This window comes from Synechococcus sp. A15-62, assembly GCF_014280075.1.
Classification (GTDB): Bacteria; Cyanobacteriota; Cyanobacteriia; order PCC-6307; family Cyanobiaceae; genus Parasynechococcus.
On the sequence record NZ_CP047950.1, the window covers coordinates 604,257 to 657,595 of the forward strand.

The 53,339-nt window shown below is 61.1% G+C and carries 64 protein-coding genes (2 of these 64 cut by a window edge); 38 read left to right on the top strand and 26 right to left on the bottom strand.

All coding sequences use genetic code 11. The annotated features are described in order from the left end of the window. The 3 genes in view from ebsA to SynA1562_RS03305 are tightly spaced (at most 26 nt apart) and all read left to right on the top strand, a layout consistent with a single transcriptional unit that may run on beyond the window. On the top strand, positions 1–218 hold the 3' portion of the coding sequence (ebsA, locus tag SynA1562_RS03295) for a type IV pilus biogenesis protein EbsA (protein ID WP_186494733.1). The gene continues 151 nt to the left of window position 1, outside the view; the window shows 218 of its 369 coding nt (coding positions 152–369); its start codon lies beyond the left edge, outside the window; the stop codon is at positions 216–218. 26 nt (positions 219–244) lie between these two features. Then, positions 245–1,342: a phosphotransacetylase family protein gene (locus tag SynA1562_RS03300; RefSeq protein ID WP_186494734.1), complete on the top strand. Its 1,098-nt coding sequence runs from the start codon at positions 245–247 to the stop codon at positions 1,340–1,342. A gap of 16 nt (positions 1,343–1,358) precedes the next feature. Continuing rightward, positions 1,359–1,895, top strand: a complete 537-nt coding sequence (locus SynA1562_RS03305) for a DNA recombination-mediator protein A (RefSeq protein ID WP_186494735.1) — start codon at positions 1,359–1,361, stop codon at positions 1,893–1,895. Positions 1,896–1,902: 7 nt separating this feature from the next. Here SynA1562_RS03305 and SynA1562_RS03310 read toward each other — a convergent pair whose 3' ends face one another. Continuing rightward, entirely contained in the window at positions 1,903–2,319 is a 417-nt protein-coding gene (locus tag SynA1562_RS03310; RefSeq protein WP_186494736.1) for an MAPEG family protein, read from the bottom strand. A gap of 99 nt (positions 2,320–2,418) precedes the next feature. Between SynA1562_RS03310 and SynA1562_RS03315 the strand changes: the two genes are divergently transcribed. Continuing rightward, complete coding sequence (locus SynA1562_RS03315; protein ID WP_186494737.1) at positions 2,419–2,916, top strand: YajQ family cyclic di-GMP-binding protein; 498 nt, start codon at positions 2,419–2,421, stop codon at positions 2,914–2,916. Between the two features lie 151 nt (positions 2,917–3,067). Beyond that, entirely contained in the window at positions 3,068–4,057 is a 990-nt protein-coding gene (locus SynA1562_RS03320; protein WP_186494738.1) for a glycosyltransferase family 2 protein, read from the top strand. Positions 4,058–4,080: 23 nt separating this feature from the next. Here SynA1562_RS03320 and SynA1562_RS03325 read toward each other — a convergent pair whose 3' ends face one another. Further along, positions 4,081–4,335: a hypothetical protein gene (locus tag SynA1562_RS03325; RefSeq protein ID WP_011363656.1), complete on the bottom strand. Its 255-nt coding sequence runs from the start codon at positions 4,333–4,335 to the stop codon at positions 4,081–4,083. A gap of 35 nt (positions 4,336–4,370) precedes the next feature. Here SynA1562_RS03325 and SynA1562_RS03330 point away from each other — a divergent pair, with 35 nt between their 5' ends. Then, complete coding sequence (locus tag SynA1562_RS03330; protein WP_186494739.1) at positions 4,371–4,763, top strand: phosphoribosyltransferase; 393 nt, start codon at positions 4,371–4,373, stop codon at positions 4,761–4,763. Further along, a complete protein-coding gene (locus tag SynA1562_RS03335; RefSeq protein WP_186494740.1) occupies positions 4,763–5,233 on the top strand; it encodes a nucleoside 2-deoxyribosyltransferase in 471 nt (156 codons plus the stop codon). Before SynA1562_RS03330 ends, SynA1562_RS03335 begins: the two co-directional genes overlap by 1 nt. A gap of 72 nt (positions 5,234–5,305) precedes the next feature. On the opposite strand, the gene SynA1562_RS03340 is transcribed toward SynA1562_RS03335, so the two are convergent. The 3 genes from SynA1562_RS03340 to hemL are packed head-to-tail and all read right to left on the bottom strand — an operon-like array spanning position 5,306 to position 7,473. Continuing rightward, positions 5,306–5,725: a cytidine deaminase gene (locus SynA1562_RS03340; RefSeq protein ID WP_255445706.1), complete on the bottom strand. Its 420-nt coding sequence runs from the start codon at positions 5,723–5,725 to the stop codon at positions 5,306–5,308. Continuing rightward, positions 5,700–6,113 (bottom strand): hypothetical protein, encoded by a 414-nt coding sequence (locus SynA1562_RS03345; protein ID WP_255445707.1) that lies wholly within the window; start codon positions 6,111–6,113, stop codon positions 5,700–5,702. The genes SynA1562_RS03340 and SynA1562_RS03345 overlap by 26 nt, the downstream gene beginning before the upstream one ends. A 58-nt stretch (positions 6,114–6,171) precedes the next feature. Beyond that, on the bottom strand, positions 6,172–7,473 hold the full coding sequence (gene hemL / locus SynA1562_RS03350; protein ID WP_186495281.1) for a glutamate-1-semialdehyde 2,1-aminomutase: 1,302 nt from the start codon (positions 7,471–7,473) through the stop codon (positions 6,172–6,174). Between the two features lie 136 nt (positions 7,474–7,609). Here hemL and SynA1562_RS03355 point away from each other — a divergent pair, with 136 nt between their 5' ends. After that, entirely contained in the window at positions 7,610–9,061 is a 1,452-nt protein-coding gene (locus SynA1562_RS03355; RefSeq protein WP_186494742.1) for an FAD-linked oxidase C-terminal domain-containing protein, read from the top strand. A gap of 6 nt (positions 9,062–9,067) precedes the next feature. Here SynA1562_RS03355 and xth read toward each other — a convergent pair whose 3' ends face one another. After that, complete coding sequence (gene xth, locus SynA1562_RS03360; protein WP_255445708.1) at positions 9,068–9,934, bottom strand: exodeoxyribonuclease III; 867 nt, start codon at positions 9,932–9,934, stop codon at positions 9,068–9,070. Positions 9,935–9,956: 22 nt separating this feature from the next. On the opposite strand from xth, the gene SynA1562_RS03365 reads away from it, so the two are divergent. Next, positions 9,957–10,241 (top strand): hypothetical protein, encoded by a 285-nt coding sequence (locus tag SynA1562_RS03365; RefSeq protein ID WP_255445709.1) that lies wholly within the window; start codon positions 9,957–9,959, stop codon positions 10,239–10,241. Here SynA1562_RS03365 and SynA1562_RS03370 read toward each other — a convergent pair. Continuing rightward, entirely contained in the window at positions 10,207–11,022 is an 816-nt protein-coding gene (locus tag SynA1562_RS03370; protein ID WP_255445710.1) for a hypothetical protein, read from the bottom strand. The genes SynA1562_RS03365 and SynA1562_RS03370 overlap by 35 nt on opposite strands. A gap of 93 nt (positions 11,023–11,115) precedes the next feature. On the opposite strand from SynA1562_RS03370, the gene SynA1562_RS03375 reads away from it, so the two are divergent. Genes SynA1562_RS03375 through SynA1562_RS03395 form a run of 5 tightly spaced genes read left to right on the top strand, consistent with a single transcriptional unit; the run spans position 11,116 to position 15,508 of the window. Further along, entirely contained in the window at positions 11,116–11,736 is a 621-nt protein-coding gene (locus SynA1562_RS03375) for a hypothetical protein (protein ID WP_186494743.1), read from the top strand. Further along, positions 11,736–12,383, top strand: a complete 648-nt coding sequence (locus SynA1562_RS03380; RefSeq protein WP_186494744.1) for a hypothetical protein — start codon at positions 11,736–11,738, stop codon at positions 12,381–12,383. The genes SynA1562_RS03375 and SynA1562_RS03380 overlap by 1 nt, the downstream gene beginning before the upstream one ends. Further along, on the top strand, positions 12,380–13,588 hold the full coding sequence (larC, locus tag SynA1562_RS03385) for a nickel pincer cofactor biosynthesis protein LarC (RefSeq protein WP_186494745.1): 1,209 nt from the start codon (positions 12,380–12,382) through the stop codon (positions 13,586–13,588). The genes SynA1562_RS03380 and larC overlap by 4 nt, the downstream gene beginning before the upstream one ends. Continuing rightward, the gene (locus tag SynA1562_RS03390) at positions 13,588–14,502 is read left to right on the top strand and encodes a lysylphosphatidylglycerol synthase domain-containing protein (protein WP_186494746.1); all 915 of its coding nucleotides are present in this window, start codon (positions 13,588–13,590) and stop codon (positions 14,500–14,502) included. Before larC ends, SynA1562_RS03390 begins: the two co-directional genes overlap by 1 nt. A 34-nt stretch (positions 14,503–14,536) precedes the next feature. Continuing rightward, a complete protein-coding gene (locus tag SynA1562_RS03395) occupies positions 14,537–15,508 on the top strand; it encodes a metallophosphoesterase (RefSeq protein ID WP_114988306.1) in 972 nt (323 codons plus the stop codon). On the opposite strand, the gene SynA1562_RS03400 is transcribed toward SynA1562_RS03395, so the two are convergent. After that, positions 15,485–17,179, bottom strand: coding sequence for an iron ABC transporter permease (locus SynA1562_RS03400; RefSeq protein ID WP_255445711.1), 1,695 nt, complete (start codon positions 17,177–17,179; stop codon positions 15,485–15,487). The two genes, SynA1562_RS03395 and SynA1562_RS03400, sit on opposite strands and share 24 nt — an antisense overlap. 64 nt (positions 17,180–17,243) lie before the next feature. Between SynA1562_RS03400 and SynA1562_RS03405 the strand changes: the two genes are divergently transcribed. Then, positions 17,244–18,314 (top strand): ABC transporter ATP-binding protein, encoded by a 1,071-nt coding sequence (locus SynA1562_RS03405; protein ID WP_186495286.1) that lies wholly within the window; start codon positions 17,244–17,246, stop codon positions 18,312–18,314. 47 nt (positions 18,315–18,361) lie between these two features. On the opposite strand, the gene SynA1562_RS03410 is transcribed toward SynA1562_RS03405, so the two are convergent. The 4 genes from SynA1562_RS03410 to SynA1562_RS03425 are packed head-to-tail and all read right to left on the bottom strand — an operon-like array spanning position 18,362 to position 20,671. Beyond that, a complete protein-coding gene (locus SynA1562_RS03410; protein WP_186494747.1) occupies positions 18,362–18,544 on the bottom strand; it encodes a hypothetical protein in 183 nt (60 codons plus the stop codon). 17 nt (positions 18,545–18,561) lie between these two features. Then, on the bottom strand, positions 18,562–19,701 hold the full coding sequence (locus tag SynA1562_RS03415) for a GTP-binding protein (protein WP_186494748.1): 1,140 nt from the start codon (positions 19,699–19,701) through the stop codon (positions 18,562–18,564). Positions 19,702–19,720: 19 nt separating this feature from the next. Then, positions 19,721–20,011 carry a 4a-hydroxytetrahydrobiopterin dehydratase gene (locus SynA1562_RS03420; RefSeq protein WP_186494749.1) on the bottom strand — a complete coding sequence of 97 codons (291 nt, stop codon included), beginning with the start codon at positions 20,009–20,011 and terminating at the stop codon, positions 19,721–19,723. Positions 20,012–20,053: 42 nt separating this feature from the next. Continuing rightward, positions 20,054–20,671, bottom strand: a complete 618-nt coding sequence (locus SynA1562_RS03425) for a secondary thiamine-phosphate synthase enzyme YjbQ (protein ID WP_186495287.1) — start codon at positions 20,669–20,671, stop codon at positions 20,054–20,056. 52 nt (positions 20,672–20,723) lie between these two features. Here SynA1562_RS03425 and SynA1562_RS03430 point away from each other — a divergent pair, with 52 nt between their 5' ends. Next, the gene (locus tag SynA1562_RS03430) at positions 20,724–21,131 is read left to right on the top strand and encodes a thiol-disulfide oxidoreductase DCC family protein (protein ID WP_186494750.1); all 408 of its coding nucleotides are present in this window, start codon (positions 20,724–20,726) and stop codon (positions 21,129–21,131) included. Between the two features lie 195 nt (positions 21,132–21,326). Here the strand turns inward: SynA1562_RS03430 and SynA1562_RS03435 are convergent, their stop codons facing one another. Then, entirely contained in the window at positions 21,327–21,503 is a 177-nt protein-coding gene (locus SynA1562_RS03435) for a Nif11-like leader peptide family natural product precursor (protein ID WP_186494751.1), read from the bottom strand. A 151-nt stretch (positions 21,504–21,654) separates the two neighbouring features. On the opposite strand from SynA1562_RS03435, the gene SynA1562_RS03440 reads away from it, so the two are divergent. The 3 genes from SynA1562_RS03440 to SynA1562_RS03450 all read left to right on the top strand — a co-directional run bounded on the left by SynA1562_RS03440 (position 21,655) and on the right by SynA1562_RS03450 (position 24,577). Then, a complete protein-coding gene (locus SynA1562_RS03440; RefSeq protein WP_186494752.1) occupies positions 21,655–23,163 on the top strand; it encodes a carboxypeptidase M32 in 1,509 nt (502 codons plus the stop codon). 62 nt (positions 23,164–23,225) lie between these two features. Next, positions 23,226–23,813, top strand: coding sequence for an inorganic diphosphatase (locus SynA1562_RS03445; protein ID WP_114987983.1), 588 nt, complete (start codon positions 23,226–23,228; stop codon positions 23,811–23,813). A 260-nt stretch (positions 23,814–24,073) separates the two neighbouring features. After that, positions 24,074–24,577, top strand: a complete 504-nt coding sequence (locus SynA1562_RS03450; protein WP_255445713.1) for a L,D-transpeptidase — start codon at positions 24,074–24,076, stop codon at positions 24,575–24,577. Here SynA1562_RS03450 and hemC read toward each other — a convergent pair whose 3' ends face one another. After that, positions 24,578–25,531 carry a hydroxymethylbilane synthase gene (gene hemC / locus SynA1562_RS03455; RefSeq protein WP_186494754.1) on the bottom strand — a complete coding sequence of 318 codons (954 nt, stop codon included), beginning with the start codon at positions 25,529–25,531 and terminating at the stop codon, positions 24,578–24,580. Between the two features lie 137 nt (positions 25,532–25,668). Here hemC and SynA1562_RS03460 point away from each other — a divergent pair, with 137 nt between their 5' ends. Continuing rightward, positions 25,669–26,136 (top strand): hypothetical protein, encoded by a 468-nt coding sequence (locus SynA1562_RS03460; RefSeq protein WP_186494755.1) that lies wholly within the window; start codon positions 25,669–25,671, stop codon positions 26,134–26,136. Between the two features lie 190 nt (positions 26,137–26,326). Here SynA1562_RS03460 and rpoD read toward each other — a convergent pair whose 3' ends face one another. Then, positions 26,327–27,703: an RNA polymerase sigma factor RpoD gene (gene rpoD, locus SynA1562_RS03465; RefSeq protein ID WP_186494756.1), complete on the bottom strand. Its 1,377-nt coding sequence runs from the start codon at positions 27,701–27,703 to the stop codon at positions 26,327–26,329. A gap of 305 nt (positions 27,704–28,008) precedes the next feature. On the opposite strand from rpoD, the gene priA reads away from it, so the two are divergent. Further along, on the top strand, positions 28,009–30,258 hold the full coding sequence (gene priA / locus SynA1562_RS03470) for a primosomal protein N' (protein WP_186494757.1): 2,250 nt from the start codon (positions 28,009–28,011) through the stop codon (positions 30,256–30,258). Here priA and SynA1562_RS03475 read toward each other — a convergent pair whose 3' ends face one another. From SynA1562_RS03475 to SynA1562_RS03485, 3 genes are read right to left on the bottom strand one after another with little or no spacing between them, the layout of a single operon-like run. Next, positions 30,259–31,317, bottom strand: coding sequence for a DUF3153 domain-containing protein (locus tag SynA1562_RS03475; protein WP_186494758.1), 1,059 nt, complete (start codon positions 31,315–31,317; stop codon positions 30,259–30,261). It abuts the gene before it with no gap. A 3-nt stretch (positions 31,318–31,320) separates the two neighbouring features. Then, positions 31,321–32,202 carry an acetylglutamate kinase gene (argB, locus tag SynA1562_RS03480; protein WP_186494759.1) on the bottom strand — a complete coding sequence of 294 codons (882 nt, stop codon included), beginning with the start codon at positions 32,200–32,202 and terminating at the stop codon, positions 31,321–31,323. A 3-nt stretch (positions 32,203–32,205) separates the two neighbouring features. After that, positions 32,206–32,748: a DUF2854 domain-containing protein gene (locus SynA1562_RS03485; RefSeq protein WP_186494760.1), complete on the bottom strand. Its 543-nt coding sequence runs from the start codon at positions 32,746–32,748 to the stop codon at positions 32,206–32,208. A 69-nt stretch (positions 32,749–32,817) separates the two neighbouring features. On the opposite strand from SynA1562_RS03485, the gene SynA1562_RS03490 reads away from it, so the two are divergent. After that, entirely contained in the window at positions 32,818–33,006 is a 189-nt protein-coding gene (locus SynA1562_RS03490) for a hypothetical protein (protein WP_186494761.1), read from the top strand. A 29-nt stretch (positions 33,007–33,035) separates the two neighbouring features. Here SynA1562_RS03490 and SynA1562_RS03495 read toward each other — a convergent pair whose 3' ends face one another. Further along, positions 33,036–33,494, bottom strand: a complete 459-nt coding sequence (locus tag SynA1562_RS03495; protein WP_186494762.1) for a single-stranded DNA-binding protein — start codon at positions 33,492–33,494, stop codon at positions 33,036–33,038. A gap of 29 nt (positions 33,495–33,523) precedes the next feature. On the opposite strand from SynA1562_RS03495, the gene SynA1562_RS03500 reads away from it, so the two are divergent. Further along, positions 33,524–34,315 carry a precorrin-6A/cobalt-precorrin-6A reductase gene (locus tag SynA1562_RS03500; protein ID WP_186495288.1) on the top strand — a complete coding sequence of 264 codons (792 nt, stop codon included), beginning with the start codon at positions 33,524–33,526 and terminating at the stop codon, positions 34,313–34,315. Beyond that, positions 34,308–34,652 (top strand): divalent-cation tolerance protein CutA, encoded by a 345-nt coding sequence (gene cutA, locus SynA1562_RS03505; RefSeq protein WP_186495289.1) that lies wholly within the window; start codon positions 34,308–34,310, stop codon positions 34,650–34,652. Before SynA1562_RS03500 ends, cutA begins: the two co-directional genes overlap by 8 nt. Here cutA and SynA1562_RS03510 read toward each other — a convergent pair. The 4 genes from SynA1562_RS03510 to SynA1562_RS03525 all read right to left on the bottom strand — a co-directional run bounded on the left by SynA1562_RS03510 (position 34,621) and on the right by SynA1562_RS03525 (position 39,312). Continuing rightward, complete coding sequence (locus SynA1562_RS03510; protein ID WP_186494763.1) at positions 34,621–35,634, bottom strand: adenosine kinase; 1,014 nt, start codon at positions 35,632–35,634, stop codon at positions 34,621–34,623. The two genes, cutA and SynA1562_RS03510, sit on opposite strands and share 32 nt — an antisense overlap. A 41-nt stretch (positions 35,635–35,675) precedes the next feature. Beyond that, a complete protein-coding gene (locus SynA1562_RS03515) occupies positions 35,676–36,995 on the bottom strand; it encodes an adenylosuccinate synthase (RefSeq protein ID WP_011363693.1) in 1,320 nt (439 codons plus the stop codon). Positions 36,996–37,080: 85 nt separating this feature from the next. Continuing rightward, complete coding sequence (psb27, locus tag SynA1562_RS03520; RefSeq protein WP_011363694.1) at positions 37,081–37,506, bottom strand: photosystem II protein Psb27; 426 nt, start codon at positions 37,504–37,506, stop codon at positions 37,081–37,083. 24 nt (positions 37,507–37,530) lie between these two features. Next, entirely contained in the window at positions 37,531–39,312 is a 1,782-nt protein-coding gene (locus tag SynA1562_RS03525) for a proline--tRNA ligase (RefSeq protein ID WP_186494764.1), read from the bottom strand. A gap of 207 nt (positions 39,313–39,519) precedes the next feature. On the opposite strand from SynA1562_RS03525, the gene SynA1562_RS03530 reads away from it, so the two are divergent. From SynA1562_RS03530 to SynA1562_RS03550, 5 genes are all read left to right on the top strand, one after another. Next, the gene (locus tag SynA1562_RS03530) at positions 39,520–39,924 is read left to right on the top strand and encodes a resolvase (protein WP_255445714.1); all 405 of its coding nucleotides are present in this window, start codon (positions 39,520–39,522) and stop codon (positions 39,922–39,924) included. 125 nt (positions 39,925–40,049) lie between these two features. Next, positions 40,050–40,271, top strand: coding sequence for a hypothetical protein (locus SynA1562_RS03535; protein ID WP_186494766.1), 222 nt, complete (start codon positions 40,050–40,052; stop codon positions 40,269–40,271). Further along, positions 40,213–40,722 (top strand): inorganic diphosphatase, encoded by a 510-nt coding sequence (locus SynA1562_RS03540; RefSeq protein ID WP_115009462.1) that lies wholly within the window; start codon positions 40,213–40,215, stop codon positions 40,720–40,722. Before SynA1562_RS03535 ends, SynA1562_RS03540 begins: the two co-directional genes overlap by 59 nt. Before the next feature lie 69 nt (positions 40,723–40,791). Beyond that, positions 40,792–41,151 carry a 2Fe-2S iron-sulfur cluster-binding protein gene (locus SynA1562_RS03545; protein WP_114987966.1) on the top strand — a complete coding sequence of 120 codons (360 nt, stop codon included), beginning with the start codon at positions 40,792–40,794 and terminating at the stop codon, positions 41,149–41,151. Positions 41,152–41,154: 3 nt separating this feature from the next. Beyond that, positions 41,155–41,517 carry an arsenate reductase family protein gene (locus SynA1562_RS03550; protein ID WP_186494767.1) on the top strand — a complete coding sequence of 121 codons (363 nt, stop codon included), beginning with the start codon at positions 41,155–41,157 and terminating at the stop codon, positions 41,515–41,517. On the opposite strand, the gene SynA1562_RS03555 is transcribed toward SynA1562_RS03550, so the two are convergent. Then, on the bottom strand, positions 41,480–42,985 hold the full coding sequence (locus SynA1562_RS03555) for a hypothetical protein (RefSeq protein ID WP_186494768.1): 1,506 nt from the start codon (positions 42,983–42,985) through the stop codon (positions 41,480–41,482). The two genes, SynA1562_RS03550 and SynA1562_RS03555, sit on opposite strands and share 38 nt — an antisense overlap. Positions 42,986–43,063: 78 nt before the next feature. On the opposite strand from SynA1562_RS03555, the gene lepB reads away from it, so the two are divergent. Next, the gene (lepB, locus tag SynA1562_RS03560; RefSeq protein ID WP_186495290.1) at positions 43,064–43,729 is read left to right on the top strand and encodes a signal peptidase I; all 666 of its coding nucleotides are present in this window, start codon (positions 43,064–43,066) and stop codon (positions 43,727–43,729) included. On the opposite strand, the gene SynA1562_RS03565 is transcribed toward lepB, so the two are convergent. Further along, positions 43,719–44,984 (bottom strand): dihydroorotase, encoded by a 1,266-nt coding sequence (locus tag SynA1562_RS03565; RefSeq protein WP_186495291.1) that lies wholly within the window; start codon positions 44,982–44,984, stop codon positions 43,719–43,721. The two genes, lepB and SynA1562_RS03565, sit on opposite strands and share 11 nt — an antisense overlap. A 4-nt stretch (positions 44,985–44,988) precedes the next feature. Continuing rightward, on the bottom strand, positions 44,989–46,317 hold the full coding sequence (locus SynA1562_RS03570) for a histidine phosphatase family protein (protein ID WP_186494769.1): 1,329 nt from the start codon (positions 46,315–46,317) through the stop codon (positions 44,989–44,991). 76 nt (positions 46,318–46,393) lie between these two features. Between SynA1562_RS03570 and SynA1562_RS03575 the strand changes: the two genes are divergently transcribed. From SynA1562_RS03575 to SynA1562_RS03605, 8 genes are all read left to right on the top strand, one after another. Further along, complete coding sequence (locus SynA1562_RS03575; protein WP_186494770.1) at positions 46,394–47,656, top strand: CPBP family intramembrane glutamic endopeptidase; 1,263 nt, start codon at positions 46,394–46,396, stop codon at positions 47,654–47,656. Positions 47,657–47,659: 3 nt separating this feature from the next. Beyond that, on the top strand, positions 47,660–48,148 hold the full coding sequence (locus SynA1562_RS03580; RefSeq protein ID WP_255445715.1) for a hypothetical protein: 489 nt from the start codon (positions 47,660–47,662) through the stop codon (positions 48,146–48,148). Continuing rightward, a complete protein-coding gene (locus SynA1562_RS03585) occupies positions 48,148–49,953 on the top strand; it encodes a penicillin-binding protein 2 (protein WP_186494771.1) in 1,806 nt (601 codons plus the stop codon). Before SynA1562_RS03580 ends, SynA1562_RS03585 begins: the two co-directional genes overlap by 1 nt. A gap of 48 nt (positions 49,954–50,001) precedes the next feature. Continuing rightward, positions 50,002–51,174: a transaldolase gene (locus tag SynA1562_RS03590; RefSeq protein WP_186494772.1), complete on the top strand. Its 1,173-nt coding sequence runs from the start codon at positions 50,002–50,004 to the stop codon at positions 51,172–51,174. A gap of 14 nt (positions 51,175–51,188) precedes the next feature. Next, complete coding sequence (locus SynA1562_RS03595; protein ID WP_186494773.1) at positions 51,189–51,572, top strand: cyclic nucleotide-binding domain-containing protein; 384 nt, start codon at positions 51,189–51,191, stop codon at positions 51,570–51,572. Positions 51,573–51,635: 63 nt separating this feature from the next. Further along, complete coding sequence (locus SynA1562_RS12955; protein ID WP_255445716.1) at positions 51,636–52,187, top strand: PucC family protein; 552 nt, start codon at positions 51,636–51,638, stop codon at positions 52,185–52,187. Next, positions 52,135–53,025: an MFS transporter gene (locus SynA1562_RS12960; RefSeq protein ID WP_255445717.1), complete on the top strand. Its 891-nt coding sequence runs from the start codon at positions 52,135–52,137 to the stop codon at positions 53,023–53,025. Before SynA1562_RS12955 ends, SynA1562_RS12960 begins: the two co-directional genes overlap by 53 nt. 53 nt (positions 53,026–53,078) lie before the next feature. Further along, on the top strand, positions 53,079–53,339 hold the 5' portion of the coding sequence (locus SynA1562_RS03605; protein WP_186494774.1) for a deoxyribodipyrimidine photo-lyase. Its footprint extends 1,221 nt past the window's final position; only the first 261 of its 1,482 coding nucleotides appear in the window; its start codon is at positions 53,079–53,081; the stop codon falls past the right edge of the window.

Consider the following 53,339-nt stretch of genomic DNA (forward strand, 5'->3'; position numbering starts at 1 on the left):
TCCGCTGGAATGGGGTTGCTGCACCGATGGAGAGGCTGGACTGCCAACTTTGTTTTCCCGGTCATCCCGAGGGGAATGTTGATTTCGCCGTCACCACCCATCAGCTGGTGACCTGGCTCATGGATTGTTCCCATCTCCAACCACCGGAGCCTGATCTGCCCGATGGGTTCTGGCAGTGGTTGTTGATCGAGCGCGGAGATGCGCCAGAACAGGCCTAGATTCGGCAATCTCAGGCATCACCTCCATGGGAACGACACTGTTGATCGGATCGTGTGAGCCGTTCAGTGGGAAGTCAGCTCTCGTCCTTGGAATTGCTCAGCAGCTTGCCCGTTCCGGACAGCAGATCAGGTTCGGAAAGCCCCTGGCCACAAGCCTGGATTGGGATCCGAACCAGGGGCCGTTGCCTCAACCGCTCATCGATGACGACGTTCGCTTTGTTGGTGAAACGCTGAATCTGCCGCCTGAGCGTCTGATTCCTTCGATGCATCTGCTGTCGCCGACAACAGCTGCCCAGCGCCTTGGCCAGGGCGAGTTGGACGCTGGCCAAGGTTTCGCGGAGCTGCGCCAGCACATTCAGGCTGATGACGGACTCACCCTCCTGGAATGTGCTGGAAGCCTCCAGGAGGGATTGTTGTATGGCCTCAGCCTTCCGCAGCTGGCCACAGGTCTGGATGCCAAGGTCGTCTTGGTGCACCTCTGGCAGGACAGCCGCAGCGTCGACGCACTGTTGGCGGCCAAACAGATCCTGGACGACCGTCTGGTTGGAGTGGTGCTGAACGCTGTCACGCCAGAGGAGGTCGAAAGCTTGGAGCGACAGGTGGTTCCTGCCTTGCAGGGGCTGGGCTTGCAGGTGTTCGGTGTCATGCCCCGTTCCCCTTTGCTGCGCAGCGTCACCGTCGGCGAGTTGGTGCGGCGGCTGAATGCCCGGGTGATTTGCTGCCAGGAACGGCAAGAACTGCTGGTGGAAACCCTGAGCATCGGCGCGATGAATGTGAATTCGGCCATGGAGTTCTTCCGAAAACGACGCAACATGGCTGTAGTGACGGGGGCGGATCGCACCGACATCCAGTTGGCCGCTCTGGAGGCCTCAACCCAATGTCTAATTCTCACTGGCGCTGGTGAACCTCTTCCTCAATTGATCAATCGCGCGGAAGAATTGGACGTGCCTTTGCTCAAGGTCGAGCACGACACTCTGGCCACGGTGGGGGTGATTGAGCAGGCCTTCGGCCATGTGCGCCTGCATGAAGCTGTGAAGGCCACCTATGCCTTCCGTCTTGTGGAAGAGCACTGCAAGCTCGATCAACTCTTCAGTGCATTGAATCTGACGGTTCAGCACGCCTGATGGTTGCTAACTTCCGATGAAATCAGGCGGCAAGTTTTCCTTGGGTAAGTCACTGGATCTGCCGGCTCTTGATCGGGTTGACACGCTTGCGCAGGAACTCGCTCTTCTGCAGGACAAAAGCCAACGAAGGATCGCCCTCCTCGGTAGCCGCCATGTGCCCGTTGTGGCGGTTCATCTGATCGAATTGGTGGCCCGCTCATTGGTGCAGGAAGGCCATTCTCTGATCACATCCGGATCTCAGGGGGTGAATGCCGCAGTGATTCGCGGGTGTCTTGAGGTGGATCCCTCCAAACTCACCGTGCTCTTGCCCCAGAGCCTCGATCGGCAGGTGCCTGAAATCAGAGATCTTCTGGATCGGGTGTTGCACCTTGTGGACAAGCCCGAGCAGGACGACCTGCCCCTGCCGATGGCCAGCAGTTTGTGCAATCAAGAGATCATCAACCGCTGTGATCAGTTGATCTGTCTCGCATTTCACGACAGTGAAACCCTGCTGGCGAGTGCACGAACTGCTGAGGACATGGGGAAGGTGGTGAGCCTTCTGTATTTCGACTGATCAGCTATCAGCCGGCGGCGCTGATCACAGCCCGCAGTCCCTCCACGTAGCAGATGCCTACGGCAGTCACCCCCGCAGCCCAGCAGAGTCCCCTCAGGGGAGGCACGTTGCCGACATAGGCGAACAGATAAATGAAACGGATCCCCGGCCAGATCCACGCTGCCGCGATCGCCGTCGGGCTGCTGACTCCGCTGATCAGACACAACAGCATGGCCGGTGCTCCCAGGGTCAGTGCTTCCCAGCTGTTTTCCTGTGCCCACACGGCGCGCTGCCCGAAGGCTGGCAGCCGTTCAAACATCGCCCGAGGCGCCTGAAGATCAGCCATGGTGAAATCTGCTTTGGCTCGTCCGGCTCCGGTGAGCACGATGCTCACCATGACGACGGCTCCCATCAGGCAGAGGGCCCAAGCAAACGCAGGAGTCATGACATCCAATTAATCTCCGGGACCCTAACGGGTTCGGGTGAACCTCACCCTGCTGGAGATCGACGGGTTTCTAAACTGGAGGATCGACAGGTTTGCAAAATGGCCAGCACTTATTCCTTCGATGTGGTCTCTGACTTTGATCGTCAGGAGCTGGTGAACACCCTTGATCAGGTGCGTCGTGATGTTGGCAACCGTTATGACCTCAAGGATTCCGGCACCGAGATCGATCTTGAGGAAACGGAGCTGGTGATCACCACGGCCAGTGATATGACGCTTCAGGCGGTGGAGGATGTGCTGCGAACCAAAGCGACCAAACGCAACCTATCCCTCAAGATTTTTGATTTTCAAACACCTGAAACCGTCGGAGGCAATCGGGTGAAGCAAGTGGTGAAGCTGCGTAAGGGCCTCAGTCAGGAGATTGCGAAGAAGTTGAGCAAGATGGTGCGCGATGAGCTCAAAAAGGTGACGGTGGCGATCCAGGGAGAAAGTGTGCGGATCACGGGCAAGAGCAAAGATGATCTCCAGGCCGCGATTCAGCTCGTCAAGAGTAAGGAGGATGAGCTTGATGTTCCTCTGCAGTTTGAGAACTATCGCTGATGAGGAGATTGCAAGATTTTGCTTTGGGTGATGCAAGCCAAAAGCCTGTCTTGATGATGCCTCTGAAATTGTGAGTTCCTGCCAAAAATCCAGCGCTGAACATGTTTGGTTCAGGTGTTTTTGGTAATTTAAATGAAAATCTTTGGTTTAAGTGAGCAGCTTTGCCATCGCGGTTCGTGTTTTTGATGGTGAGGCTCCCTATCTCCAGTCTTTCATTGATCACCACCGCCGCTTGGGGGTTGATGCTTTTTATCCGGTGCTCGCTCCGGGGGCTGCGCCACTATGCCGAGAAATTTTTGCGCGTAACGGTATCGGTGTCCACGAGTCTGACGGGCAGAGGATCAGCTCTGTTCAGGATCTAATTCGTGAAGATTATGTCGCTGTTGTTGATGCTGATGAATATCTGCATCCCGGCTTATTCGACTTTCTTGTTGAAGAAAAAGTTGAATCATTGTCGATGCCATGGCGGCTAACAGCGTCACTGGATGACAACTTCTTTGAGTCCAGTCAAAAGAAATTTTTTGTTTTTCCTCAGGTTAAGTCGATCGTTAAAACATCTGCTCTGAAGTTGCTTCGTCTTCATGAGTCCAATACCAATGGATCTGGGAGGAGACTGGGGATTGCTCAGGGACAGCACTTTCCTGTGCAGCACTATTACCTTCGCGGTCTTGATGACCTGCTGCTGAAAGAGGGTGGTGTTGTGAAGCGAACCCTGGCGCAGAGTTCGGGGCGAAAGCCAGTCAACCTCAGCGGGAATGCTGAATCATTGGATTTCCCTAGCCGTCATGCTCGTGTCGCTTATCTGCTGAAGATTCTTGATTCCGTTTCTCCGCAGGCTGACCCGTACGGCATGTCATTGGATCGTTCGATGTTGGATCGTCTTCGGGCCAATGTTGAGGGTGATCCTGAGGTCGCCAAGCAAGCGTTGCGCGACAGTGTTGTGAAGATCCAAAGGGTTTATCGGAATCGCACGATCCGTTGTGAAATCAACGCAATGCAACAGCTGCTTGCTCATGATCCGCGCAAGATCAGTTATCAAAAAAGGGTGCTGAAATTGCTCCGGCAGGATTTTCAGTTTCGTCGCTCATGGTTGGGACGTCTAGAAAAAGCACGTGACTCCCTGTTGATGCCTTGGAGTTGAGCCGCATGGGTCAGGGGCGATGCTCAGCTGATCGGTTCCCGGGCCCGACGAGCATCGATGATCCTCGCCAGCTCCAGCACATAGCCCGCGGTGCACCAGCGTCCATGACTGCGGGATCGGTTTTCAGGGTCCGATCGGATCTCAGCCGTCTCGGCCATCAGTAGATCCAGGTCGTCCTGCGGCAGGTCATAAAGCTCCTGCAACTCCAGTTCCCGGTTGAGCAGATGGCTGCGAAACCATTTGCGGTTTTGTTCCTGGGGCGGGATGTCTCGGCTCAAGGGGGATCACAGCGTGGATGTGTCATTCTCCGGCTATGCAGGTACTGAGCTGGGCCCAATTCGATCAGGCGGTGCAGCAGTTGGCTTCACGCTTTGCCGGTTCTGCGGTGACCGGCGTTTATGGGGTTCCCCGTGGAGGGCTGTGCCTTGCCGTAGCCCTCAGCCATGCCATCGATCGACCCTTGCTCTCAGCACCTGAGCCATCAGCCCTGATTGTGGATGATGTCTATGAAACCGGTCGCACCTTGCAGGCGTTGAAAGTTCAGGTGCCGCAGGCATCCTTTGCTGTTTGGGTCAGCAAGGTGAGTCCTGATTGGTGGGTGGCAGCCGAGGTTGCCGAGTCGTCGGAATGGATGGTGTTTCCTTGGGAGAACCTTGAACAGGCCCGTGCCGATGAGCAGGCGTACCGCTCTTCCCGGGGCCTGTGATGAACAACAGCGCACGCACGATTTATCTGGCGTCTCCTTACGGCTTTTCGGAGCAATGGAAGCGGCTGTTATTGCCGGAGTTCATTGGGGCATTGGAAGCCCTGGGATTGGAGGTCTGGGAGCCTTTTGCTCGCAATGGTCAGGTGAACCTGGCGGAACCGGGATGGGCCTATCGCGTCGCGCAGCGTGATCTACAGGATGTGCGTGATGCCGATGCGATGTTCGCCATTGTGAATGGAACGCCTCCCGATGAAGGGGTCATGGTGGAGCTTGGTGCCGCCATTGCCCTGGGTAAACCCACTTTCCTGTTTCGGGATGATTTCCGCAGGTGCACCGATTCCGAGCAGTATCCGCTCAACCTGATGGTGTTTGCCGGTCTCCCTGAGCGGGAGTGGCAGAAGTACGTCTACAGCGATGTGTCTGATATCAATGATCCCCACAAAGCCTTGGCCTGTTGGGCGCGATCCTGATTTTCGGTTGAATCGTGGTCTGTTGATGCTGCTCGCTCTTGGATGAGCGCTGCAGGGCTGTGATGGCGATGATCAGTTGGTGTTTGGTTGTTTCAGTTCGAAGGGAGCAGGAAGAAGTTGCTCGAGTTGCCTTGTGCCTACCCCGTCGATCTGTATTGCTGCATTGGTTGGCAGCAGTTCTTGCATCACCTGACGGCAGGCGCCGCACGGCATGCGGGATCCTGGAGGCGCATCGCTCTGGGCATCGATGCAGCTCACGGCCAGTTCAATCGGTTGTTTGCCCTGGCTGATCGCTGTGAAAAGGGCGACTCGCTCGGCACAGATGCTCAGCCCATAACTGGCATTTTCCACATTGCAGCCGTCGATCACACTGCCGTCTTCACAGCGCACTGCAGCCCCCACGTGGAAGTTCGAGTAGGGGCAATGGGCACGGCTGGCGGCCCGGCGAGCCCGCACAAGTAAAGACTCAGCGTTGTTCTCGGCAGGAGCCATGGGCTGTTTCAAGAAGGCTGCTCAGAGTTCGCGTCCCAGCCGATTGAGTCAGCCGGGATTGCTGGCTGAGTTCGAATCCCTTCTGGGGATCAATGACCAGATCTCCGCTGACAGCGACGCGACTCTCCTGGGCAGATCCGCTGGAGGCTCCGGAGTCATTGAATGTCAGCGCTCCTAACGAGGCTTCGTAGGACCAGTGATAGGTCAAGCGAGACCCCTCGATCTGCTCAACTCCGGAACTGCTGAAGTGTTCCACCAAGGGGGTGAGCCTGCTTTCGATCACCGTTTTTGGTTCAATCCCAGGGTTGTCACCCTGCACAACCAAAAACTGCTGCTGCTCGAGCTGTCGGATGCCTGAAATCGGCTGGCCAGACCACCGTCTCTCCACGTTCTGGATGGTGCAGACCAGTGGAGGTGGAGGTGGTGCTGAGGCCAGCACGGAACGATCAGGCCACGGCCGCGAAGCTTTCGCGGAAGGCGTTGATCGTCGCTTCGATGTCGGCGTCGGAGTGCGCCAGGGACGTGAAACCGGCTTCGAAGGCTGACGGTGCAAGGTAGACGCCGCGTTCGAGCATGGCCCGGTGGAGTTTGCCGAAGCGTTCCGAATCTGTGGCCTTGGCTTCTTCGAAGTTGCGCACGGGGCCCTCGCATAGGAAGAAGCCGAACATGGCGCTGACGCTGGCCGCTGTGATCGGCATGGCAGCGGATTGGGCGGCGTCCTTGATTCCCGCCACCAGCTTCTGGGTTGTGGCCGTCAGCTTCTCGTAGGTGCCGGGCTGCTTGAGCAGTTCCAGGGTCTTGATGCCGGCGGTCATCGCAAGGGGGTTTCCACTGAGGGTTCCGGCCTGGTACATCGGCCCAGCAGGGGCCACCATTCCCATGATGTCGGCGCGGCCGCCGTAGGCGCCCACGGGAAGTCCGCCACCGATCACCTTGCCCATGGTCGTGAGGTCTGGGGTGACGCCGAAATGCGCTTGGGCACCGCCGTAACTGATCCGGAAACCGGTCATCACCTCGTCGAACACCAGCAGAGCGCCGTGCTCTTTGGTGAGTTCCCGCAGACCTTCAAGGAAGCCGGGTTCCGGTTGAATGAAGCCGGCGTTGCCGACGATCGGCTCAAGAATCACGCCAGCGATGGCGTCGGGGTTCTCGGCGAACAGAGCCTTAACGGCCTCAAGATCGTTGTAAGGCGCCGTAAGGGTATTGGCGGTGGTGCTGCGAGGGACACCTGGAGAGTCGGGCAGGCCAAGGGTGGCCACGCCGGAACCTGCCTTGACCAGGAACATGTCCGCATGGCCGTGATAGCAGCCCTCGAACTTGATCACCTTGTCGCGGCCGGTGTACGCACGGATCAGGCGCAACACAGCCATGCAGGCCTCGGTGCCGCTGTTGACGAAGCGCACCATCTCAACGCTGGGTACAGCGTCAATCACCATTTCGGCCAGGGTGTTCTCCAGGGCACAAGGTGCTCCGAAGCTGGTGCCCTTCTCGATCGCTTCCTGCAGTGCTGCGATCACCTCGGGGTGGGCGTGGCCGCAGATGGCCGGTCCCCAGCTGCCGATGTAGTCGATGTACTTATTGCCATCCACGTCCCAGGCGTAGGGACCCTTGACCCGATCGAACACGATCGGCTGACCGCCAACCGACTTGAACGCCCGCACAGGTGAGCTGACCCCTCCGGGCATCAGGGCCTGTGCTGCGCCGAAGATGGCCTGGGAGTGGCTGGTGTTCAACGCGGGTGCTGTCACTGGAACCGACGCCAAAGGGCTGATGCAAACCGTGCAACATCCTGACTCAGGAACGACCGGTTCCGTTTGCTGTGTTTCTTAATTGCCCACTTCGCACGCATTTTGATGCGTAGTCTTTGATCAGATCGAGATCAATGTGGCCCACGACTGGTCAGTGCTGGAGAGGGATCTGCGGCGATGTCTGCCCCCTCGGGCCATCGTGGCGAAGCGTCAGGAACTGCTCAGTTACGACTGTGACGGACTGACACTTGAGCGCCACTGTCCGCCCCTGGCGGTGCTGCCGGAGACCACCGAAGAGGTGGCTGCGGTGTTGCAGTGCTGCCATCAACACGGTGTGCCGTTTGTGGCCCGTGGAAGCGGTACCGGCCTCTCAGGGGGAGCGTTGGTGGATCAGCAGGCGCTTCTTGTGGTGACCAGTCGCATGCGTCAGGTGCTCGACCTCGATCTGGCCAATCAGCGGGTCACGGTGCAGCCCGGGGTGATCAACAGTTGGGTGACGCGTGCTGTTGCAGGCGACGGGTTTTATTACGCCCCGGATCCGTCCAGCCAGGTGGTGTGCAGCATCGGCGGCAATGTGGCGGAAAACTCGGGCGGGGTGCACTGCCTCAAATACGGCGTGACCAGCAACCATGTGCTGGGGCTTGAGGTGGTGCTGCCCGATGGAACCATCACGCAGTTGGGTAATGGGCTGGCTGAATCGTGCGAACTGGATCTACGTGGTGCATTCATCGGCAGCGAAGGAACCCTGGGCATCGCAACGGCAATCACCCTGCGCCTGCTTCGGGCTCCTGAGTGCGTGAACGTGCTGTTGGCGGATTTCGCCACGATGGAAGCAGCAGGGGAGGCGGTGCGATCGGTGACCGCGAGCGGCCTCTTGCCGGCGGGGATGGAAATCATGGACAACGTCACCATCAACGCCGTCAATGATTTCTTCGGGTACGACGAGTACCCCCGTGATGCTGCGGCCGTTCTGCTGATTGAGCTCGATGGCCAAGAGGCTGAGGTGCAGGCCTCATCAGAACGGGCTGAAGCGCTTTGTCGTGCGGCAGGGGCCCGTGGTCTGCATCGGGCCCAAGACCCCACGGAGTGTGCGGTGCTCTGGAAAGGCCGCAAATCTGCGTTTTCAGCCGTGGGAAAAATCACACCGACTTATTACGTGCAAGACGGTGTCGTTCCCCGCAGCAGTCTTCCATCGGTGCTTGCGGCGATTGAACGGCTCAGCCAGGAGCACGGCCTGCCCGTGGCCAATGTTTTCCATGCCGGAGATGGCAACCTTCATCCACTGATTCTGTATTCACTGAATCAGCCCGATGTGGAGCGGAGTGTGAAGGAGCTCGGTTCCGCCATCCTGCGGGTGTGTCTTGATGCCGGTGGCAGCATCAGCGGAGAGCACGGCGTCGGCGCCGACAAGCGTTGCTATCTCGACTGGATGTTCACTCCCGATGACCTGGAAACGATGGGGCTGTTGCGGTCTGCCTTTGATCCGGACAACCGCGCCAATCCGGGCAAGGTGCTGCCTACGCCGCGAACCTGTGGGGAATCGGCCAAACGGATGGTGACGCTGCCCGCTGGCGTGGAGGTTTACTGAACAGGGTCAGAAGAGCGGTTCGTCGCCTTCGTCATCGTCGGCTGGAGGCCAGTCGAGATCAACGCTGACCGGGGCATGGTCGCTGGGTTGCTGGTTGCCACGCATGCCTTTGTGGATGACGCAGCTGCGGGCGAGTCCCATCAGCTCGTCGCACAAATAGATGTGGTCGATCCGCCAGCCGCGGTCCCTGTCCCAGGCACCGCTGCGGTAGTCCCACCAGCTCCAGTGGCCGGAGTCCGGCTCGAACACCCGGAACACGTCCTGAAGCCGGTCACCGAGCGCGTCACGAAGGGCCTGGCGTTCGGCATCGCTCGCCATGATCCCGCCGGTCTGGCGGTCGGGATCAGGAAGATCACGTGCTTCAAGGCCGATGTTGAAGTCGCCGACCATGCACAGCGGCTCGCCGCGTTGCTGTTGAGCATCGAGATAACGCTTCAGGCAGCCGAGCCAGGTCAGTTTGTAGGGGTATTTCTCCGACTTCAGGCTCGATCCATTCGGTACGTAGAGGTTGAGCACGCGAACGCCATTCAGAAGTGCGCTGATCACGCGCTTCTGTGCCCCGAGATCGTCCGCTTCTGCATCATCCGGGAGCTCCCCAATGAAGCCGCAGCGCACATCCTCCAGGGGCTCGCGGCTGATCAGGGCGACGCCGTTGTAGGCCTTCTGGCCATGGATGTGAACGTGCCAGCCGGCAGACTTAAAGGCTTCAACGGGAAATAGAGGGTCATCCACCTTGGTTTCCTGCAGACACAGCAGATCCGGTTGCTCGCGATCCAGCCAGCTGAGCACCTGATCCAATCGCGTGCGAACCGAGTTCACGTTCCAGGTGGCGATCTGCACGGTTGATTCAGTGGCCTCAAAGACCCTTAGCATCAGCTAACTCTGGATTCCGCTGATGTCTCGCCGTCTTGCGGCTGTCGCTCAGGTTGTGTTTTCTTCCCTGTTGGTGACAGCCATCCCGATGGGTGCAGAGGCCCAGGTTGAAGCGCCTTTTCAGAACCGCGAGGAACGCGAGATCTATGGGGACACCAATGGCAGCGGTTCAATTCTGGATGCTGCCAACCCGATGGATTTCTTGAACCAGATCCGGCGGGCGACGGCCATGGATGACGCCACACCACCATCCGATGCCATTGATGCGGCCCTCAAGGTCTATCAGAACCCTCCTGAAACGCCTTAGCGCTGGGTTGGTCAGACGCGGTGGCGCGGGCTGCGCTCAATCCGAGCTGTCCTGCCACTACATCGATCAGCGGATTGATCCGTCCGTTGGCATCCCGCCGTTCCCGGGCCTGCTTGAGCAGGGTGTGAACCGCCTCTGAATCGCCTCGCTCTTGCTGCAACAGGGCTAGGGCCAACAGGGGTCTTGCGTCAGTTTTGTTCTCTGTGGCCAGCTGGCCGTACAGCTTCATCGCGGTCTGATCGGATCCGCCCTGTCGCAGCAGATCAGCCAGGAGCAAACCGATCTCCAACCGCTGGCCAGGCTCCAGGCCCTTGAACCGGGTGGTGAGCTCAGCAGTCACCTGACCCTGACGTCCCAGCTCTTGGTCCAGGAGCACCAGCAATTGCAGAACCTGCAGATCATTCGGATGCAGCCGCAGCAGATGGTGGAGGCTCCGCCGGGCTGCCTCGGGCTGGCCATTGCGACGTTGCAGTTCCGCTTTGAACAGGGTGAGTTCGCGAGGCGTGGAGTGGCCAGACAGCCACGGTTGCAGCACCACTTCGGCGTCCTGCAGGCGCTCCAGTGTCACCAGGCGTTCCAGCAGCAGGCCCCGTTCTGCTTCGTTGAGGTTGTCATGGTGCTGTAGCTGCTGCATCAGCAGCTCAACCTGCTGATCTTCTTCAGCCAGGCGACTCGCGCGTGCCCGGGTTTCCGGGGCCATGGAGGCTGCAGCGATCAAACCGACCAGGGCAGCCCCCACCATGGACGCCAGCAGCAACAGGATCCGGCGCAGGCTGGGCATCCGATCTCGAATCAGCCACTTCAGTTTGAGGAGATTGCAGTGGCCTGGCTACAGTCTTTACAAGGGCTTTTGACTCCGCCCGGATCAGCATCAATGCGCGCCCATCCGATTCCCCCGGTCACAGAGCCGTTGCAGTACCGGGCCATCGGTCTTGTGCGCGGCACGTACACCCCAACCGATCCCGAGCAACTCACCCGTGGCACCTTGACCGATGCCCAGGGCGTCCCCCTTGAAACGGTTGTGCTCGGACGTGTGCTCACCCTGATTCGGCGGCATCTGCCTCTGGATCAGCCCCACCTCTGGGTCGTTTATCCCAGAAGCCGTGAAAGCGATCATCTGCATCTGCAGATTGCTGGGGTCTGGGAACCCAGCACCCTGGCGCCTGATCAAGCCGATGCCTCAGACACCCTGCCGGAGGGTGATGACTTCTTCTCTGTTCGAGGCGAATTGATCTTCACCAAGCCAGAAACCGGCGAAATGGTGGTGAAGGTGCGGCAGCAGGCCCGCGCCGATGGCCAACGACCGCTTCCCTTCAAACTCCAGATCAAGGGTGAGCTTCCCCTGGAACACCTGCGTCACTTCGTCAGCCTTGACCTGCGTCGCCAGGGCCAGGAACTGCACCTCGAAAACCACGAGGTGATTGCTCCAATGCCGACGCGTGGCGGCAAATCCAAGGGAGGTCGTGGGCGTGCCACCTCCCGCGCTCGCAGCTGATGGCAGAGGGAGGGCAGGGCTCCACAGGGGCCTTACGGGCAGGCGTCGCCGTTGCCGGCATCACTGTCCTCGGCGCCTTTGGTCCAGCCCTGGGTCTGTCTGCTGCCTGGATCGTGGTGGCGGTTGGGGGTGCCTTGGTCACCCTCAGCGTTGATGCCGCCACCTGGGAAGGCATGGGCGGACACATCCTTGCTGAAGCGCTGCCCGGTGGGCAGGAGCGTCTGCGTCGGATTGCGGTGCATGAGGCCGGTCATGTTCTGATCGCGGAAGAGGAGCAACTCCCGGTCCAGCAGGTGCTGGTGGGAACCCTGGCCTGTGTGCGTGCAGGACTGCGCAGCAGCGGCGCCACTGAGTTCGCGGTGCCGGACAGCGTCCGCATGCCGCTTGAAGATCTACGCCGTTGGAGCCGGGTGCTTCAGGCCGGCATCGCCGCTGAAACCGTGGTTTTTGGTAAGGCTCGAGGTGGGGCCGATGACCGCGCTTTGTTGGGACGGCTGTGGGGACTTTCAGGCCATGACGTGGCCACGGCCCAGCGGGAGCAGCGTCGCGCCCGCCGGGAGATTGAACAGCAGTTGCGTCAGCAGCGTGAGGCGCTTGACCAGCAGGCCGGTGTTCTGTTGGAGGCGGCCCCGCGTCTGGGGCGATGAGTGCTCTTTGGGTTGATGCACCGACGGGGTTGGCAGGGGACATGCTCCTGGCCGCACTGTTTGATTTGGGCGTGGACCAGGCTGTGGTGGAGTCGCCGCTGGCGGCCCTCGGTTTGGCAGGGCGGTATCGCATCACCCAGCAGGAGGCGCGCAGCGCCGGGCTGCGGGGGGTCAGGGTTGATGTGCAGGGTCTTGAGGCTCAGCCGCCCCACCGCCACTGGTCGGGGATCCGTGATCAGATCAATGCAGCTGCTTTGGCGCCATCGCTGAAGCAACGGGTGCTCGCCGTGTTCACCCGTCTGGCGGAAGCCGAGGCCACCGTTCATGGAACTCCAGTTGAGGCCGTTCACTTCCATGAGGTGGGAGCCATCGATGCCCTTGTGGATGTGGTGGGCGTCTGTGCGGCGATTGACGATCTCAATCCAGCCAGGATCGTCTGTTCCCCGTTGCCTGCGGGGAGCGGAACGGTGGCAACCGCCCATGGCCTGTTGCCCGTGCCCGTTCCAGCTGTGCTTGAACTGGCGCGACGTCACCGCATTCCTCTGCTTCAGGGCGGAGACCTGCCTCCAGGAGAGTTGGTGACGCCCACGGGCCTCGCCCTGGTGTCGGTGCTGGCGGATGAGTTTGTCGCTCCTGAGCGTTTGGTTGCCGAAAAGGTTGGCGTCGGCCTTGGCCACCGCCAGCTGGATCGCCCCAACCTGGTGCGCCTGGTGCTGCACACCCCAGCCGTTACTGCGGAGGAAGCTCCCCGGTGGGAGTCGTTGGTGGTGCAGGAAGCCTGGATCGATGACGCCACTCCAGAGGAGGTTGCGGTCTTGGCTAATCGCTTGCGTGAGGCCGGAGCGATCGATGTGGCGGTGCAGCCGTTGCTGATGAAAAAGGGCCGCAGTGGCCAGTTGGTGACGGCACTCGTGCGGGATGGGGATGCCGATCAGATCCGCTGCCTCTGGCTAAGTGCTGGCAGCAGCATCGGCCTGCGGGAGCGGCGTCAGGGTCGCTGGGTGCTGCCAAGGCGGCATGGCGTGCTCGAAACGCCCTGGGGCCCCGTCGCTGCCAAACAGGTGCGTCGCCCCGATGGCCGTTGCACCGTCAAAGCCGAGGCGGATGCCCTTGAGGCTCTGCAGGCCAGCACCGGGTGTTCCCTTGATGAGCTGCGTGCTGCTGTTGCAGTAGCGCCATTCGTTTGCACGGACGATTGGGCCTGATGGTCAAGCTTCTCCGTCAACCCAAGCTCTGGATCACGTTGGCCAGCCTGATCTTCATCGCTGTGGCTCTGGCCCAGCAGGCGGGGCAACTGCGCCAGCTGAGCTTGGTGGCCAACGGTTGGTGGTGGCTGGTGCTGGGGCTGGGCCTCACCTGGCTCAGCATCCTGATCAATGGTCTGGCCTGGCGTGATCTGCTGGTTTGGTTGAGACACCCTCCCCAGGGGGTTGCTGTGGTGCCGCTGTTTGTGCGCAGCAACCTGCTCAAGTACCTGCCGGGAGGGATCTGGCATCTGGTGGAGCGGGTCCGGGTGCTGCGTCCGGCGATTGGCGGCGGCCCTGCCCTGGCCGGGGTGATCCTTGATCCACTCCTGATCGTGGCGGCGTCCGTTCTTGTTGTGATTGCTGGGGGATGGCAGCAGGGCCTTGCCCTGCTGGCTCCATGGCCCGCGCTGTTGATGATGTCCCGCTGGCGCGAGCCCCTTCTGCGTCGGCTCGAGCGTTCCAAGGCGGCGCAACTGCAGTCGGTTGGCAGTGGGCCCCTGGAAAGTGAGGGAAGCGGTCGCGGTGGCTATCCCTGGCGGCCCCTCAGCCTTCAGCTGCTGTTTGTGCTTTGCCGCTTTGCCGGGTTCTGGTGCAGCGTGCAGGCTTTCGGCATTCAAAGTCCGGCACCGTTCACCTGGCTTGCGGCCTTTGGCCTGGCCTACGCCGTTGGGCTGGTGGTGCCTGGTGCCCCCGGGGGGCTCGGGGTGTTTGAGGCCACCCTGCTGCTGCGTTTGGGTACTGCCGTGCCGGAGGCGCAGCTGCTCGCGGTGGTTCTCAGCTACCGACTCCTCTCCACCCTGGCCGATGTTGTTGCCAGCGGGGCCCTGGTGGCCGATCGGATGTTGGGCCAACGTTTGAAACGCCACCGCTGACCCCCGCGCTGTTGTGTTGCTGAGTCGTCGACGGATGCTGCAGTTGGTGCTTGGCACCGGTCTTACGGCAGCGGCCCTGCCCTTGAGCGCCGCAAGGGGAGCTGTTCAACGGGTTGGGCTGATCAGCGATCTCAACAGCAGCTATGGCTCCACCCGCTACATCCCTGCCGTGGATCAAGGGCTGGATCAGCTCATTGGCCTGCAGCCGGATCTGGTGGTGTGTGCTGGCGACATGGTCGCGGGTCAGATGCGAGGCCTCACTGGTCAGCAGCTGGATGCCATGTGGCGGGGCTTTGAGACGTCGGTTCTGCAGCGGCTTCAGGCGGCGGACATTCCACTGCTGCCAGCGATCGGGAACCATGACGGTTCACCGGGTTTCCCCGTGGATCGTGCTGCTGTGGGTCGGTTCTGGACCCCGATCCGTGAACGGATGGGATTGGCGTTTGTGGATGCCTCGCAGTTCCCGTTTCGCTACTCGGTGCTGCAGGACGGGATCTTCTGGCTGGTCTGGGATGCCAGCTCAGCCCGTGTTCCTGAGGATCAGCTGATCTGGGCACAACAGCAGTTGGCCAGCACCGAGGCACAAAAGGCTCGTGCTCGGTTTGTGGTGGGTCATCTCCCCCTGGCTGGGGTTGGTCTGGGCAAGGATCGCCCCGGTGAGGTGTTGGAGCGGGGAGGTGCACTTCAGGCCTTGATGGATGCCGCCGGCGTGCAGGCCTACATCAGTGGTCATCACCACACCTGGTTCTCCAGTCGTCGTGGCCAGCTTGATCTGATCCAGCTCGGCGCCTTGGGCAGCGGCCCCCGGCGCCTGTTGCGTGGTGAAGCGCCAGCACAGCAGAGCTTCACCTTGTTGGAGATCGATGGGGGCAGGGGCACCCTGCGGGAGACCACCTACGCCGTGTCCACGGGACGGCCGATCTCCTGGTCCACACTCCCGCTCCGTCTCAACACCCGTGCTGGCTTGCTCCAGCGCAACGCATCAGAGCGTTTGCTGCGGGGGTGACGAGCCCTCTCGTCTGGAGGCGTGATCCAGGGTTGGCACCAAGGCCATGGCGGCGACCAGCCCCAGAACAAGGATCATCAGGGCCGGCAACATCGCTTCGGCCAGCCGTTCATCGCCGGCGTACTGGAACACGCGCACCGAGAGCGTGTCGAAGTCGAAAGGCCGTAGAGCGAAGGTGAGGGGAAGCTCTTTCACCGTGTCGACAAACACAAGCAGCAGTCCGACGGTGATCGGTCCGCGCAAGAGCGGCAGATGCACCCGTTTGAGCACGCGCTGCCACGGTGATCCCATCCCCGTCGCCGCCTCATCGAGGCTCGGGCTGATCCGTTCCAGGGCTGCGTCCAGGCCTCCTTTCGCCACCGCCAGAAATCGATCGCTGTAGCCCCACAGCAGCAGGAGCAAGGGGGCGACCTGCCAGGGGGCGCCCGTGAGCAACAGGGCCAGAGCCAGGACGGTGCCGGGGATGGCGTAGCCCGTTCCGGCCAGGAAGGTGAGGCTTTTCAGCCATGGGGCGCTGGACCAGCGTTTGGCGATGGCCAGCACCAGTGCTGCCGTTACCGCCAAAACAGCAGCGACCAGAGCCAGCAAAAGACTGCGGCCGCTCAGACTGATCAGATCGTCGTTCCAGCTGGTTTGGAGCTGGTCCAAGTTGCTGGCGGCCCACAGCAGTGGGGTGCCCAGGCTCACGATCGGAGGGATCACGGCGAGCAGTTGCGCCACCCCAGCGCGGAATCCATGCAGGTGCCAAGCGGTTGCATCCCCGCCGGCCACGCCATCGCTCCAGCGTCGACTGCGCCTGCGCAGGCTGCGTTCACACACCACCAACGTCAACACGATCACCAGCGTGATCAAGGCCAAGCTGATGGCGCCTGCGGGATCGCCGTTGGACTGCCAGGTTTCCAGGATGCCCGCGGAGAGACTCGGGATGCCGAGCAGCTGCACGGCACCCAGTTCATTGACCACTTCCATGCCCATGAGAGCGACGCCGGCGCCGATCGCGGGCAGTGCAATGGGCAAGGCCACACGCCGGAAGGCTGACCAGGGACCAACCCCCAGGCTCCGGCATGCCTCCAGCTGACGCTGACCGCTGACGGAGAAACTTTCCGTGCTCAGCAGGAACACATAGGGGTAGGTCGTCAGGGCCATCACAGCGATGCCCCACCCCATGCCGTGAATGGTCCAGCTATGGCGACTGCCCAGATCAACGAGGATCGCCGAGAGGAGATAGGCCGGCGTTGCCAGGGGAATCAGCTGGGCGATGCGCAGCCATGCCCGACCGGGAAAACGGCAGTTGCACAGCAGCCAACCGTTCGCAGTGCCAAGCAAGGTGCCCAGCGTTGCTGTTCCGAGCAGCAGCTGGATGGTGCCAACGATCTGGCGCATGCCATCGGGGCCAAGATCGCTGAAGCCGCTGTGCAAAGACGTCAGGGCCTCCCTCACCAGCGTCAACACCGGCCAGATCGCAACCAGGCCAGTGATGGAGGCGATCAGGATCAGGGCCAGCCGGGTTGGGCTTGGAACAACACTCCGGTTGGGCAGCAACTTCACTTCAGCGATGGGCCGGACACCGTTGTCGCGACGTGGTGTTGCGACATTGCCATGGAACGAGTCTGGCGATGAACGATGGGGATCTGATCGAGGACGTGCAAACCGCACACCGGCTTCGATCATTTGTCACACTCATAAGCTCGGTCGGTTCCCAAGCTTCATCTGATCTGTGGAACAGCTGCTCCCGATGGAGCCAACGGTTGCTTTAAACGGGGTCTGGCACAGCTACGGCGACGCCTATGACGGCTGGACCCTGAAGGGGGTGGATCTTCAGGTGGCGCCAGGGGAGCTGCTGGGCCTGCTGGGCCCCTCCGGCTGTGGCAAGACCACCCTGCTCCGCTTGATCGCTGGCTTTGAACGCCCCCGGCGCGGCACGGTGCAGCTAGATCAGCGCATGGTGGCTGGAGATGGGATCTGGATGGAACCAGAACGTCGGGGCGTTGGCATGGTGTTCCAGGATTACGCCCTCTTCCCTCACCTGAACGCTTGGCAGAACGCCAGTTTCGGTTTGCCCCGGCGGAATCCCAACCGTGAGCGCGTCGCCTGGTTGTTTGCGTTGCTGGGGCTGAAGGGGCTCGAGCAGCGCTACCCGCACCAGCTCTCCGGTGGCCAGCGGCAGCGGCTGGCGTTGGCACGCGCTCTGGCCCCAGCACCCAGGGTGGTTCTGCTTGATGAGCCTTTTTCAAGCCTTGATGTGGAGGTGAGGCTCCGCCTGCGCAGTGAGCTCTCCTCAGTGCTGGACGCCTGCGGTGCGAGCGGCGTGATCGTCACCCATGACCCCGGAGAAGCTCTGGCGATTTGCGATCGCGTTGCCGTCATGCGGGATGGCGTGCTGCATCAATGTGCATCGCCCCCCGAGATCGTGAGATCACCGGCGACGCCTTTTGTTGGATCCTTTGTGCTCCAGCGCAATTTGATTCCGGTTCAGGCCGATGCCCAAGGCCAGTTGTCTTGTCTGCTGGGAGAACTGGATGCTTCCGCCCCATGGGTCCAGGCTGACCGCAGGGCCTCCGGTGACTGTTGTGTGCTGGTGGATCCGCACGACATCAATGTCGTTGCCGATGCCGAAGGAGAGGCAAGCGTCCTCGGCCGGGAATTTCTGGGGGATGCATGGGAATACCGGATCCGTGTCGCGGATGTGCTGGTGCGGGCCCACTGTCCGATCGCACAGGAGCATCCTCCCCACACCCGTTGTCGCCTCAGCTTCAGGGATGGGGCCAGAGTCACGCTGCTTCCGCTTGGCCAGGCGTTGGCATAAAAAATCCCCCGGCGCAGCGGAGGATTGAGGAAAAAGAATTGATGGTTTCAGCGTTGGTGATGACGCACCGGGATGGGCACAAGCACCGGCTGGCGTAAGCCACCGCCGCCGTTGTCGTCATCGGAATCAGCCAGAAGCCACAGCAGCAGGCTGGCAAGAACAAAAACCGTCCCGAGCAGCAGTGGTTCGACCATTGAGGTTTCTCCCATGGCACGCACAATAAGCAGCATTCCCTGGTTCTGCTGAATCAGCTGAAACCTTTTCCTGCATCCGGTGCCACACAGGCCTTGAGTTGCTTCCGCAGCGTGTTGTGGTCGATGTTGCGGCCGATCAGCACCAATTGATTCTTGCGATCACCGGTCCAGTCGGTGTCGTCGATGGAAAAGCGTTTGCCCGCCAAATGGAAGACATGGCGGCGTTCGCTTTCGTTGAACCAGAGGATTCCCTTGGCCCTGAACACCTCCTGGGGCATCTGGTTGTCGAGGAAGTTCTGGAACTTGCGTAGGGAGAAGGGGCCATCACTCTGGAACGACACGGAGGTGAATCCCTCGATGTCCTGATGGTCACCGTGCTCATGGCCGTGCTCATGGCTGTGGTGATGGTGGCCATGGTCATGACCGTGCTCATGGTTGTGGTCATGGGTGTGATCGTGCCCATGGCTGTGGTCGTGTTCATGACCGTGATCGTGGTCATGACTGCAGTGGCCATGGTCATGGTCGCAGTCGCTGTGATCCAGGCTCGGATCGTCGGCGGGGGAACTCACCTTGTCGGATTCGAACAGTCCGACGCTCAGCAATAGGGCAAGGGGCACGTCTCCTTTCACCGACCGCAGGATCCGCGCATCGTTCTTGACTTCTCTGAGTTGCTGTTCGACGGCCTCCAGCCGCTCCTCGGAGACGAGGTCGCACTTGTTCAGCAACAGAATGTCGCCGTAAATCACCTGGGCCCGGCCAACTTCCGTGTCGAGCACGACGTCGTCGAAGTTTTCTGCATCGATCAACGTGATGATCGAATCCAGGCGGGTTTGGTCCCGCAGCTCACTGCCCAGGAAGGTCATGGCCACCGGCAGGGGATCGGCCAGACCGGTGGTTTCGACGACGATGTAATCCAGCGGCTCTGGGCGTTCAATCACCCGTTCCACCGCCTCCATCAGCTCGCCGTTAATCGAGCAGCAGATGCAACCGTTGCTCAGCTCCACCATGTCTTCATCGGTGGTGACGATTAGATCGTTGTCGATGCCGATTTCACCGAACTCGTTCACCAGCACCGCTGTCTTCACCCCCTGCTGATTGCTCAGGATGTGATTCAGCAGCGTGGTTTTTCCCGCACCGAGGAAGCCGCTGAGAATGGTGACGGGGACGTTGGCGGTGGCTGGTGCGGTGGTCATGCGCAAGGACCCATTCGACTCATGCTGGCAGCAGGGCGTCAATGGCGCTGGCCAGCTCCACATCCAGGCTGCTGAGGCCGCCGAGATCATGGGTGGTCAGGTCAATTGAAACGCGGTTGTAGACGTTGCTCCAGTTCGGATGGTGATTTTTGGATTCGGCCAACAAGGCCACCTGTGCCATGAATCCGAAGGCCTCCACGAAGCTGTTGAACTCCAGATCGCGGTGCAGCCTGTCTCCGTTCACCACCCAGTTGGGCAGGGTTGTGCTGAGTGCCGACTTCTGGGCGGCGTCAAGACGTTCAACTGGCATGGCAGCCCTGAATCACCCTTCCATCGTGGCTGGAGCTGGTCGTCAGTCGCTCAGGTCATGCAATCGATCAATCATCAGATCGGTGTCTGTGTCGATGCCGTCGTCGGTTTCCCAGGCGTTGGGGTCGTGGCGGGCCTGAATGGCTTGATTGATCCGCTCGCCATTGCGCAGGCTCAACAGGGTTTGCGGCGTGGCAGAGGTGTTCTGGGTGTTGCTCTCAGAGTTGGGGCGGCTGGATGGTTCACCGAACAGGTGGCAGGCGATCGTTCTTGAGTGAGCAGCGCTGCGGTGCTCCCAGAGGTAAACGGCTTGCCAGGTGCCCAGCAGCAGTTGGCCCCTGCTGACGCTCAGGTTCAGGGTCTGGCTGGTGAGCGCGGTTCGGATGTGGGCCGGCATGTCATCGGCTCCTTCGTCGTCATGGAGATAACGGCGTTGTTCCGGAACGGCATCGGCCATCCATGCATCCAGGTCCTGCAGCACCCGTGGATCTGCGTTCTCGTTGATCGTGAGGCTGGCGCTGGTGTGCAGACAGGTGAGATGCAGAACGCCCTGGTCCAGCCCCGTGCTGCGGATCCAGGTGTTCAACCGCCCGTCCAGACGGGTGAAGCCCCTCCCCGGGGTTTGAACTGTGATCTGATGCAGGATCTGCTGCACACCCACCGCTCTCCAGCGTTCTTTCCTTACTTTGCGTGCTGCAGCACCGTCTGAGTCCATGGCCAGCCCTTCTGCCCCAGAACTGACCCTGCTGTTCGACGGAGGGTGTCCGTTGTGTGTGCGCGAAGTTCGGTTTCTGCAGCGGCGTGATCGTCAGGCCCGGCTGGGTTTTGTTGACATCGATGCTTCGGATTACGACGCAGCGGCCCATGCCGGCATCAGCTATCGGGCGGCTATGGGCCGCATTCATGCCATCACAGGCTCCGGGGAGGTGCTGCGTGATGTGGCCGTCTTCCGTGAGGCGTATCGCCTGATTGATCTGGGATGGCTCTACGCACCGACCCGCTGGCCCTTGATCGGCAGCGTGGTCGATTGGGTCTATGGGATTTGGGCCGCCCGGCGGCTTCAGATCACCGGACGCGCCGACCTTGAGACCCTGTGCCAAGGCCGCTGCAATTTGAAATGACTCGCTTTACTGAAGCGGAGATGGCTGCCGGTAGATCAGCTTGAGCGGCCAGAGCGCCATGGGCAGAGCGATGAACAGTGTCGCCCGCATGAATAGTTCCCGCATCTTCATCAGCAGTTGCGTTGAACGTCAACAGCATGGCCTTGGTTGATCTCAGCGCGCCAGGGTGACGTCCCAGGCCCGTGAACTGTCAGTTCAGAGAAGGTGCTTAAACCCTCCTGCTTGCCACAGGGGATTCGCATTCACCTCGTCAACAGTGAGCTGGTAGCCATGTTTGGCGGCGATTTCCACCAGCTGTTCGGTGCTGATCTCCTCCTGCATCGCCTTCTGAAGATCGGGGTTCTCGAGGATTGCCTTGAGAAAGCTTTTCAACGTTGCACTCGATGACAGGGGTGGCACGGCGTGACCAACAACATCCTTTCCATCAATAGCCCTGTGGGAACACTTCTGCTGCCCCTCCTGATGGAAGGCCTTGGTTGCGAGGTTCTTCTCGCCATGATGATCTGATCTTTGCTGCAGCGTCTTGGTGCATGCGTCGACGCCTTGGGATGCACTGGGCGACCACCTGCGTGAAACGAAACTCCTCGGTTCCATCCAAAGCACCCTGTACTGGGATCAGAACACCCGCATGCCCCCCTCTGGGGCGCTTTGGCGGGGTGAGCAGCTCACGCTTCTGGCAACCCAGCTGCATGCCCGTCAGAGCTCCGCGGCTTATGCGGATCTGGTGGCCGCAGCGCGTCAGCACTGGAACTCCGCTGACCAATGCCCCGAGCAGGGCCGCAATCTTGATCTGCTGGAACAGGACCTTCAGCGGCAGCAGTCCCTCGATCCAGCTCTCGTCGCTGCCCTGGCCAAGGCCAAGGCCGAGGGCTACAACCGTTGGCAGCAGGCTCGATCGGCCTCCGATTTCAGCCTCTTCGCACCTGCGCTTCAGACCTTGATTGACCTGCGTCAGGAGCAGGCCAAACAGCTGGATGAGCCCCGCTCCTGCTGGGAGACCCTGGCGCAACCCTTCGAGCCGGACCTTCGTCTGGAGCGTCTCGAGGCCTTGTTTGCGCCGCTGCGGCAACGCTTGCCGCAATTGGCCGCTCAGGCATCCACCCGGCCTCGCCCCCGATCAGCGAACTGGGATCTTGAGGAGTCCAGCCAGCAACAGCTCTGCGATCAGCTGCTTGGTGCCTGGGGCCGCGATCCCGCCATCACCTGCATGGCGCGCTCGCCCCACCCCTTCTCCATCACGCTTGGGCCGGCGGATTACCGCATCACCACCCGTGTGGTGCCAGGGCAGCCGTTGTCGTGTTTTCTTGCCACAGCCCATGAGTGGGGGCATTCCCTTTACGAACAGGGGTTGCCGGACCAGAGCCATCAATGGTTTGCCTGGCCCCTGGGACAGGCCACCTCGATGGCGGTGCATGAAAGTCAGTCGTTGTTCTGGGAGAACCGGGTTGCCCGGAGCCGTCCGTTCGCAGAGCGGTGGTGGCAACGTTTTGCACAGGCCGGAGCTCCCTTCAGCGGCGCTCAGGACATGTGGCAGGCGATGAATCCGATGGCGCCTGGTTTGAACCGGGTTGAGGCCGATGAACTCAGCTATGGCCTTCACATCCTGATTCGCACTGATCTTGAAATTGCTCTACTGGAGCAGGGCTTGGCGGTGAAGGATCTCCCTGATGAATGGAATCTGCGCTATCAGGAGCTCCTGGGGGTGCGTCCACTGAGTGATGCCGAGGGTTGTCTTCAAGATGTGCATTGGTCGGAGGGGTTGTTCGGGTATTTCCCTTCGTATCTGTTGGGCCACCTGATCAGTGCACAGTTGAGTGAAGCGATGGCGGAGGCCATTGGGTCTCCGGAAGAGCATGTGGAGCGCGGTGATGTCTCGCCTTTGCTGGCTTGGCTGCGTGCGCATGTTCACCCGCTCGGACGCAGCGTGAATGCCGATCAACTGGTGGAAAGGGTTAGCGGACGACCCTTGAGCACCGAGGCCTTTCTGGGCTATCTGGAGAACAAGCTTGATCGGCTGCAGCAGGTCTCCTAGCTGCTTGCAACTTGCTGGGTTGAGGGGGCCCGTAGGATGCGCCGCGCTGTCCATCGCCGTTTATGGCCAACCTCGATCAGGCACCCAGCCGCAGCATGCCCAACCTGCTGCACGTGCTGCCGGCTTTCGCTGATGAAGCCGAACTTCGTCTCAACACGATCGTGGAGCTCAACTCCAACACGATCAACAAGTACGAGCTGATCACCGAAACCGGCCATCTCAAGCTGGACCGCGTTGGTTACTCCTCGCTGGCTTACCCCTTCGCCTACGGATGCATTCCCCGCACCTGGGATGAAGATGGCGATCCTCTCGACATTGAAATCGTTGGTGTTACCGAGCCCCTGATACCCGGCTCGATTGTCGAGGCCCGCATCATCGGTGTGATGACCTTCGACGACGGTGGTGAAGTCGACGACAAGGTGATCGCTGTTCTTGCCGACGACAAGCGCATGGATCACATCAAGAGTTGGGAGGATCTTGGTGAGCACTGGAAGAAAGAAACCACCTACTACTGGGAGCATTACAAGGATCTGAAGAAGCCTGGTACTTGCTCGGTGAACGGTTTCTTCGGAACTGAAAAAGCCGTCGAGATCATCAAGAGCTGCGAGGCCCGCTACATGGCTGAGATCGACCCCAAGTTGGTCGACTGAACACGTCGGTGATCGGCTGCTGATTAGGCGGGGGATGTCCCCCGCCTTTTTCATGGTCGGCTTCACTCCAGCAGCCTCGAACGTTCTTCGATCGGCAAGGAGACCGCTCGGGAGGCAACAGGGCTGAGACAAGACAGATCTGCGCTGTTGGTCTTGCTCATGAGACCAAAGAGATTCTGAAGAAAGCAGTGTTAGAGGGGCTGCCGCAGTTTTTTCTCGCGGCAATGAATACGTTGAGACCAGTGAGTCTTGCGTGTCTCATGTCGCGGTCATTGGCGCCGGTGATGTTGGCTGGCCTGTTGGCGGGGTCCGTCCTCCCAGGCCTTGCTGCTGAGCCTGCTGAGCTGGCGGTGCGGCAACCGGCCCGTGAGTCCCGCATCGTGCTTGACCTCAGCAAGCGGCAGATCACCCTCGTGCGGGGTGAGCAGCGGCTTGGCGCCTGGCCGGTGGCGATCGGAGATCCCAAAACCCCCACCCCAAAGGGGGAATTCGCCATCCTCAACAAGAAGGTCAATCCGATCTATGTGACCCACAAGTCGGGTCAGCGGCGGGAGCTGCGCGGACCTAGTAGCCCGATTGGCAATCGTTACATGGCCTTTCACCGCAATGGCCGCGGCGAGTTTGGGATCCACGGAACGGCCTGGCCGCACTGGGTTCAGATCCGTGCGGCCGTCAGCCTGGGTTGCGTGCGCATGCTCAACAGCCACATCCGGCAGCTGCTTGATGCCGTGGATGTGGGAACGCGTCTGGAGATTCGCAGTTGATCAGGCTTCGGGGCGAACGGTCTCGAAGATCTCTTTGAGGATCTCCCCTGCACCCTGACCTTTGAGGGTGTTGGCGAGGGCGATGCCGATGGCTTCGGCGTCGCTTGCCGCGCCACTGGCTTGGTCGCGGATCAAGCGTTTGCCATCAAGGCTGGCCACCATTCCGGTAAGGATCAGTTGATCACCTTCGAAACGTGTGTTCACGCCGATGGGGACCTGGCAGCCACCTTCCAGTTCCCGCAGGAAAGCACGTTCGGCCAGGCATCGCTGGGACGTCGGGGTGTGCTCCAGCACTTTGATCGCCTCAAGCACTTCGGGCTTGCCCTCTACGCATTCAATGCCTAGGGCTCCCTGGCCAACCGCGTGCAGAGAGATCTCGCCGGGGATCAGCTGGTGGATCCGATCGCTGAAACCCAGTCGACCCAGGCCGGCCGCAGCCAGGATCAGGCAGTCGTAATCGCCGCTGTCCAATTTCTCCAGCCGGGTGATCACGTTCCCCCGCACATCTTTGAAGATCAGGTGGGGGTAGTGGTGACGAAGTTGAGCCAGGCGGCGCAGGGAACTCGTTCCCACCACTGAGCCTTCGGGGAGGGTCTCGAGCTTGTAGGCCTGGTTCTTGGCATTCACCACCAGCGCATCGGCCGGGTCCTCCCGTTCGGTGATGCAACCGAGCATCAGCCCCTCAGGAAGGTTGGTCGGCAGGTCTTTGAGGGAGTGGACGGCGATGTCCGCACGATCCACCAGCATCTGGGCTTCCAGTTCCTTGGTGAACAGGCCTTTGTCGCCGATCTTGGCCAGGGCAACGTCCAGGATCTTGTCGCCCTGGGTGGCCATGGCTTCCACGGTGATCTTCAGGCCGGGATGGGCCTTCTCCAGTTCCGCTTTGACCCAGTTGGTTTGCACCATGGCCAGCTGGCTGCGTCGTGAGGCGATGCGCAGTTCGGTGAGGGCCATGGAAAGGGCGAATCAGCCGCCCACCCTACGCTTTTGGACTCGAATTCTTGGATTCGCCTTCGCGAGTTTGTGAAGCTTCGAAAGGGAGGATCTCTTTATGAAGAACGCTTAACATTCGTGAGCAACGCAGGACAGCCATGCCCGGACCCGTCGTCAATGGCGTTCGTCAGGCCGGAGCGATTGGCTCGGTTGCCCCGGACCCCCAAGAGCAGGAAGCCATGCTCCCCTTGGTGGCTGAGGGCTGCATTCGTCTGATCCTGTTGTGCAGTGGCGATGTTCTGATGGCGCGGCTGCGCCATACCACCGATCGCGATGGAGACCATGCGTATCAACTGCTGCGGCCCCGTCTGGTGCGATCAGCGGCAGGGCCCTCGCAGGATGGTCAATCCAGTTGGGTGCTTCAGCCTTATCTGGTGGGGCTGACATCGCAGCAGAATCTGGTCCTCTTCAAGGGGGCGGTGGCCTCCGTGCTTGAACCGGACCCTCGCCTGCTCCAGGCCTATGCGTTGGAAACACGCCAGGAGTGCCCCCTCGAAGAAACTCCTGTGGAACGCCTGAAGCGTGCCTTTCAGGAATTCACGGAAACCTTCGAAAGCAGTCAGTGAATCTGTTGCACTGAATTTTTGCTTTCCAAAGGAAAACCCCAGCCTCAGGCTGGGGTTTGATCTCTTCCGTGTGAGGAGGGCGTCTCAATTCCCTCACGCTCTCTTATAGGAGCCCGACACGCCATTCAGCCAGGGGGAATGTACTTATGTATTACTCCCGTGACTATTTGATGGCGGGCTTAATGCGGGCTTACTTGATGTATTCCTTGAACACCCCATTGCGGTTGGGGTGGCGCAATTTGCGCAGGGCCTTTGCTTCGATCTGACGGATCCGTTCCCGGGTCACATCAAAGATCTGGCCGATTTCCTCGAGGGTCTTCATCCGCCCGTCGTCCAGGCCGTAGCGCAGGCGCAGCACATCGCGCTCGCGGGGGCTGAGGGTGGCTAACACACCCTCCAGGTCTTCACGAAGCAGGTTCTTGGCAACATCCTGCTCGGGATTCTCGATATCGGCTTCGATGAAATCGCCAAGGCGGGAATCCTCTTCCTTGCCGATTGGGGTCTCCAGGGAGATCGGCAGCTGGGCACTCTTGGCGATGAAGCGCAGTTTTTCGATGGTCATTTCCATCGATTCAGCGATTTCCTCTTCCGTTGGCTTGCGGCCGAACTCCTGGGAGAGAACCTTGGTGGTCTTCTTGATTCTGGAGATCGTTTCGTAGAGGTGCACCGGCAGGCGGATGGTGCGGCTTTGGTCGGCAATGGCGCGTGTGATGGCCTGGCGAATCCACCAGGTGGCGTAGGTGGAGAACTTGTAGCCCTTCTCGTGGTCAAATTTCTCGGCTGCGCGGATCAGGCCAAGGCTTCCTTCCTGAATCAGGTCTTGGAAGCTCAGGCCTCGATTCATGTACTTCTTGGCAATCGAGACCACCAGGCGCAAGTTGGATTGCACCATCTTTTCCTTGGCCCGGCGGCCCAGCATCAAGCGCCGGCGGAAGCGGATGAGCGGCATTTCCACCAAGGCTGCCCACTCTTTGTTGTCGGGTTCCCGGCCGTTATCGCTCTCAAATTGAGCGGCCAGTTCCTCGAGATAGAGAAGATCGGCAATTTTGCGGGCCAGTTCGATCTCTTCGTCGGGACGCAGCAGGCGGATCCGCCCGATTTCCTGCAGATAAACCCGGATGGAGTCTTCGGTGTAAACGCCTTTGGGGCCGATCTTGATGCTGGCCAGGGCTTTGGCCTTGGCTTCCTTCTCAGCAGCTGCGGTTTTGGCTTTCTCTTCAGCGGTTGGTTTCGCTGCTGCTGCTTTGGCTGTTGATGTTTTGGTGGCGGTCTTCTTGGCGGTGGCTGCTTTCTTTGTTGTAGTGGCCTTTTTCGTTGTGGTTTTGGCCTTGGTGCTTTTCGCAGCAGCCTTTTTGGTGGTTCCCGAAGCCTTGGCTTGATCGGCCGCAGCGAGCAGTTCGTCGGCCGCGGCGTTCAGGTCCTTGGCGCTGGCCTTGCTGGTTCGTCGGCGTGCGGTGGCTTTTTTGGCTTCTTTATCGGAACCCTTCTCAACTTCCTTCACCTTGCCGTCAGCATTCGCCAGAAGAACGATGTCCGGCTTGGCAGCTTTGGTGGCAGCAGGGGTCATGGTGAATGTCGAAGTCGGATAGAGGGGAGATGCAACAGCGGCAGCAACGCACCAGCGGCAATGGCCGGAACCAAGAACTTCCGTTCAAGCGAAAGAGAACCACACAGCTGACGCTGAGACGGAGTTCATGGGCTGATGGTGGTGTCCGCGAGTCGACGAAACGCTTGGACTGATTGTGTCTGTGCTGTCCGGGGTGGTCTCAGACCGGTCAAAGTGGCAAGGAACAAGACCTTGACTTCAGACACTGTGTCTTCCCTCTGGATCGAGCGCAGGGTTGGCAGAAACTGTCCAACCTGTCCACGTTAATGAAGTCTTCCGAAGTTTGCAAGGTCCTGTCGCATTCGCCGCGATGTGTTGAGGTCTGGCTGGAGGCTGGGCGGGAAGGACGCTCCTTCAGTTATGCCGCAGATCCCAGCATGGGTTTGAAGCCGGGAGATCTGGTGCGGGTGCGGCTCCGGGGACGAGCCATGCATGGGCTTGTGGTGGAGGAGCGGGAGTGGGCTGAGCAGGATCCTCAGGAGCTGCAACCGGTGGAATCACTCCTGCAGCGAGCTGCTGTCGACTCTGATTGGTACAGCTGGCTGGAGCGGGTGGCGGACCGTTGCCATCTCAGTGTCTTCCGCACCTTGAAGGCGGCTCTGCCGTCGGGCTGGATTGGTCAGGTTGGCCAGCGTTCCCTGGCCGGCGGGCGTCAAATGTGGTGGATACAGGCCCGGGTCTCCCCTGATGCAGCGAACCCACCCACCCCTCGCCAGCGGGAGCTTCTGGCTTGGTTGGAGGGCCAGGGCGATGGCGCTTGGCAACGGGACCTGGTGGCCAGTGGGTTTGGGGCGCAATTGCTGCCGCCGCTGATCCAGCAGGGCTACCTGGTGCGTGAGCAGCGTCGTTGTGAGGACAAGGGCTCTTCAGCTGCTTCTGGCCCCAAGGAGCTTCCCCAGGCCTTGACCGCTGAGCAGCAGGACGTGGTGAAGGCCTACCAACAGCTTTCTCCGGGGAGAGGACTGCTGCTCTGGGGAATCACCGGCTCCGGCAAGACCGAGGTGTACCTCCAACTGGCTGCCCAGGAGCTGGAGCGGGGCCGGCACGTCCTGCTGCTCACCCCCGAGATCGGATTGATCCCCCAACTTGTTGACCGTTGCCGCAAACGCTTCGGCTCGCGCGTCGTGGAATACCACAGCGGTTGTGGTGACGCTGAACGGGTTCGAACCTGGCGCCGCTGTCTTGCTGCCGAACAGCCGTTGGTGGTGGTGGGAACCCGCTCCGCGGTGTTCGTGCCGTTGAAGCCGCTGGGGCTGGTCGTTCTGGATGAGGAGCACGACAGCTCTTACAAGCAAGACGCACCCATGCCCTGCTATCACGCCCGGGACCTGGCCCTGGACCGGGTTGTGATGCAACAGGCACGGCTTGTGCTGGGTAGCGCCACGCCTTCGCTCGAAAGCTGGATTCAATCGGGCCCCGAAGGTGCCTTGACCTTGGTGCGCCTGACCCAGCGGATTTCCCGGCAGTCCCTACCCCCTGTGCATGTGATCGACATGCGCCATGAACTGGCCGAAGGACACAAGCGTCTGGTCAGTCGCGCCTTGATGGATCGTCTTGCGGCGCTGCCGGAGCAGGGCGAACAGGCCGTGGTTTTGGTGCCTCGTCGGGGATACAGCCCCTTTTTGAGCTGCCGCAGTTGCGGCGAGGTGGTGATGTGCCCCCACTGCGATGTGGCGCTCACCGTTCACCGCAGCAAGGCCGGACGTCAGTGGCTGCGTTGCCATTGGTGTGACCATCGTGAGGACCTGGAGAACCGTTGCAGTCACTGTGGTTCCACGGCCTTCAAGCCGTTTGGGGCCGGGACGCAGAAGGTGTTGGAACTGCTTTCTCAGGAGCTTGAAGGCCTTCGTTTGCTCCGCTTTGACCGCGATTCCACCGGCGGACGTGATGGCCATCGACGCCTGTTGGACCGTTTTGCTGCCGGAGAAGCCGACGTTTTGATTGGCACGCAGATGCTGGCCAAGGGCATGGACCTGCCGCGGGTCACCCTCGCGGCGGTGCTCGCGGCGGATGGGCTTCTGCACCGCCCCGACCTCCGCGCAGGAGAACAGGCCCTGCAGTTGCTGTTGCAGTTGGCAGGCCGTGCCGGACGAGGTGAGCGACCGGGGCAGGTGTTGGTGCAGACCTACACCCCAGAGCATCCGGTGATTCAGCACCTGGTGGATGGTCGGTATGAAGCGTTCCTCTCTCAGGAAGTGGCCCTCCGCAAGGAAGCTGGTCTGGTGCCCTTCAGTCGCGCTTGTCTGCTGCGACTGTCTGGAGATTCCCCCAGCAAAACAGCAACGGCGGCAGCGGTGCTCGCGGAGCGGATCCGGCCGATTTGTCAGCGCCAGAACTGGTGGTTGTTGGGTCCGGCCCCGGCGCCTGTGGCCCGTGTTGCTGGCCGAAGCCGATGGCAGCTGTTGCTGCATGGTCCGGCGGGCTCTCCGCTGCCTCTCCCTCCGGGACAGGCCCTCTGGGATGGCTTGCCCAAGGGTGTGGCGCTCACTGTGGATCCCGACCCGCAGCAGCTTTGATCAGGAGGGCAGCTCCGGGAAGCCAAAGCCCAGCTTCCGCCGCACCACCTGCAGCACCATGCTGCTGATCAGCAGCATCAGGATCACCACGCCCCCTAGGCCAAGCGAATTCCAGCGCCAGCCCTGCCAGCTGATTTCGGTGGTGGTGCCGGTAAGAGCCGTGCGCTCCACCTGCCCGTGGTTGAGGCTCAGATGAACATCGAGCCCAGGGATCTCGGGCAGATCGCTGAGGTCCACCATCAGCTGCATGTGCTGCTGCACCCCCAGCAGCCAGTTGCGTTCTTCGAGCTTGAGCGTCGGTGCCGGGAGTGAGACTCCAGCCGCCCGACCAGCCACGGCCACCACTGCCGCCATTTGTTGCGCCAGCTCGTGCGATGAGGCAACACGGCTGCTGATCTGTTGGCGTCCTGGGCCTTTTTGTTCGATCTTCAGCCCGGGCACCTCCCGTTGCAGGTCTCGCTCGAATTGCTCCTGCCAGGGCAGCGGGCGTTGCTGGGTGCTCCGAACGTCCCATGTGAGGGCCAGTCGATCCGGGCCGCGAAGGTCGAGATCAGCCTCGATTCGGACGCAACCACTCAGCAAAAGCGTGATCCCCAGCAGAACCGCCATCACCAGCACGGCGAAACCCGCCGCCGGTGAACGCGTCGGCCCCGTCGGTGGTGGTGGCGGGGGTTCGGGGCGCCGCGAACGCCGCCGCCGCATGGTGGAGGTCTGCCCGCTGCCGGAGCCATCCAGTTCCAGTTGCGGCATCCGCATCGACCAGCGTTCCGGACGATCCAGGCTTGGGGCTTCAAGAACCCCGAGCATTTGTTTGGCTTGCTGGCGCAACTTGGGATCGCGGCAGCGACTCAGAAGCCTGCAGGTGGCTATGGCTTTGTCGTTCTGACCCTGACCCATCCAGGCGGTGATCATCAGGAGCCGAAGGCCCGGCCCCTCCGGGCTGTTGAGCGGGTGTTGCTCCGCCAGGGGGAGAAGCAGCTCCAGGCCCTGGCCGTAGTCCCCGCGCTCCAGGGCTGCCTCCGCTTCAGAGAGGTCCAGTGCTGCGTCCTGCTCGCTCACCCTCTAGCCGCGTCCCACCACCATGGTGCCGATGCCGGCGTCGGTGAAGACCTCCAGCAAGAGGGCATGGGGAACCCGGCCATCAATGATGTGGGCGGCTGACACGCCCTGGGCCAGGGCGCGGATGCAACATTCCGTTTTGGGCGTCATGCCCCCTGCGACCACGCCATCCTCGATCAGCTGTCTCGCCTCTGAAAGGCGCAGTTTGCGGATCAGCGAGTCGGGATCGTCCCGGTCCTCAAGGATGCCGGGGGTGTCGGTCAGCAGGATCAGTTTTTCGGCTTCCAGGGCCGCCGCCAGCTCTCCCGCCACCGTGTCGGCATTGATGTTGTGGGCTCGCCCGTCATCGGGGGTTGCGGCAACGCTGGAAATGACGGGCACATACCCCTTCTCCAGCAGCGGTTCGAGCACATCGGGATTGACGCGGGCAACATCCCCCACCAGCCCATGGCTGCCATTCCCCCAGGGGCGTGCCTCCACAAGACTGCCGTCACTTCCGCTCAAACCAACCGCACGGGTGCCGAGCTGATTGAGGCCATTCACGATCTGCTTGTTGACGCGGCCCACCAGCACCATCTCCACCACGTCCATGGTGTCGGCGTCGGTGACCCGCAGTCCGTCGCGGAATTCGGCGGGAATTTCCAGACGTTGAAGCCACTGGTTGATTTCGGGCCCGCCGCCATGAACCACCACGGGTTGGACGCCGACGCAGGCGAGCAGAGCCAGGTCGCGAAAGACGGCAGCCCGCAGCTCGGCATGGGCCATGGCGGCCCCGCCGTACTTGATCACGATGCGCCGACCGGCGAAGCGCTGGATGTAGGGGAGAGCTTCGCTGAGCACCGACACCCTGAGGGCGTCATTGTTGTGCTGGGTGGATTGGGCCATGGCTTAGGCCTCACCCGCTGGAAGCAGAAGAACGTCCAGCCGTTGTTCATCAAGTTGCTTGAGTTCCGCTCGCATCCCCTTGGCGAAGAAACGCCCCAGCCGCTCCTGTCGCTCCTGCCAGCGTTCGAGGGGAACGGCCCCCAGCAGGAAACGCATCCGCAGGCCGTAGCCGCTGTCGGAATGCAGCTCTTCGATCTCTTCCAACTGCGGTGGAGTGTCTTCATCCCAGAGTTTGAGCGCTTCCAGCGACGACTCCAGGTGGGCCTTCTGGCCATAGCGCCAGCGCGTCACATCGCCGAGCAACTTGCCCAGTTCTGGTGCCGCAGCTTCGCGTTCCTTTTGAAACGTCTTGATCGGTGTCACCCGGATGGCGGGTGGCAGCTCCGATGATTTCAGGGCCAGCCCCCCCAGCAAGATCGGGATTCCGTAGAAGATCGTGGGCAGGCTGAGGTTGGCGCTTCCGGTGGCGTAAGCGGTGGCACCGACCACGGTCAGCACGCCTCCGGCGATGGTGACGAGGCTGCCGGGGGAGAAGAAATCCTTCATGAAGGCCTTTGCTTGATCGTCATTTTGACCTCTTGGCCATCAGGATGGAGATCCACTGCTTCGAGCTAGATGCCTGATCCATCGTCGACCGGCATGGATGATCTGCTCCAGCAGCTTGACCGTGATCGCAGCTGGTTGCTGCAGCAGATTGATGGGGGCCGTTGGCCCGAGCTGAGGCTGGATCTTGCCGCCCTTGAACGGGAGCTCGGGCAATTGATCACCCGAGCTTCAGAGCTCCAGGACGAAGAGGGTCGCTAAGCGACCACGACCTGCAAGTGTCCTCTGATTCAGAAGGGGATGTCGTCGGTGTCGGGCACGAGGGGCGCAGCATTCCAGCTGGCCGGTTCAGGCTCTTTCGCCACTTTGGTCGGCGCAGCCGCAGGGGCCTGGCGGCTGGGGGCTGCGGCTGAGGGGGTGCCGGAAGGAGCTGCACCCGTGGCTGCCGCGCCGATCGGATGGAGCCGAGCCAGGGTGAATTCAGCCCTTTTTTCCTTCATGCCATCGCCTCGGGGCATGGTGTTCATCCGCAGCCGGCCTTCGATCAGCAGCCGCTGCCCGGTTTGCACACGGTTCTGCAGCTCCTGGGCAAGGTTGCCCCAGCCCACCACTTTCAATTCACCTGGCGGATCACCCTCCCGAAGGGGGTCAAAGCGCACGGCCATCTCCGCAATGGGAGTCTGGTTGTCCTGGGTGTATCGAACCGTCGGTGCGTCGATCACCTCCACTTCGAGCACGCAATGGTTCATGGCTTGAGCTGGTGTCGGCGCACATCCTGATGCAAGGCCCCGCGAATGACCAGCGCCGTGTGCTGCTGCTGGCTGGAACCGGTGATGGGCCGCGCTTGGTGAAAGAGCTCTTCCGCCGCAATTGGCGTGTGAGTGTGAGTGTGGTGACGGCAACCGCAGCAAAGGCCTACGCGGGATTGCCTGTGGAGCACATCTCAATTGGAGCTCTGCAGGGCGTTGGCGGAATCAAGGCAGCTCTGCATCAGGCCGGCCCTTTCCGTTGGGTGGTGGATGCCACGCATCCTTTTGCGGCTTGCATCAGCCATGACCTGGTCACGGCCTGTGCGGATATCGACCAACCGTTGCTGCGTTATGAGCGTCGCTTTGAACCGCTTGGAGCTGCCTCACTGGTGGCGGATGCCGAGGCATTGGCCGCCCAGTCGCTGCAGGGCCAACGCCTGTTGCTGGCCATCGGAGGTCGTCATCTTCCAGCTTTAACTGCTGCTGTGCGCCGCGCCGGAGCCATCCCCTATGGCCGTGCGCTTCCCTCCCCCGATGGATTACGCGCTGCTCTGCGGGCGGGGCTTCCCCCGGATCACCTGGCAGTAGTGCGCCCTCTGCAAGGGGAGGTGCCGGGGGCGATCGAGCGGTCTCTTTGCCGTCGCTGGGGCATCGACGTGGTGCTCTGCCGCCAGTCCGGTGGCGTGACGGAACAGCTATGGCATCAGCTCACCACAGATCTTGGGCTGAGCTTGCAGCTGTTGCGGCGTCCTTCCCCCCCCGATGGGATGGCTTGTGTGGAGGATGTGAGCAGCCTGATAGATCGGCTTGAGCGTGATTGAAACGAGTGGGCTTGTGCTGGCCCTCACCACGGAAGCGAACGCTGAGCGCGCCCAACAGCTGGCAGAGGCCTTGTTGGAGCGCCATCTCGTGGCCTGTTTGTCCATCCACCCCGTTCAGTCGTTCTATCGCTGGGAGGGGGAGCTGCAGGTGTCCCATGAGGTCCAACTGCTGATGAAGACTTCCGCCCAGCATGTGGATGCGCTGCGCTCGGCCGTCTTGGAGCTGCACAGCTACGACACCCCTGAGTGGTTGTGCTGGCCGGTGACGGCATCACCGGCCTATGGATCCTGGGCAATCGCTGAGCTCAGTTCAGATGCGTCTCCGCCAGCTGCTTGAGGGAGATCTGGGAGCGGGCCCCCAGTTGGGTCACAATCTGGCCGGCGCAGAGGGCACCGAGCTCACCACAGCGCTCAAGAGATTCGCCCTGGGTGAAGCCATGCAGAAATCCCCCGGCATAGAGGTCGCCTGCTCCCGTGGTGTCCACCAGATCTCCCAGACCGAAGATGCCGACATCCCAGCGCTGGTTTCCACTCAGCACGACGGACCCCTGGGCACCACGGGTGATCGCAATCACTGAGCAGCAGCCGCGCACCCGCTCGAGGGCCTGGTCGAAATCGTCGGTCTCGTAGAGCGACTGAATTTCAACGTCATTGGCGAACAGCACATCGACGTGGCCATTCACCAGTTCAAGAAAACTCGCTCTGTGCCGATCCACACAGAAGCCATCGGAGAGGGAAAGAGCCACCTTGCCGCCTGCTTCACGGCAGGCTTCTGCGGCGGCGATGAAGGCCCGTTTGGCGGCCGGACTGTCCCAGAGGTAGCCCTCCAGGTAAAGCACCTTGGCCTGCTTGACCATGGAGAGGTCGAGATCCTCGGGCTCCAGTTGGGTGGAAGCCCCCAGGAAGGTGCACATGGTGCGCTCGGCATCGGGCGTGACGTAAATCAGGCAGCGCGCTGTTGTGGCCCCACTGGTGGCTGCTGGCGTCTCAAAGCGTGCTCCAACGGCCCGGATGTCGTGGCTGAAAATGCTGCCGAGCTGGTCATCACGGACGCGGCCGATGAAACCAGCGCGTCCGCCGAGCTGGGCGATCCCCACCATGGTGTTGGCGACCGATCCGCCGGAGGTCTCGAGGCCCGTTCCACTGGCCTTGTAGAGAGCCTCAGCTTGTTGTTCATCGATCAGCGCCATTCCCCCCTTTTGGAGGCCTTGTTCAGCGATGAAACTGTCGTCCGTTTGCACCAGAACATCAACGATGGCGTTGCCGATGCCAACGACATCGAGACTGCAGTCGCTGGGGAAACGGGTTTCTGATGACATCGGGGCGTGGAAAGCAGCCCCGAAGTATGAACCTCAGAGGCTCAGGCGCTCAATAGGGCCCGCTTGGGGCCATGGATCGGATCTTCAACAACGATGGTTTGATCACGGCTGGCCCCCAGGGAGACAATGGCGATCGGCACTTCCATCAGATCGGCGAGGAAGCGCAGGTAATCCATGGCCGGTTTGGGGAGATCCTCAAGGCTGCGGCATTCCTCGGTGGAGCACTGCCAGCCAGGCAGTGTTTCGAAGATGGGTTTGCACTGGGCGAAATCATCAGCACTGCTGGGAAAGTGCTCGATTCGCTCGCCGTTGAGTTCATAGGCCACGCAGACCTGAATTTCGTCCAGTTCGTCCAGCACATCCAGCTTGGTCACGGCCAGACAGTCCAAGCCGTTCACCTGCACGGCGTAGCGACCGATCACGCCGTCAAACCAGCCACAGCGCCTTTGGCGGCCAGTGGTGGTGCCGAATTCACCACCGCGTTCCGTGAGCTGGTCATTCAGGCTGCCGCTCAGCTCGGTTGGGAAGGGGCCTTCACCCACGCGGGTGGTGTAAGCCTTGGCGACGCCAATGACGCGGTCGATCAGGGTTGGGCCGACGCCTGCACCGATGCAGGCACCGCCGGAAACGGGATTGGAGGAGGTGACGTAGGGGTAGGTGCCGTGGTCCAGGTCCAACAGCGTGCCCTGGGCACCTTCGAACAGGATGTTCTTGCGATCTCGCGCTGCCTGATGAATCGTCTGGGTGCACTCCACCACGTGGGGGGCGAGGCGCTTTCCGTATCCCAGATATTCCTGGATGACGTCTTCGGCGTTCAGGGGCGCAACGCCATAAATCGTTTGAAGAAGTTCGTTCTTCTCCTGAAGTGGGCCTTCAAGGCGATCCCGCAGCCGCTGTTCGTCCAGCAGGTCGATCACACGGATGCCGCTGCGCTGGGACTTGTCGGCGTAGGTGGGTCCGATCCCCCGGCCTGTGGTTCCAATCCGTCGTGCTCCCCGCTGCTTCTCCATGGCCTGGTCGAGCAGGCGGTGGTAAGGCATCGTCACGTGCGCCGTGGATGCCAGGCGAAGCCCTGAAATATCAATGTCGTTGGCGATGAGCATGTCCAGCTCACCGAGCATCACCTTGGGATCCACCACCGTGCCGGATCCGATCAGGCAGATCGTGTCGGGATAAAGGATTCCGGAGGGAATCAGGTGCAGCTTGAGCACACGATCATCGACAACAATCGTGTGGCCTGCATTCACACCACCCTGATAACGAACCACCACATCGGCGGAGCGGCTCAGGAGATCGGTGATCTTTCCTTTTCCCTCGTCACCCCACTGCGCTCCGATGACGACAACGTTGGCCAAGAACACGGCGGCCCGAAGCCGCAGATCTGCACAATCCGCGAGTATCTCAGATCTCGGGTGGCCTCGTCAAAACTGAGTTTGTCTCAGGGGCTCAGCTGCCCCGGACAACTGATTTCTCAGCCTTGTTGAGTTCCTTGGCGATGCGGTCGTGCAGCGCTTCCGGAAGGGGGCGATTGGCGTAGGAGGCGTAGTGACCAGCCAGCGAATTGAGCGCGGTCTGCATCGTGGTGAAGGAGCTGAGTCCGTTCACACGGGGCTGGGGCCGATAACGGGACATGTAGTCGTTGATCAGGGCCCGCGCGTCGGCTTCAGCTTCCGCGTGGGTGGGATCGTCCTGAGGCAGGTCGATCACCGTCAGCAGCGTGCGGGAGACCGCCACGGTGTCTTCCACGTAGTCGCCGCTCAGACGAGCTTCAGCGTCTCCACTGCAGGCCGTCAGCAGGAGGCATAACCCGAGGCCAAGGGCTACAGCAGCCCGGCTGAGGGGGCGAAGCAGGCGTGTCAGTGCGGAGAGCATGAAACCCTTAAGAGTCGTTCGACTTTAGGGGTGGAGTGCCTTGATCAGGCAGCTCACAGCCTCAACGTGGGGAAGCTTCTGCACCTCGCGGCTGCTGCGGCGCACCAGCTCAACGGTGCCCTCGCTGGCGTCGCGTCCCACCACGATTCGCCAAGGGATGCCGATCAGATCCGCGTCTTTGAACTTGACGCCGGCTCGTTCTTTGCGGTCGTCGAGGAGCACATCGACGTCAGCAGCTTGAAGCTCCGCATAGAGCGCTTCCCCCAGCTGGGCCTGGGTGTCGTCCTGGATGTTGGCAACAACCACGATGGCTTCAAAGGGGGCGATGGCGGTCGGCCAGCAGATGCCGCTGTCGTCGTGGTGCTGTTCGACGGCCGCTTGCGCCAGCCTGGAAACGCCGATTCCGTAGCAACCCATCCAGAACGGTTCGGTTTTGCCGTTCTCGTTGGTGAAACGGCTCTCCATGGCCTCGGAATATTTCCGGCCCAATTGAAAAATGTGGCCGACTTCGATGCCTCTTTTTTCCGTCAGTCGTGATTTCGGGTTGTGTTGGCAGACGTCGCCTGCCCGTGCATTACGCAGATCCAGGCTGGTTGGCTTCTGCTCGATGGCGGTCCAGCTGGTGTTGAAGCGGTGCAGATCGGGCTGGTTGGCACCACAGATGAAGCTGCCGAGTTCGCTGGCGGTTTCATCCGCCAGACGTAGGAACGTTGGCTCCCAGGTCTTGGCTCCCTTCAGAACGTCATCCGAGAGGTCGGGCCCGATCGATCCAAAGGGGATCGGATCAATCTGCTGACGGTTGGTGTCGTCGGGTGTGATCGGGCGGCAATCGAGAACACCTTTGTTGAGGGTTCGGCTGACGGCGTTCACGACCTTGGTGGGGTTGAGCTCCTGGTCACCACGGAGGCTCACCAGCAGCGGTTGGAGGGTCTCATCGTCCAGGGTCGCCACGAACAGCAGCACCTTCACCACCTGGCTCGGATTCCAGCCTTTTGTGTCGCAGAGGCTCTCGATGCTGCCCAACCCAGGGGTTGGAATCGATTCCTCCGGGCCGTCGGGGAGAGGGGATGCGGCGGATGGGATCGAAACAGCCTTCTCTTGGTTGGCGGCGTATTGGCCGTCATCGCTGATCAGGATTAGGTCTTCCCCGGCATCCGCCGTCACCATGAACTCCTGGGAGGCGGCACCGCCGATCGCTCCGCTGTCGGCATCAACAGGGACGGCATCCAGGCCACAACGCTCAAAGATGCGGCGGTAGGCCTGGTCCATGGCGCCGTAGGTCTCGCGAAGATCCGCTTCGCTGGCATGGAAGGAATACGCGTCCTTCATGATGAATTCGCGGCCCCGCATCAGGCCAAAGCGGGGACGGATCTCGTCGCGAAATTTGGTCTGGATCTGATAGAGGTTCACGGGAAGCTGCCGGTATGACCTCAGCAGCTCGCCCGCCAGGCTGGTGATCACCTCTTCATGGGTTGGTCCAAGCCCCAACTCTCTGCCCTGGCGGTCTTCGAGGTGAAACATGATCCCCTCGCCAGCGGTGTAGCCCTGCCAGCGCCCGCTTTTCTGCCAGAGCTCAGCAGGATGCAGCTGCGGCAGCAGGGTTTCCTGAGCACCGGCGCGGTTCATCTCCTCGCGCACCACAGCGGTGATCTTTTGCAGCACCCTCCACATCAAGGGGAGATAGGCGTAGATCCCTGATCCAACGCGACGGATATACCCGGCCCTGAGAAGCAACTGATGCGAGGTGATCTCCGCTTCGGCGGGAACATCCCGAAGCGTCACCAGCAGCAGGCGGGAGACGCGCATCAATCGCAACAAAATGGGATTTGGAAGTTATCACCGCTTCGGAAGCATGCCGATCGCGGAAGTGTCTGTTTTGCTGGAATTCCTCTGTGCGCCCTGAGTCTCGGCTGCTACCGTCCAGCTCAATCCAGCCTGTCCTAGGCCCGTCTCATGTTTCCTCGGTCCGTTGAATCAGTGGCGACAAGCGTTCAACAAGCGACCGAACTTTCCATGGATCCGGCTCCCTCATCGGCTCAAGCTGAGGCCCTGGTGGGAATTGACGACGTTCAGAAATCCCTGAACCGCTCCCGCGCTTCGGTGTATCGCTACACCAACACAGACCCCCGCAACCTCAACCCTCCGTTCAATCCCCGCAAGCTGAATCCGGAGTACCGCAGCGATCAGAAAGATCCGCTGATGTTCCACCCCAACGAGGTGGCGCGCTTCGCCAAGGATGTTCTACGCATCAAAGAAGTCACCGTTGAAGTGCTGAATTCCCCTTCAACGGCGACCCAGCAAATCCTGGGATCGATCCTTGAGGAGCTTCGACTGATCCGAACCCATCTCGAGGCAAGTGGGGCATCACCCTCTGACCTGAGTGCACGTCTTGACCAGCAGGATCGGCCCGCCGCTTAATGATCGGTGCGTCCTGCTTTTGGCAGTGACAGAATGAATTCAACAACCTTGTGATCGAAGGGAGGGGCTTTGCCGCTCCCCGTTTTATGGCCTCAGATGTTCCCCACCCGTCTCACGATGACGCCATGGCGTCTTCGGAGGCGGATGAGCCGTTCAGTCGTCGCGCCTCGTTGACGGCCATCAAAGGACTGCTGATTGCTGTTGTCAGTTTCAGTGCTCCTCTCGTGGCTGTGATCACGGATCGAACCTTCCCTTCTCCGCGACTGATCCCCACCGCCTCGGATCGGCATGGATCTCCATCAGCTCCCCCCGTCACCTTCGCCAGGCTTGGTGAATCTCATCGTTGAGATTCCGGCAGGAAGCAGAAACAAATACGAATATTCCGCCGAAGCCGGCGTGATGGTTCTCGACCGGGTGATGCACTCCTCAGTGCGTTACCCCTTTGATTACGGCTTCATCCCCAATACGTTGGCGGAGGATGGATCTCCCCTCGACGCCATGGTGATCATGGCTGAACCCACGTTCGCTGGTTGCCTGATCAAGGCTCGCCCCATCGGCGTGTTGGACCTCCACGACCGGGATGTTTACGACGGGAAGATTCTCTGTGTCCCGGACGCAGACCCCCGTCAGGACGAGATCCGAAGCATTCGTCAGATCGCCGCATCCCAGCTGGAGGACGTTGCGGAATTTTTCAGGACATACCGCACGTTGCAGGGCAGCGTCGTGTCGATTGATGGATGGCGCGACCTCGATGCGGTTCAGCCGTTGCTTGATTCCTGCATCAATGCAGCCGATTGATCTCAGGGAAGAGCCCCGTGATCAGGCCGGATGCTTGTAAGTTGGTGCGCACAGAGATTTGCGGTAACCGTGCCCACCATCCGATTCGAGCAGGAAGGCCAGCAGGTTGGCTGCATCGAGGGCGCGAATCTGCGTAAGGCTGCACTTGATGCGGGCGTCAACCCCTACAAGAGTCTCAACAACCTCAACAATTGCAGTGGCGTTGGTCAGTGCGGCACCTGCGTGATGGAGGTGGTTGAAGGGCAAGCCAACCTCTCCCCCCGCAGCGACGTTGAAGAGGTCTATCTGGCAGACCGTCCTGCAAACTTCCGCCTGAGCTGCCGCACCACAGTGTTTGGTGATGTCACCGTTCGCACCCGTCCCGCTGAAGGTGTGGGCCGCGGCTCCAACAGCCTCGTTGGTGCTATCAAATCCCTGTTCGGCCGCTGAGTTTTGGCCGGAACTCTCCAGGTCTACAGCTACAACCGCTGCAGCACCTGTCGAAAGGCATTGACTTGGCTTACTAAGCGAGGCATTGCCCACGAGGTGCACGACATCACCCTGACTCCACCGTCCAAGGACATGTTGGTGGCCGCTCACCAATCTCTCGGCGACAGGAAGCTGTTGTTCAACACCAGTGGTCAGAGCTATCGCGCCATGGGCGCGGCAGCAGTGAAGGCGCTGTCGGATGACGAGGCTCTCGAGGCCTTGGCTGCCGATGGCAAGTTGATCAAACGTCCCTTTGTGGAGGTGAATTCCTCCACGTATTTGACCGGTTTCAAGCCTGATCTTTGGAAATCGGCACTCCAGGGCTGAAATTCAAACCATCCAATTCGCTGATCAGGGCATTCACATCGCCTTGGTCGCGGATCTGGCGGAAGCTCGAGCGTTTGATCTCTTCCAGCAGGGCCACCAGCAAATCCTGGCTGCGGCTGAGTACGGGACCCTGCTCCAACGTGTGGGCCAGTTCCTCCCAGAGCCGATCCAAAGCCTCGGATCCAAGCGATTCCAGAACCGGGTCCCGCTGACCGATGCGGTTTCCGGCTCCTTTGGACAGGTCGAGCACGGAGGTCACCATGCTTTCAGCCAGCTGACGGCTGAATTCCGATTCGGCGTTTTGCAGTCCAGGAAGTCGCCGCAGGGCATCCGGCACCACGTTCCGGTCCAAGCTCTGCTGTACCAGATGGCTGATCACGGCTTGCAGTTGCGGTCGCATGGCCGGGCCAATGCGGGTGAGCAGCAGGGGAAGCCACAACCGCAGCAGCTCGATCACCTCTCGCTCATCATTCAGATCACTGCTCTGGTAGCTGCAGAGTCCGCGAACCCTCTCCGGCAGCTGTGGTGATCGGATCAGTTGCTGCAGAGCATCGACCACCCTGATGGCGATCACTTCAAACAGCTCCACTGCCAACAGGGCCACCACGCCGCGACTGATCACGGCACGAAGCGGTTCGAGTTGCAGTAAGCCGGCTCCGCAAAGCCGTTCTGTGACCGGGATTAGCCTGAGCCAGCGTGCAAACGGCAGCAGCAGGGGCAGGTCGATCCAGCGGCGTAACAGGGCATCCCGCCAGCGGATCGCTGGGTAGCGCTGTTTCAGACGCCAGGCACGCAGAAGAATGTCGAGCAGAAACAGCAGTTGAAATGGTGTGTCGATGCGCCAGCTCAAATCGCTGGGGCGGCCGTTTTCATCGATGCTTCGCCAGTAGTTGCTTTCCACTAGCGGCAGGATCTGCTGGCTCCAGAACTGACGCTCCTGGCTCCAGGGAGAGCGTTCAAGATGCTTGGGGCTGAGAAGAAGCTTGGCGGATTCACGGGCTGATTCCAGGCCGGTGCGGGCGCGCAGTCGGTTCTTGAATTTTTCAAGCGTGCCGGCTTGGCCTGAACTGATGAATGGGTTGCTGTCCATCAGCGCTGTGGTGAGAACCGCCTGCTGCTTCAGCAGAGCGGTGCTTTCAGCAGGGCTCGAGCCGTTCTGCTGCAGTGCCCGATCCAGGGCGCTGTAGGCCTTGAGGTAAGCCTCGGTGTCGCGATGGGGTTCGATGCCCTTGAGGGGATCCAGCCAGGGGGTGATGTCCGGCAACCAGGGCAGGGGAACCACCAGGGGAAGCGATGGCACCGGATAAAGATTGCGTTGCAGCCAGAAGTTGCGCAGGGGGATGTAGGTGAGGTCGATGGCGACCCAGGTGAGATTGACCGCGGCGATCACAGCAATGGCCTGGTCCCAGCGGCGCCAGCTGAGCAGGCCGTGTTGGGGCTTCAGTGCTTGCCAGCGTGGACGGATCATGGGGCCTGCAGGCTCCCCCTATCGTGGGTCGAAAGATTGAGCCTGCCCACATTGAACGCGGAGAGAGGGCCTTCCGATGTGAAGGGCAGAGTGAGCGCGATCTGGGAGTTCTGGGCCCCTTTTCTGTTCACGGTTTCGCTGTATCTCCTGCTTCGGCAGTTCGCCTTTGAAGCCCGCTATATCCCTTCGGGGTCGATGCTGCCGGGTCTTCAGGTGGGCGACAAGTTGATCGTCGAGAAGCTGTCGTATCGCTCCCGACCTCCTCAGCGGGGAGAGATCGTTGTGTTCAATTCTCCGAGCGCCTTCGATCCCGTTTGGAAGTTGGAGGCGGGGCAACCCAATCCACTGAAGTGTGGCTTCGTCACCTTCCCTGGCATCAGCTGGGTTGTGGATCGTGTGCTGCTTCAGCGCTATCCCGAATGTGAAGCCTGGATCAAACGAGTGGTGGGTGTGCCTGGTGATGTTGTGGAGGTCAACAGCCGTGGTGCCGTGAGCATCAATGGCACGGCCTTCAATGAGCCTTACGTCACCAACTTCTGCTCCGATCGCGACGGAATGATCGGCTGCAAGGGCCTGTATGCAGTTGTTCCCGAAGGCAACGTCGTTGTCCTGGGCGACAACCGCCGCAACAGCCAGGACGCCCGTCGTTGGCCGGGCGGACCGTTTTTGCCTGACAATCAGATCATCGGGCGTGCCGTCTTCCGCTTCTGGCCCCCTTCACGTGTCGGTCCGCTTAGCAACTGAGGCCACAGGCCACAACGCGTCCCTGAAGCTCCCGCCCCAGCCAGGGGATGTTGGCGGCACGTGGTGCTCCTGGCGTGTCACTGCCGATGGTCCAGCGTGAATCGGGATCAAACAGTAGCCAGCGCCTGCTGCCGTGGTCGAGTTGTTCAGGGGGCTGATCGATCAGGGCTGACGGCCCAAAGCTGAGGGCTTGCCAAAGGTCTTCAACGCTCCAGTGGCCCGGCCGCACCAGGGCATTCCAGAGCGCAGGAAGCACCACATGGTGGCCGCTGAGGCCTGCGGGGCGCTGGTCACCCGGCAACAGCATGTCCTCAGCATCCAGAGGAACAGCGTGGACAGCTACGGCAGTAATCGTTCGCTGCTGAACGGCCTGGATCAACAGCTGGCGATCGTCTGGACCACCGAGGGAGGGGCAGACGCGCCAGCCCGGATTGCTGCTGGCCAGCATGCTGCGGTCGGTGAGGAGATGCCACCAGCTCACGCTGCTTATGGGGGGCGACTCGCAGCCTGAAAGCTGCTGCACCGCCGCTGCTGTGGAGAGGTTCATCAGCCGCAGTTGTCGTTCCGGATGACGTTGGTGCAGCAGCAGCACCTGGCCGAGAGGAAGGGTCTCGCTGGTGACCGGATCCGCTGGCCATCCGGCCCGCAGCGTCTCCACCCCTTCCCGCACCAGCCCCTCTCCCTGCAGAGTGGGATCCCGGGGTGCCACGAGCACCGGGCAACCCCCCATTTCTCCGAGCAGCAATCCCCGTTCCAGCAACGGGGCTGGAACCATGGCGTCGTCGTCCGCCAGTCCGATGGCACCGTGTTCGAGAAGATCGCCATGGGGAGCAAGTTCATCCCCCTTGCCACCACTGCTGAAGCCTCCCCAAAGGTGCAGGCGAACCGTTGCCGTCTGATCCTGATCGAGGCTGAATCCCTGGAGTCGTTCCGGACGATCGCGCCAACTGCTGCTGCGGGGAAGCAGGGCAATCTGGCCGTAGCCTCCTGCGGCGGCACAGTGCCGCAGGCTCACGGCTGTTTCTTGATCCCCACTGAAGGGGGTCTCCAGGACGGAATGGGGATCAACCAGGCAGGGAGCGACCAGTTGATCCGCTGCAGGACTGGCTTTGATGCCCAGGCCGAGGGCCTGCTGCCTCGCCTCGTCGTCAAAGCCGACGAGAACCCCTTGGTTGATCAGGACTGCACCCAGCTGAACCGAATGTCCGGGGCCACGCAGGACGCGCACCGGATCCAGCAGCAAGGTGTCGTTCATGACGTCAGAGAGCGCCTGCTGCCGTGCGGTCAATCACGCTTCCGAAGTGGGAGGTGAGGTTGAGGCAGGTCACCACTGCAGGCTGGCCTGGATCGGCGGCAATGTCGACCACCGTGACGCCACCGTTGCCCTGTTTGACGGCCCAGATGTCGGCCGGGGTCAGCCCCAACAGGTCGCAGAGGATCGTCTTGTTGACGGCGTCGTGGGCCACCACCAGCACCGTTTCCTCAGGCTTCAACTCGCCAGCGATCTCTCCCCAGCTGCGAACGGAACGGGCCCACACGTCCTGAATGGTTTCCCCCTCAGGCATCTGCACGGTCTCCGGAGCACGTTTCCAGGTGTCCAGCAGCTCCGACCAGTCCTCTCTGATTTCGGATTCGAGCTTGCCTTCCCAGACTCCGTGTCCGATTTCCACCAGTCCGTCGATCTGGGTCAGGGGCACATCGGGATGCGCCTCGAGAATGATCTGGGCCGTTTCGGTCGGGCGCGACAGCGTGCTGCTCCAGGCCCGATCGATGGGGATGTCTTTGAGGAAGTCGCGGGCGGCCGCGGCTTGACGGCGACCGTTCTCATTCAGCGGAATATCGATCTGCCCCTGGAAGCGCCCGGCTTTGTTCCAGTCGGTTTCGCCGTGTCGCACCAAAATCAGCCTGGAGTTTTTGCCCTTCTCCGGAAGCGGTTGCAGGTGCGTGGTGCTGTTCAGGCATTCAATCTGCACCTGGGGGCCGTTCTCTCCCGGCCGGATGTTGAAGATCGAAAGGGAGGTGTTGTCGACGCGAAGCCGCCGGAAGCCGTGGTCGGGTTCCCCCAGCAACACCAGCATCAGGCAGCGCAGGATGGCGTTGTGGGCCACCACCAGCACCGTGTCGTTGCCGTTGGCGGGATGGCGTTCCAACAACTTGCTAATGAAGTCCTGCGCCTGTTCCATCAGCTCAGGCAGTGGCTTGTAACTCGAACCATCACGACGCTGGAGCTCCAGCTCCATGGGCCGCTGCTTCCAGATCTTGTAGACCTCCGTTGAGCCTTGCATCAGTTCGTCGATGGTCTGGCCGGACCAGGGCTCAAGATCCACCTCCAATAGTCCGTCATCAAAGACGGGATCTGGGGTCTGACCACCTTTGGTCTCCAGCAGGCTCGCCGTCGTCGCGGCCGCTCGCTGCAGTGGGGAGCTGTAGATGGCCTGGAGGCTCACGTCCTGAAGCGAACGGCCCAGGGCCCGGGCCTGCTCATGGCCCTCCTCGCTGAGGTTCGAAAGATCGTCGCGGCCCTGGATCCGTCGTTCCTTGTTGAAACTGCTGAGACCGTGGCGGACCAGAAGAAGACGAAGGGGCACGGTTCAGCGTCAGGGCGCGGCTATCGTATGGAAGCGGCCTTTCGGGTGGACAATCGTGGGCAGTTGACGCCTGCTGGTGCCCAGTTCCCCACAACCGGTTTCCCCGCGCTGGAAGGGACTTCTGGCGGCCTTGTCCCTCGCGTTGGCCGGTTTCATCTGGTTGTCCGGCTTGATTGACAGCCTCTCGCGACCTTCGGTGGCACCGGCCCTGAGCCTTCAGCAGCAGGAGCTGACACTTCTGGCCGAACCAGCAGTGCCGCCTCCGCTGCGGGAGGCCCTCCTGGGGGAGGCGCCGCGGGAGGCGCTGCGCAAGGCCCTTGAGGGAATCAGCGCAGAAGAGCGCACTGAACGGCAGCAACAAATGTTCCTGCTGTTGGAAGGGCAAGGTTCCGTATCAGCGGATCTCGAACGCGGTGGCGACGATCCTTTGCTCCAGCAGCTCCAGTGCGAAGCAGGCGCCGCTGATCCGACGCTCTGCATCGATGCTGCTGCCGCGGGGCAAGCGGCGTTCCGTTTGGCCCTCAGCACGGTGCTGCCCCTGGTGACGGCTCTGCTCGGTGGCCTGCTGCTGCTCGGTCAGGCCTGGCGTCTGCTGCGAGGTCGTCTGATGGCCTGGCCCGATGTTCAGGGGCCGGAGCTGACCCTGGTCGACATGGCCCTGCTGGTGGCGGGTGGCTTTGTGGTGATCAGTGCCGTTGGCGTTCCGCTGGTGGCGTTCCCGTTGGTTGGTGCACTGACGGCGGGGCTGGGCAGCCCTCGTCGTGAAGCCGTCAGCGTGGTGATCAATTACGGCGTGATGGCGCTGCCGAGCTTGCTGATCCTCTGGCGGCAAGTGCGTTCGCTGCCCAGGGAGAGGGCACCGCTGGGGGGATGGATGCAGTGGCGTGTGCGGCCGCTGTTCTCCGCTCTGCGGGATGCAATGACGGGCTGGTTGATGGTGACGCCGGTGGTGATGCTCACGGGGTGGTTGCTCGTGCGCCTGGTGGGGGACCCCGGGGGCAGCAATCCGCTGTTGGAGTTGGTGCTGGGCAGCCGTGATCCGCTTGCTCTGGGCTTGCTTGCTCTCACCGCGGTTGTGCTGGCGCCGTTGTTTGAGGAGACGATCTTCCGCGGTGCCTTGCTGCCGGTGTTGGCGACCAAGCTCGGTCCCCTCCCGGGGGTCCTGCTCAGTGGCCTGTTGTTTGCCATGGCCCACATCAGTGTTGGCGAGTTGGCACCGCTCATGGTGTTGGGGGTTGGGCTTGGTTTGGTGCGGCTCCGCAGCGGACGCCTGTGGCCCTCGGTGTTGATGCATGGGCTGTGGAACGCCGTGACCTTCCTGAACCTGCTGCTGCTCTGAGCCTTGCCCCGCCTTTCTGCAGGTGGTTCACTGGCCTATTCGCCTGTGATCCCGGTGGTTGCCGCTCCGGAACAGCGTGCATCGACCACGGCTTTCGAGCTGATTCAAGGGTCACTGTCCTCCGGACGCATTGCACGACGCTCCCCTCTCCTTGGAGGGCTCCATCGCCTGATGGACGGCACGCTGCTGGGATTGATTGCGGCGGTTGCCGTTCTGGCCGGCCTCACGCTGCACTGGCAGCATCGCTGGACTGTGGCCTTCCGCCTGCTGGAGGCAACCCGCACCCAGGCGCACCGGTTGACGGAATCAACCGCTGTGATGGAACAGCATCTCTTGCTGGGTTCTCAGCAGCCCAACCGCCTGGTGCCAACGCAGGTCGCCAATCTGGTGCATCTTGATCGCCCCGATCCGGGCTCATTGCAAGCGTCCGCCTCCTCCCCAATGGCATCGCTGCAGGCCCTGGGGAATCAGCCCATTCGGGCCGGCTACTGATGACGCGGGTGTCAGGGCGTCGACCCATCCGTTCGCGCAGCTCCCGCGCGCGGGTCGTGCCTCTGACCCAGGTTCCCCCCAAGCGGCTTTGGATCATCTTCTGGATCCTGTCGGCAGGTTTGTTGGGGTTGGTGGGTCGCATGGCCTGGCTGCAGTTGGTGCAAGCCCCCGACCTTGAGCAGCGTGCCCGTCAGCTGCAGACGCAGCGCACCCAACCCTTGGGGCAACGCCGTCCGATCGTCGATCGCACTGGCCGCTTGGTCGCGATGGATGAAAAGCGCTTCCGGCTCTGGGCCCATCCCCGCTACTTCAACATGCCGGGAGATGACCCCAATCTCGTCCGCCCTGCCGAAGATGTGGCGGCGGTGTTGGCCGATCCCTTGGCGCGTCCCGCACCTGCGCTGCTCAAGGCCATGGGAACCCAGGCCTCAGGGATCAAATTGGCTGAGGAGCTGGATCCGGAAACGGCTGATCGCATCCGGGCCCTCGGAATCAGTGGTCTCGATCTGGAGGCCTATCCCCAGCGGGTTTACCCCCAGGCGTCGTTGTTCGCCAACGTGGTGGGCTTCCTCAATGCGGAGCGGCAACCTCAAGCGGGTCTTGAGCAGAGCCGTGATGGTGATCTGGCTCGCCATGAGCAAACCCGATACCTCCGCCGGGGTGCTGATGGCACGCCGTTGCCGGCCAACCTCGCTCCGGGATCCTTCTATGGCGATGATTTGCGCCTGCAGCTGACGCTGGATTCCAGGCTCCAGCAGGTGGCGCTCAAAGCTCTTGCTGAGCAGGTTGCCAAGTGGAAAGCCCAGAAGGGCGCCGCAATCGTGATGGATGCCACCAATGGTGAGTTGTTGGTGCTGGCATCGACACCCACCTATGACCCCAACCGCTACTGGGATTTCCCCACAGGGCGATTTCGGGAATGGTCCGTTCAGGATCTCTATGAACCCGGCTCGACGTTCAAGCCGATCAACTTGGCTCTGGCCCTCCAGGACGGCGCCATTCAGGCGACGGATCGGGTGAATGACGTGGGCAAGCTGATGGTCGGTGGTTGGCCGATCAACAACCACGACAAAAAAGCCCATGGTTTGGTGGACTTCGCCACTGTGCTGCAGGTTTCAAGCAACGTCGGCATGGTCCAGGCCATGCGGCGTCTCGACGACGACGCCTACTGGAACTGGATGGAGCGTCTTGGCATCAATCAGCGTCCCGACACTGACCTCCCTGGTGCGGTGGCTGGTCAGCTCAAGAGCAAGAAGCAGTTCACCAGTCAGCCGATCGAGCCGGCGACGACGGCCTTTGGTCAGGGGTTTTCTCTCACACCGCTCAAGCTGGTGCAGCTGCACGGAATGCTGGCCAATGGTGGCAAGTTGATCAGTCCCCACATCACCCGTGGCTTCCGCTCGGGTGATGCCTTGGCTCCTGCGGCGGCACCCAGTGGTCAGCAGTTGCTGAACCCGGAGGTCACGCGCACGGTGCTCCAGTGGATGGAATCGGTGGTGGATCAGGGCAGTGGCAAGGGAGTGAAAACACCCGGCTACCGAATTGGTGGCAAAACAGGTACGGCGCAAAAGGCCCTGAATGGGATCTATCTCCCAGGAGCCAAGATCTGCAGCTTCGTGGCCACCTTGCCGATTGAGGATCCCCGTTACGTGGTGTTTGTGGTGGTGGATGAGCCCCGAGGTGAACACGCCTATGGCTCCACAGTTGCCGTTCCTGTCGCCAAACAGATCATTGATGCCTTGCTGGTTGTTGAGCGCATCGCCCCCTCAAAACCTGCTGAATTGAACAAGCTTTTGAACAGCTGACGCATTAAAAAGCGCGGCTACGTTACGGGTATTGAGCCGTCGTACATCATGGCCAGCCTGCTCGATCAGCTTTCACAAATGACCGTGGTCGTTGCCGACACGGGTGATCTGGAGGCGATCCGTAAGTTCACCCCTCGGGATGCCACCACCAACCCGTCGTTGATCCTGGCTGCTGCACAGATTCCGGCTTATCAGAACCTGATTGATGAGGCTTTGCGGTCATCGCGCAAGTTGATGGGCAGCGATGCAGCGGTGGAAGATGTGGTGCGGGAAGCTCTGGATGAGATCAGTGTGATCTTCGGTAAGGAGATTCTCAAGATTGTTCCCCGCCGTGTGTCAACGGAGGTGGATGCTCGCCTGAGTTTTGACACCGACGCCACGATTGAAAAAGGGCGCAAGCTGATTCGTCTGTACAACGATGCCGGCATCAGCAACGATCGCGTTCTGATCAAAATTGCCTCCACCTGGGAAGGCATCAAAGCCGCCGAGGTGCTGGAGCAAGAGGGGATTCACTGCAACCTCACCCTTCTGTTTGGTTTCGGTCAGGCCGTTGCCTGTGCCGAAGCCGGCGTCACTCTGATCTCCCCCTTCGTCGGGCGCATCCTGGACTGGTACAAGGCTGAAACCGGACGCGATTCTTACCCCGGGCCTGAGGATCCGGGTGTGATTTCTGTGACCAAGATCTTCAACTACTACAAAACCCACGGCTATGGCACGGAGGTGATGGGGGCGAGCTTCCGCAACATTGATGAGATCACGGAGTTGGCCGGTTGCGATCTGCTCACGATCTCACCGAAGTTGCTGGATCAGCTCCGTGAGACTGATGCTGTGCTGACCCAGAAATTGGATGCCACCCATCCCACCGATGGCGAAGCCAAGATCCACGTCGATCGCGCCACCTTTGATGCACTGATGCAGGACGATCGGATGGCCAGCGACAAACTCACCGAGGGCATTAAAGGCTTCAGCAAGGCCATTGAAACCCTGGAGCATCAACTGGCCCATCGTCTGGCCGAACTGGAGGGTGGATCTGCCTTCCGCCATGCCGTTTCCGAGATCTTCATGCTTAACGACATGAACGGCGATGGCTCGATCACCCGCGATGAATGGCTCGGCAGCGATGCCATTTTTGATGCCCTGGATCAGGACCACGACGGTCTGATCTCTCAGGAGGACGTGCGTCAAGGTTTTGGCGCAGCGCTGACTCTGACCTCGGTCTGAGTCGCGCTGGTTCCATGCATGCGCTCGACACCATGCGTGCTTTGGCCAGCAAGGCCGAAGTGATTCATCTGAGTCAGGGTGATGTGCTGTTTCGTACCGGCGAAACCGGCACCTGCATGTACGGCCTGCTGGAGGGATCGGTGCGGCTCACCTGGATCGATTCAGCAGGTCATGAGGGACATGAAGACATCCCTGTGGGTCATGTCTTCGGCGCAGGGGCCTTGGTGATGGAGGACCATCAGCGTCTGAGCACCGCCACGGCCACCAATGATTGCCGTTTGATTGCCATGAACCGCGACAAGTTCCTGTTTGCGGTGCAAGAGACGCCGATGTTCGCTGTGCAACTCCTCGCATCGATTGATGCCCGTTTGCGGGACATCAAGTTGGCTGACGGATGATCGCGGGCGGCTCGGTATTCCAAGCGAAAACGGCATAATTCCGCAAGTTTTGAGACCGGATCGGTGCACAGCCGTCCCCTGCGTCTGGCAATGCAGTTGGGGTTGTTCCAGCTCAGCCTGGGGATTCTTGGCGTCCTGATCCTGGGACTTCTCAATCGTCTGTTGATTCAAGACATCCAGGTCCCGGCGGTGCTGGCGGCTGTCGCCGTTGGTGGTCAGCAGTTGATGGGGTTCACCCGTGCCTGGTTCGGTCATCGTTCCGATCGCATCCCCATCAGCCGGCTGCGGCGCACGCCCTTCATCGTCAGCAGCACTGTGGCGATTGCACTGTTGTTCGGTGTGGCCTGCCAATTGGTGCTGCGCTTGGCCATCAGCATGGAAGCCTCCGGCGGTGAGCTGAATGGCCTGCTGATGGGTCTGTTGATCCTGGTTTTTGTTGGGATTGGTACCGCGATTGCCGCTGGTGGTACGGCGTTTTCAGCCTTGATTGCTGATCGCACCACGGAAGCCGAACGGCCGCGGCTGCTGTCGGTGGTGTGGGGGATGCGTCTCCTGGGGGGTGTTGCTGGGAAGTGTTCTGGTGAATCAGGTGTTCGGAAGTGCCTGTGCGGCTGATGCCAGCCGAACATCGGTGCTGGCTGGTTTGGAGCGTCTTTCGCTGGTGACGCCGCTGCTGCTGCTGGGGCTTGGCCTGGTATCGGTCTTTGGCGTGGAACGCCGCACCACGGGCTTGATGCTGCCTGCAGGGCCGGTTCCCCCCGATGTTCCTCAGCGGTTGGCTTTGCCCCAGTTGCTGTTGCAACTGCGCACCATCCCTCAGGCCGGGCGCTTCCTCGGGGTGCTGTGCCTGTTCACCTTCAGCATGTTCCTCAACGATGCGGTGCTTGAGCCCTACGGCGCCGCCGTCTTTGGCATGAGTGTCTGTGGCACCACAGCGCTGAATGTGTTGATTGCCCTGGGCTTCTTTGCTGGCCTGGGTCTGAGTGGCTTCTGGTTGATTGAGCGTGTCGGCAACATCAGAACGGCCCGGGTGGGTGCGGTGCTGGCTGCTTTGGCTTTGCTGTTGATGCTTTGGGCAGGCTCTGAGAAGTCGATCCCCCTGTTGCGGACTGCCGTTGGATTGTTTGGATTGTCGCTTGGGGTGTGCATGAATGCCTGCCTCACCTTGATGTTCAGCTTTGTGCAACCTGGACGCACCGGCTTTCTGCTTGGTGTTTGGGGGGCGGGCTATTCCTATTCCTGCGGCCTGGCCACCATCAGTGGAGGCGGTCTGCTCACCTTGTTGAAAGCCTGGAACGGTGGTGATTTGTTCGCTGCCTATGGCGGAGTGTTTGGCCTGCAGATGGTCTGTTTTCTGGGTGCCGCATTGATGACGCGCCGTTTGGATGTGGTGGCTTTCCGCAACACGGTGAAAACCCGCTTTTCCGATGTCATTGAAATGGCAGTGGATTGAAGCTTGGCTGGAGCTCAGGATCCACTAGAACCGGGTTCCCTTTATTGCAGTGAATGGCAGCGCTGCAGATCGTCTGGTTCAAGCGTGATCTGCGCATCGTTGATCACCGGCCCTTGGCGGCTGCTGTGGAGCGGGGTCTGGTGCTGCCGCTGTATGTGGTCGAGCCGGAGTTGTGGCGGCAGCCCGATGCGTCCGAGCGGCAGTGGATGTTTTGCCGGGAGTCGCTGCTGGAGTTGCGCCAGGCCCTAGCGGATCGGGGCCAACCCCTGGTGGTTCGCGCTGGGGATGTGGTGCAGGTGCTGGAGCGGGCCCGG

Bases quoted from the DNA above. Each gene is read 5' to 3' on its own strand.
- SynA1562_RS03300 (WP_186494734.1), top strand. From the start codon at position 245: ATGGGAACGACACTGTTGATCGGATCGTGTGAGCCGTTCAGTGGGAAG.
- SynA1562_RS03305 (WP_186494735.1), top strand. From the start codon at position 1,359: ATGAAATCAGGCGGCAAGTTTTCCTTGGGTAAGTCACTGGATCTGCCG.
- SynA1562_RS03310 (WP_186494736.1), bottom strand. From the start codon at position 2,319: ATGACTCCTGCGTTTGCTTGGGCCCTCTGCCTGATGGGAGCCGTCGTC.
- SynA1562_RS03315 (WP_186494737.1), top strand. From the start codon at position 2,419: ATGGCCAGCACTTATTCCTTCGATGTGGTCTCTGACTTTGATCGTCAG.
- SynA1562_RS03330 (WP_186494739.1), top strand. From the start codon at position 4,371: ATGCAGGTACTGAGCTGGGCCCAATTCGATCAGGCGGTGCAGCAGTTG.
- SynA1562_RS03335 (WP_186494740.1), top strand. From the start codon at position 4,763: ATGAACAACAGCGCACGCACGATTTATCTGGCGTCTCCTTACGGCTTT.
- SynA1562_RS03340 (WP_255445706.1), bottom strand. From the start codon at position 5,725: ATGGCTCCTGCCGAGAACAACGCTGAGTCTTTACTTGTGCGGGCTCGC.
- xth (WP_255445708.1), bottom strand. From the start codon at position 9,934: ATGCTAAGGGTCTTTGAGGCCACTGAATCAACCGTGCAGATCGCCACC.
- SynA1562_RS03365 (WP_255445709.1), top strand. From the start codon at position 9,957: ATGTCTCGCCGTCTTGCGGCTGTCGCTCAGGTTGTGTTTTCTTCCCTG.
- SynA1562_RS03370 (WP_255445710.1), bottom strand. From the start codon at position 11,022: ATGCCCAGCCTGCGCCGGATCCTGTTGCTGCTGGCGTCCATGGTGGGG.
- SynA1562_RS03375 (WP_186494743.1), top strand. From the start codon at position 11,116: ATGCGCGCCCATCCGATTCCCCCGGTCACAGAGCCGTTGCAGTACCGG.
- SynA1562_RS03380 (WP_186494744.1), top strand. From the start codon at position 11,736: ATGGCAGAGGGAGGGCAGGGCTCCACAGGGGCCTTACGGGCAGGCGTC.
- larC (WP_186494745.1), top strand. From the start codon at position 12,380: ATGAGTGCTCTTTGGGTTGATGCACCGACGGGGTTGGCAGGGGACATG.
- SynA1562_RS03390 (WP_186494746.1), top strand. From the start codon at position 13,588: ATGGTCAAGCTTCTCCGTCAACCCAAGCTCTGGATCACGTTGGCCAGC.
- SynA1562_RS03395 (WP_114988306.1), top strand. From the start codon at position 14,537: ATGCTGCAGTTGGTGCTTGGCACCGGTCTTACGGCAGCGGCCCTGCCC.
- SynA1562_RS03400 (WP_255445711.1), bottom strand. From the start codon at position 17,179: ATGATCGAAGCCGGTGTGCGGTTTGCACGTCCTCGATCAGATCCCCAT.
- SynA1562_RS03405 (WP_186495286.1), top strand. From the start codon at position 17,244: ATGGAGCCAACGGTTGCTTTAAACGGGGTCTGGCACAGCTACGGCGAC.
- SynA1562_RS03410 (WP_186494747.1), bottom strand. From the start codon at position 18,544: ATGCTGCTTATTGTGCGTGCCATGGGAGAAACCTCAATGGTCGAACCA.
- SynA1562_RS03415 (WP_186494748.1), bottom strand. From the start codon at position 19,701: ATGACCACCGCACCAGCCACCGCCAACGTCCCCGTCACCATTCTCAGC.
- SynA1562_RS03420 (WP_186494749.1), bottom strand. From the start codon at position 20,011: ATGCCAGTTGAACGTCTTGACGCCGCCCAGAAGTCGGCACTCAGCACA.
- SynA1562_RS03430 (WP_186494750.1), top strand. From the start codon at position 20,724: ATGGCCAGCCCTTCTGCCCCAGAACTGACCCTGCTGTTCGACGGAGGG.
- SynA1562_RS03445 (WP_114987983.1), top strand. From the start codon at position 23,226: ATGGCCAACCTCGATCAGGCACCCAGCCGCAGCATGCCCAACCTGCTG.
- SynA1562_RS03450 (WP_255445713.1), top strand. From the start codon at position 24,074: ATGTCGCGGTCATTGGCGCCGGTGATGTTGGCTGGCCTGTTGGCGGGG.
- hemC (WP_186494754.1), bottom strand. From the start codon at position 25,531: ATGGCCCTCACCGAACTGCGCATCGCCTCACGACGCAGCCAGCTGGCC.
- SynA1562_RS03460 (WP_186494755.1), top strand. From the start codon at position 25,669: ATGCCCGGACCCGTCGTCAATGGCGTTCGTCAGGCCGGAGCGATTGGC.
- rpoD (WP_186494756.1), bottom strand. From the start codon at position 27,703: ATGACCCCTGCTGCCACCAAAGCTGCCAAGCCGGACATCGTTCTTCTG.
- priA (WP_186494757.1), top strand. From the start codon at position 28,009: ATGAAGTCTTCCGAAGTTTGCAAGGTCCTGTCGCATTCGCCGCGATGT.
- argB (WP_186494759.1), bottom strand. From the start codon at position 32,202: ATGGCCCAATCCACCCAGCACAACAATGACGCCCTCAGGGTGTCGGTG.
- SynA1562_RS03485 (WP_186494760.1), bottom strand. From the start codon at position 32,748: ATGAAGGATTTCTTCTCCCCCGGCAGCCTCGTCACCATCGCCGGAGGC.
- SynA1562_RS03490 (WP_186494761.1), top strand. From the start codon at position 32,818: ATGCCTGATCCATCGTCGACCGGCATGGATGATCTGCTCCAGCAGCTT.
- SynA1562_RS03495 (WP_186494762.1), bottom strand. From the start codon at position 33,494: ATGAACCATTGCGTGCTCGAAGTGGAGGTGATCGACGCACCGACGGTT.
- SynA1562_RS03500 (WP_186495288.1), top strand. From the start codon at position 33,524: ATGCAAGGCCCCGCGAATGACCAGCGCCGTGTGCTGCTGCTGGCTGGA.
- SynA1562_RS03510 (WP_186494763.1), bottom strand. From the start codon at position 35,634: ATGTCATCAGAAACCCGTTTCCCCAGCGACTGCAGTCTCGATGTCGTT.
- psb27 (WP_011363694.1), bottom strand. From the start codon at position 37,506: ATGCTCTCCGCACTGACACGCCTGCTTCGCCCCCTCAGCCGGGCTGCT.
- SynA1562_RS03525 (WP_186494764.1), bottom strand. From the start codon at position 39,312: ATGCGCGTCTCCCGCCTGCTGCTGGTGACGCTTCGGGATGTTCCCGCC.
- SynA1562_RS03530 (WP_255445714.1), top strand. From the start codon at position 39,520: ATGGATCCGGCTCCCTCATCGGCTCAAGCTGAGGCCCTGGTGGGAATT.
- SynA1562_RS03535 (WP_186494766.1), top strand. From the start codon at position 40,050: ATGGCGTCTTCGGAGGCGGATGAGCCGTTCAGTCGTCGCGCCTCGTTG.
- SynA1562_RS03540 (WP_115009462.1), top strand. From the start codon at position 40,213: ATGGATCTCCATCAGCTCCCCCCGTCACCTTCGCCAGGCTTGGTGAAT.
- SynA1562_RS03555 (WP_186494768.1), bottom strand. From the start codon at position 42,985: ATGATCCGTCCACGCTGGCAAGCACTGAAGCCCCAACACGGCCTGCTC.
- SynA1562_RS03565 (WP_186495291.1), bottom strand. From the start codon at position 44,984: ATGAACGACACCTTGCTGCTGGATCCGGTGCGCGTCCTGCGTGGCCCC.
- SynA1562_RS03585 (WP_186494771.1), top strand. From the start codon at position 48,148: ATGACGCGGGTGTCAGGGCGTCGACCCATCCGTTCGCGCAGCTCCCGC.
- SynA1562_RS03590 (WP_186494772.1), top strand. From the start codon at position 50,002: ATGGCCAGCCTGCTCGATCAGCTTTCACAAATGACCGTGGTCGTTGCC.
- SynA1562_RS03595 (WP_186494773.1), top strand. From the start codon at position 51,189: ATGCATGCGCTCGACACCATGCGTGCTTTGGCCAGCAAGGCCGAAGTG.